This window comes from Desulfosoma sp. (genome assembly GCA_037481875.1).
In the GTDB taxonomy this organism is placed as follows: Bacteria; Desulfobacterota; Syntrophobacteria; order Syntrophobacterales; family DSM-9756; genus Desulfosoma.
Map to the genome: position 1 here is coordinate 1 of JBBFKY010000014.1, position 57,671 is coordinate 57,671.

General features: G+C 53.8%; 50 protein-coding genes (1 of these 50 running past the window's edge). 32 read left to right on the forward strand and 18 right to left on the reverse strand.

The features are described from left to right. On the reverse strand, positions 1-243 hold a 243-nt coding region (locus WHS46_14080), incomplete at its 3' end, for an IS1380 family transposase (GenBank protein ID MEJ5349805.1). Between the two features lie 450 nt (positions 244-693). On the opposite strand from WHS46_14080, the gene WHS46_14085 reads away from it, so the two are divergent. From WHS46_14085 to WHS46_14130, 10 genes are all read left to right on the forward strand, one after another. Continuing rightward, a complete protein-coding gene (locus WHS46_14085; GenBank protein MEJ5349806.1) occupies positions 694-1,263 on the forward strand; it encodes a hypothetical protein in 570 nt (189 codons plus the stop codon). Positions 1,264-1,268: 5 nt separating this feature from the next. Continuing rightward, entirely contained in the window at positions 1,269-1,925 is a 657-nt protein-coding gene (locus WHS46_14090; GenBank protein MEJ5349807.1) for an N-6 DNA methylase, read from the forward strand. Further along, positions 1,909-3,408 (forward strand): Eco57I restriction-modification methylase domain-containing protein, encoded by a 1,500-nt coding sequence (locus tag WHS46_14095; GenBank protein ID MEJ5349808.1) that lies wholly within the window; start codon positions 1,909-1,911, stop codon positions 3,406-3,408. The genes WHS46_14090 and WHS46_14095 overlap by 17 nt, the downstream gene beginning before the upstream one ends. Before the next feature lie 55 nt (positions 3,409-3,463). Continuing rightward, entirely contained in the window at positions 3,464-5,974 is a 2,511-nt protein-coding gene (locus tag WHS46_14100) for a GIY-YIG nuclease family protein (protein ID MEJ5349809.1), read from the forward strand. A 524-nt stretch (positions 5,975-6,498) separates the two neighbouring features. Continuing rightward, complete coding sequence (locus tag WHS46_14105) at positions 6,499-6,693, forward strand: hypothetical protein (protein ID MEJ5349810.1); 195 nt, start codon at positions 6,499-6,501, stop codon at positions 6,691-6,693. Between the two features lie 2 nt (positions 6,694-6,695). Further along, positions 6,696-7,463 carry a DUF3800 domain-containing protein gene (locus tag WHS46_14110; GenBank protein ID MEJ5349811.1) on the forward strand — a complete coding sequence of 256 codons (768 nt, stop codon included), beginning with the start codon at positions 6,696-6,698 and terminating at the stop codon, positions 7,461-7,463. Positions 7,464-7,477: 14 nt separating this feature from the next. After that, positions 7,478-8,698: a restriction endonuclease subunit S gene (locus WHS46_14115; protein MEJ5349812.1), complete on the forward strand. Its 1,221-nt coding sequence runs from the start codon at positions 7,478-7,480 to the stop codon at positions 8,696-8,698. Then, complete coding sequence (locus tag WHS46_14120) at positions 8,698-9,831, forward strand: hypothetical protein (GenBank protein MEJ5349813.1); 1,134 nt, start codon at positions 8,698-8,700, stop codon at positions 9,829-9,831. Before WHS46_14115 ends, WHS46_14120 begins: the two co-directional genes overlap by 1 nt. Beyond that, positions 9,828-12,146: a hypothetical protein gene (locus WHS46_14125; GenBank protein MEJ5349814.1), complete on the forward strand. Its 2,319-nt coding sequence runs from the start codon at positions 9,828-9,830 to the stop codon at positions 12,144-12,146. The genes WHS46_14120 and WHS46_14125 overlap by 4 nt, the downstream gene beginning before the upstream one ends. Before the next feature lie 895 nt (positions 12,147-13,041). After that, a complete protein-coding gene (locus WHS46_14130; GenBank protein ID MEJ5349815.1) occupies positions 13,042-15,009 on the forward strand; it encodes a methyl-accepting chemotaxis protein in 1,968 nt (655 codons plus the stop codon). 220 nt (positions 15,010-15,229) lie between these two features. On the opposite strand, the gene WHS46_14135 is transcribed toward WHS46_14130, so the two are convergent. Beyond that, complete coding sequence (locus WHS46_14135) at positions 15,230-15,484, reverse strand: hypothetical protein (GenBank protein MEJ5349816.1); 255 nt, start codon at positions 15,482-15,484, stop codon at positions 15,230-15,232. A gap of 236 nt (positions 15,485-15,720) precedes the next feature. On the opposite strand from WHS46_14135, the gene WHS46_14140 reads away from it, so the two are divergent. From WHS46_14140 to WHS46_14155, 4 genes are read left to right on the forward strand one after another with little or no spacing between them, the layout of a single operon-like run. After that, the gene (locus WHS46_14140) at positions 15,721-16,815 is read left to right on the forward strand and encodes a rhodanese-like domain-containing protein (GenBank protein ID MEJ5349817.1); all 1,095 of its coding nucleotides are present in this window, start codon (positions 15,721-15,723) and stop codon (positions 16,813-16,815) included. 7 nt (positions 16,816-16,822) lie between these two features. After that, positions 16,823-17,377: a YeeE/YedE thiosulfate transporter family protein gene (locus WHS46_14145; GenBank protein MEJ5349818.1), complete on the forward strand. Its 555-nt coding sequence runs from the start codon at positions 16,823-16,825 to the stop codon at positions 17,375-17,377. Next, a complete protein-coding gene (locus WHS46_14150) occupies positions 17,374-17,916 on the forward strand; it encodes a YeeE/YedE thiosulfate transporter family protein (protein ID MEJ5349819.1) in 543 nt (180 codons plus the stop codon). The genes WHS46_14145 and WHS46_14150 overlap by 4 nt, the downstream gene beginning before the upstream one ends. Continuing rightward, positions 17,909-18,535 (forward strand): hypothetical protein, encoded by a 627-nt coding sequence (locus WHS46_14155; GenBank protein MEJ5349820.1) that lies wholly within the window; start codon positions 17,909-17,911, stop codon positions 18,533-18,535. The genes WHS46_14150 and WHS46_14155 overlap by 8 nt, the downstream gene beginning before the upstream one ends. Before the next feature lie 773 nt (positions 18,536-19,308). Here WHS46_14155 and fdhF read toward each other — a convergent pair. The 9 genes from fdhF to WHS46_14200 all read right to left on the reverse strand — a co-directional run bounded on the left by fdhF (position 19,309) and on the right by WHS46_14200 (position 34,131). After that, a complete protein-coding gene (fdhF, locus tag WHS46_14160) occupies positions 19,309-21,360 on the reverse strand; it encodes a formate dehydrogenase subunit alpha (GenBank protein MEJ5349821.1) in 2,052 nt (683 codons plus the stop codon). A gap of 59 nt (positions 21,361-21,419) precedes the next feature. After that, positions 21,420-22,235: a 4Fe-4S binding protein gene (locus WHS46_14165; protein MEJ5349822.1), complete on the reverse strand. Its 816-nt coding sequence runs from the start codon at positions 22,233-22,235 to the stop codon at positions 21,420-21,422. Between the two features lie 16 nt (positions 22,236-22,251). Beyond that, positions 22,252-22,758: a hydrogenase iron-sulfur subunit gene (locus tag WHS46_14170; GenBank protein MEJ5349823.1), complete on the reverse strand. Its 507-nt coding sequence runs from the start codon at positions 22,756-22,758 to the stop codon at positions 22,252-22,254. A 53-nt stretch (positions 22,759-22,811) separates the two neighbouring features. Then, positions 22,812-27,257 (reverse strand): NAD(P)-binding protein, encoded by a 4,446-nt coding sequence (locus tag WHS46_14175; GenBank protein MEJ5349824.1) that lies wholly within the window; start codon positions 27,255-27,257, stop codon positions 22,812-22,814. A gap of 29 nt (positions 27,258-27,286) precedes the next feature. Further along, positions 27,287-27,976: a response regulator gene (locus WHS46_14180; protein MEJ5349825.1), complete on the reverse strand. Its 690-nt coding sequence runs from the start codon at positions 27,974-27,976 to the stop codon at positions 27,287-27,289. 257 nt (positions 27,977-28,233) lie between these two features. Continuing rightward, entirely contained in the window at positions 28,234-29,679 is a 1,446-nt protein-coding gene (locus WHS46_14185) for a sigma-54 dependent transcriptional regulator (protein MEJ5349826.1), read from the reverse strand. Between the two features lie 21 nt (positions 29,680-29,700). Continuing rightward, positions 29,701-30,924: an ATP-binding protein gene (locus WHS46_14190; GenBank protein MEJ5349827.1), complete on the reverse strand. Its 1,224-nt coding sequence runs from the start codon at positions 30,922-30,924 to the stop codon at positions 29,701-29,703. A 674-nt stretch (positions 30,925-31,598) separates the two neighbouring features. Next, positions 31,599-32,468, reverse strand: coding sequence for a thiamine pyrophosphate-dependent enzyme (locus WHS46_14195; protein ID MEJ5349828.1), 870 nt, complete (start codon positions 32,466-32,468; stop codon positions 31,599-31,601). Further along, complete coding sequence (locus tag WHS46_14200) at positions 32,455-34,131, reverse strand: 2-oxoacid:acceptor oxidoreductase subunit alpha (protein ID MEJ5349829.1); 1,677 nt, start codon at positions 34,129-34,131, stop codon at positions 32,455-32,457. The genes WHS46_14195 and WHS46_14200 overlap by 14 nt, the downstream gene beginning before the upstream one ends. 847 nt (positions 34,132-34,978) lie before the next feature. Between WHS46_14200 and rmuC the strand changes: the two genes are divergently transcribed. Beyond that, entirely contained in the window at positions 34,979-36,394 is a 1,416-nt protein-coding gene (gene rmuC, locus WHS46_14205; GenBank protein MEJ5349830.1) for a DNA recombination protein RmuC, read from the forward strand. A 26-nt stretch (positions 36,395-36,420) separates the two neighbouring features. Here rmuC and WHS46_14210 read toward each other — a convergent pair whose 3' ends face one another. Further along, positions 36,421-36,561 carry a hypothetical protein gene (locus WHS46_14210; protein ID MEJ5349831.1) on the reverse strand — a complete coding sequence of 47 codons (141 nt, stop codon included), beginning with the start codon at positions 36,559-36,561 and terminating at the stop codon, positions 36,421-36,423. A gap of 218 nt (positions 36,562-36,779) precedes the next feature. On the opposite strand from WHS46_14210, the gene WHS46_14215 reads away from it, so the two are divergent. Then, positions 36,780-37,505, forward strand: a complete 726-nt coding sequence (locus tag WHS46_14215; GenBank protein MEJ5349832.1) for a superoxide dismutase — start codon at positions 36,780-36,782, stop codon at positions 37,503-37,505. Positions 37,506-37,855: 350 nt separating this feature from the next. Then, positions 37,856-38,635 carry a hypothetical protein gene (locus tag WHS46_14220; GenBank protein ID MEJ5349833.1) on the forward strand — a complete coding sequence of 260 codons (780 nt, stop codon included), beginning with the start codon at positions 37,856-37,858 and terminating at the stop codon, positions 38,633-38,635. Here the strand turns inward: WHS46_14220 and WHS46_14225 are convergent. Continuing rightward, a complete protein-coding gene (locus tag WHS46_14225) occupies positions 38,632-38,952 on the reverse strand; it encodes a heavy metal-binding domain-containing protein (GenBank protein ID MEJ5349834.1) in 321 nt (106 codons plus the stop codon). The genes WHS46_14220 and WHS46_14225 overlap by 4 nt on opposite strands. Before the next feature lie 140 nt (positions 38,953-39,092). On the opposite strand from WHS46_14225, the gene WHS46_14230 reads away from it, so the two are divergent. The 4 genes from WHS46_14230 to WHS46_14245 all read left to right on the forward strand — a co-directional run bounded on the left by WHS46_14230 (position 39,093) and on the right by WHS46_14245 (position 45,282). Next, the gene (locus WHS46_14230) at positions 39,093-39,992 is read left to right on the forward strand and encodes a Tim44-like domain-containing protein (GenBank protein MEJ5349835.1); all 900 of its coding nucleotides are present in this window, start codon (positions 39,093-39,095) and stop codon (positions 39,990-39,992) included. Between the two features lie 234 nt (positions 39,993-40,226). Continuing rightward, complete coding sequence (gene carB, locus WHS46_14235; GenBank protein MEJ5349836.1) at positions 40,227-43,430, forward strand: carbamoyl-phosphate synthase large subunit; 3,204 nt, start codon at positions 40,227-40,229, stop codon at positions 43,428-43,430. Positions 43,431-43,472: 42 nt separating this feature from the next. Further along, positions 43,473-44,798, forward strand: coding sequence for a DUF362 domain-containing protein (locus WHS46_14240; protein MEJ5349837.1), 1,326 nt, complete (start codon positions 43,473-43,475; stop codon positions 44,796-44,798). A gap of 94 nt (positions 44,799-44,892) precedes the next feature. Beyond that, positions 44,893-45,282 carry a metallopeptidase family protein gene (locus tag WHS46_14245; protein MEJ5349838.1) on the forward strand — a complete coding sequence of 130 codons (390 nt, stop codon included), beginning with the start codon at positions 44,893-44,895 and terminating at the stop codon, positions 45,280-45,282. A 91-nt stretch (positions 45,283-45,373) separates the two neighbouring features. Here WHS46_14245 and WHS46_14250 read toward each other — a convergent pair whose 3' ends face one another. Further along, positions 45,374-45,949: a rhodanese-like domain-containing protein gene (locus WHS46_14250; GenBank protein ID MEJ5349839.1), complete on the reverse strand. Its 576-nt coding sequence runs from the start codon at positions 45,947-45,949 to the stop codon at positions 45,374-45,376. Between the two features lie 142 nt (positions 45,950-46,091). Between WHS46_14250 and WHS46_14255 the strand changes: the two genes are divergently transcribed. Then, positions 46,092-46,691 (forward strand): DUF3365 domain-containing protein, encoded by a 600-nt coding sequence (locus WHS46_14255; GenBank protein ID MEJ5349840.1) that lies wholly within the window; start codon positions 46,092-46,094, stop codon positions 46,689-46,691. 18 nt (positions 46,692-46,709) lie between these two features. Here WHS46_14255 and WHS46_14260 read toward each other — a convergent pair whose 3' ends face one another. The 4 genes from WHS46_14260 to dtd form a co-directional block, all read right to left on the reverse strand. Beyond that, on the reverse strand, positions 46,710-47,804 hold the full coding sequence (locus WHS46_14260; GenBank protein MEJ5349841.1) for an Lrp/AsnC ligand binding domain-containing protein: 1,095 nt from the start codon (positions 47,802-47,804) through the stop codon (positions 46,710-46,712). After that, on the reverse strand, positions 47,788-48,396 hold the full coding sequence (locus WHS46_14265) for a metallophosphoesterase (protein ID MEJ5349842.1): 609 nt from the start codon (positions 48,394-48,396) through the stop codon (positions 47,788-47,790). The genes WHS46_14260 and WHS46_14265 overlap by 17 nt, the downstream gene beginning before the upstream one ends. A gap of 205 nt (positions 48,397-48,601) precedes the next feature. Continuing rightward, positions 48,602-49,123 (reverse strand): hypothetical protein, encoded by a 522-nt coding sequence (locus tag WHS46_14270; protein MEJ5349843.1) that lies wholly within the window; start codon positions 49,121-49,123, stop codon positions 48,602-48,604. 37 nt (positions 49,124-49,160) lie between these two features. Continuing rightward, positions 49,161-49,610, reverse strand: coding sequence for a D-aminoacyl-tRNA deacylase (dtd, locus tag WHS46_14275; GenBank protein ID MEJ5349844.1), 450 nt, complete (start codon positions 49,608-49,610; stop codon positions 49,161-49,163). Between the two features lie 98 nt (positions 49,611-49,708). Between dtd and WHS46_14280 the strand changes: the two genes are divergently transcribed. The 10 genes from WHS46_14280 to WHS46_14325 all read left to right on the forward strand — a co-directional run. Then, positions 49,709-51,085 carry a B12-binding domain-containing radical SAM protein gene (locus tag WHS46_14280; protein ID MEJ5349845.1) on the forward strand — a complete coding sequence of 459 codons (1,377 nt, stop codon included), beginning with the start codon at positions 49,709-49,711 and terminating at the stop codon, positions 51,083-51,085. Between the two features lie 200 nt (positions 51,086-51,285). After that, positions 51,286-51,639, forward strand: coding sequence for an NADH-quinone oxidoreductase subunit A (locus WHS46_14285; protein MEJ5349846.1), 354 nt, complete (start codon positions 51,286-51,288; stop codon positions 51,637-51,639). Next, entirely contained in the window at positions 51,630-52,199 is a 570-nt protein-coding gene (nuoB, locus tag WHS46_14290) for an NADH-quinone oxidoreductase subunit NuoB (GenBank protein ID MEJ5349847.1), read from the forward strand. The genes WHS46_14285 and nuoB overlap by 10 nt, the downstream gene beginning before the upstream one ends. Before the next feature lie 29 nt (positions 52,200-52,228). Then, positions 52,229-52,711 (forward strand): NADH-quinone oxidoreductase subunit C, encoded by a 483-nt coding sequence (locus WHS46_14295; GenBank protein ID MEJ5349848.1) that lies wholly within the window; start codon positions 52,229-52,231, stop codon positions 52,709-52,711. Between the two features lie 20 nt (positions 52,712-52,731). Beyond that, complete coding sequence (locus WHS46_14300; protein ID MEJ5349849.1) at positions 52,732-53,922, forward strand: NADH-quinone oxidoreductase subunit D; 1,191 nt, start codon at positions 52,732-52,734, stop codon at positions 53,920-53,922. A 2-nt stretch (positions 53,923-53,924) separates the two neighbouring features. After that, the gene (gene nuoH / locus WHS46_14305) at positions 53,925-54,998 is read left to right on the forward strand and encodes an NADH-quinone oxidoreductase subunit NuoH (GenBank protein MEJ5349850.1); all 1,074 of its coding nucleotides are present in this window, start codon (positions 53,925-53,927) and stop codon (positions 54,996-54,998) included. Positions 54,999-55,024: 26 nt separating this feature from the next. Then, positions 55,025-55,618 carry an NADH-quinone oxidoreductase subunit I gene (locus WHS46_14310; GenBank protein MEJ5349851.1) on the forward strand — a complete coding sequence of 198 codons (594 nt, stop codon included), beginning with the start codon at positions 55,025-55,027 and terminating at the stop codon, positions 55,616-55,618. Next, on the forward strand, positions 55,606-56,121 hold the full coding sequence (locus WHS46_14315; protein MEJ5349852.1) for an NADH-quinone oxidoreductase subunit J: 516 nt from the start codon (positions 55,606-55,608) through the stop codon (positions 56,119-56,121). The genes WHS46_14310 and WHS46_14315 overlap by 13 nt, the downstream gene beginning before the upstream one ends. A gap of 31 nt (positions 56,122-56,152) precedes the next feature. Further along, positions 56,153-56,455, forward strand: coding sequence for an NADH-quinone oxidoreductase subunit NuoK (gene nuoK / locus WHS46_14320; protein MEJ5349853.1), 303 nt, complete (start codon positions 56,153-56,155; stop codon positions 56,453-56,455). Between the two features lie 7 nt (positions 56,456-56,462). Continuing rightward, positions 56,463-57,671 carry the 5' portion of a monovalent cation/H+ antiporter subunit D family protein gene (locus tag WHS46_14325; protein MEJ5349854.1) on the forward strand. 303 nt of this gene lie beyond the right edge of the window, so 1,209 of the gene's 1,512 nt are visible here — the first part of the coding sequence; the start codon lies at positions 56,463-56,465; its stop codon lies off the right edge, out of view.

The window sequence follows — 57,671 nt, forward strand, 5'->3', positions numbered from 1 at the left end:
ATCCAGGTCCAAAGCCACATCCCCTGTGGAAAGAGCCGTTACGGGAACCTGGGTCCTCTCAAGCAGTTCAACGCTAGCGGCGCCGGCAAAACGTTCGAAAACGCTCGCGAGCTTACCCAAGCGCTGTCGCGAGCTTTCCTGCGAAGGGACCTTTTGGATGTCCAGAGCCTCTTTGAACCCGTCATCGCCCGCAACCCCTTCGGCGGCTTCAAAGTCGCTCTTTCTCAGGGAGAAAAGCCCCACAGAGGTTTTGGCCACCTCCGCATGAGAGTCTCGGTCGTCCCGGAACTTCCTTTTCCAACCGTTGGCAGAGGTCCGAAGTGCCGCTGATCAGATTGCCCACGAGAACCAGGTCGGAGTGCCCAATGGAGAAGGCTTTCGAAGATTGTACATTCTCGATTCTTTTCATGAGGGCGCATGTCGGGTAAAAATGTGACAGCGAAACCTATGGCACAAAAGCCAATGAAATTCAATATGAAACCTGCGGCAGTATACCTTTATGTATAGACGTAATCTCACGGATTAAGGTATATGTCACTCTGCGAGGCAATCACGGATGCGGGCGTATGATCCGACATCTTAAACCCTACCCTGCCTAAAGAGACTCGGACGTGCCGTGGCTTGGCCAGGGGACGGAGCATTGGCAGCTTAAACGTCTAAAAGTATGGTCGAGAAAACCATCAGGAAGACTCCATGGCACGAGATAAAGCAAGGGGGACCAAAGGCAGGATTGAATCCTACGAGCATCAAGACAAGGAGCGGCTAAATAACCCGCCTGCTCGCCTGGTAACGCCTCAGACCGACCCCGATGTCGGGCAGAAAAGGAGGCGCTATCAATACGACCCGCACCTCGATCCGCAGCTGGTCTGGGCAGGCAAGGCCGAGCACACCTCCTTCGAGGTGCCCTCGGTGTCACTGCACGTCCGCGACCGCTTCGACACGCGCACCATCATTGAGCCAGTGCGTAAGCGCAACGGGAAAACTGGCCTGGTGCAACTCCCGGTGTTTGAGGTGGAACGCCAGGAGCCCTTGCCCAGAGCCACCCAGTTCCACCAGCACAAGCACGGCTGGTCGAATCGCCTGATTGCCACTGACAGCCTGCTGGTGATGAACTCACTCCTCGAAAAACAGGATATGCCCGGCAAAGTGCAGATGGTTTATATCGACCCTCCCAACGGCATCAAGTACGGCTCTACTTTCCCATTTGTCAGTAAGCGCAACACAAAGGACAGCAAGGACAAAGACCTTAGCGCAGGGGAATGAAACCCATGCAACAACACGTCAAGTCAAAATCGAGGGTTGTGAATCACGGCGAGGTTTTTACGCCTAGGTGGGTTGTCAACGCCATGCTGGACTTGGTCAAGCAAGAGACCGAGCGGATAGACTCTCGATTCCTCGAACCGGCCTGTGGTACAGGAAACTTCCTCGAAGAAATTCTAGAACGTAAAATCCGCATCGTTCAAAAACGGTACGGCAAATTGCAGACGGACTACGAACGCTACGCCATTCTTGCGGTATCCAGCATCTATGGCATTGATATTCTTGAAGATAACGTTCATGAATGTCGCCAACGTCTTTTTGAGATCGTTAATCGACGATACACGGCAACATTCAAGAAGACTGCCAAAGAGCAATTTCGGAAGACGACGCGTTTTATTCTAAAGCGAAACATCGTGTGGGGCGATGCCCTGACCATGATGCACGTGGGTGAGACACCAAAGCATATCGTGTTTTCTGAGTGGTCTTTGGTAAACGGCGGTCTGATAAAAAGACGAGATTTTACATTTCACCAGCTTGTGCAACGTGGTAGCAACAAAGAACAAGCCTTAGTCTCTGATCTGGGTACTGGAGTCTTTATCCCAACTCCAATAAAAGAGTATCCACCGGTTCACTTTTTGGAGATTGCTGATGTTCAGGCAGAATAACTACAATCCGGACGTCCTTACTTGTTTGGCCAATCTGAGTAGCGACGAGGTTTTTACTCCGCCGCTCCTGGCTAATGAGCTACTGGATCTTTTGCCGTCTGATTTGTGGCACAATCCTGAGGTTACTTTTCTGGACCCGTGCTGTAAGACGGGGGTCTTCCTCCGCGAGATCACGAAGAGACTGGATAAGGGCTTGGAAAGCTTAATTCACGACAGGCAGGAGCGGATCAACCATATTCTGAAAAACCAGATCTTTGGCATTGCTATTACAGAGTTGACTGGGCTGCTGTCGCGTCGTTCCCTCTATTGTTCTAAAACCGCTAACGGCAAGTATTCTGTATGCACGGCATTTACGGATGAGCAGGGGAACATCCGCTTTCGTCGGGTGGAGCATACGTGGGACGACGGTCGTTGTACATGGTGCGGAGCCAGCCAAGCACAGTACGACCGCGGGGCAGATCTGGAGACCCACGCTTACGAGTTTATTCACACTGAGACGCCGGGGGGGATATTTAACATGCAGTTTGATGTCATCATTGGTAATCCTCCGTATCAATTGAGTGATGCTGGCTATGGAAGAAGTGCCATCCCAATCTATCACAGGTTCGTGCAGCAGGCTAAGAAGCTAAGCCCTCGATATCTGATCATGATCATTCCTTCCCGGTGGTTCGCCGGGGGAAAAGGGTTGGATAAATTTCGCCAGGAAATGCTTACAGACGATCGAATCCGTAAGATCGTTGATTATGAAAATGCGACCGAAGTTTTCCCTGGTGTAGATATAGCTGGGGGTATTTGCTATTTTCTTTGGGAACGAGACTCACGTGGCCCATGCCAGATTACAAACGTAAATAACGGCGAAAAAACAATTTCGCTTCGGCGTCTTGATGAGTTCACGACGTTAATTCGCCACAGCAAAGCTGTTCCAATTATACGGAAGGTGTTAGCCACAGAGGAAAAGCGCATGAGCGAACAGGTTACGAGCAGGAAACCTTTTGGCCTTGCTACAAACGTTCGACCCATGGACCACGGGGACTTAGTATTACGCTGGCAGCATGGTGAGGGACCATTTGACAGCAAAGAAGTCACTGCTGGCCACGAAATGATTCCCCTTTGGAAGGTTATAACTTCCTATGTCGGATACGACCATGCAGGGAATCCCGGGAAAGATGGAAAACGTCAAGTGTTTTCGAAGATTGATATTCTTCCTCCAGGCACCATATGCACCGAAACTTATCTCGTAGTTGGGGCTTATCAGGACAAGACTCAAGCTGAGAATCTGGTCCGTTACATGAAGACGCGCTTTTTCAGGTTTCTCGTGGCGCAATTTATGTATTCCCATCACCTTACCAGGGAATCATACTCGTTTGTTCCCATACTGGACATGAATAAACCTTGGAGCGACGAAGAGCTGTACAAGCGTTACGGTCTAACAGAGGAAGAAATCGCCTTCATCGAATCAAAAATTCGCCCGATGCAGGAATGACGATAAAGAGGAAACTACGACCGACCAGGGGACGAACCCAGCGGAGAGGATGACGATGAGTAACCACTTCTTTCCCCACCGCCCAGCGGTTTACCCGAAAATCTACGCCTACGAGGATACTCATCCGCAGTATGACGGGCTGCTGAAGATCGGTTATACCACCAGAACGGCGAAAGATCGTCTGGATGAGATTTACTCGGTCAAAACTCCCGGAAAACCACCCTACCGCATTGTTCTGGAAGAATCGGCCATGCGACGGGACGGTACCGTCTTCACTGACCACGATGTGCATCGCATGCTGCGCACCCACGGCATTCAATGGGTGAAAGGCGAGTGGTTCCGCTGTACGGTAGAGCAAGTCAAAGCGGCCATCCTTGCTCTTCGAGAAGGACATGCCTTCGAAGAACAGCGTTACCTCACTTTCAATATGCGCCCGGAACAAAAAGCTGCAGTGAAAAAAACAGCTGAATATTTCCGGCGCTTCAAGCGCGACAACAACAAGCCACCGCATTTTCTTTGGAACTGCAAGATGCGATTCGGCAAAACATTCGCCGCTTATCAGTTGGCCAAAGAGATGGGCTGGCGCAAAGTGCTGGTGCTTACGTTTAAGCCGGCTGTGCAAAGTGCATGGGAAGACGACCTGAAATGCCATGTGGATTTCCACGATTGGCAGTTCATCAAGCGAGACGGCCTTACCTACGAAAAGGCGGACAAGACCCGGCCCTTTGTCTGCTTCGGCTCGTTTCAGGATTATTTGGGCAGAAACCCCAGCACGGGCGGCATCAAGACCAAGAACGAATGGGTTCACGCCATCCACTGGGATTGTGTCATTTTTGATGAATATCACTACGGAGCGTGGCGAGAAAAGGCAAAGGACCTGTTTGAAGCCGAGGATGAAAAAGAGCGCAAATTTGCCGAAGGCGAGGGTATTACCTATTTTGAAGAAGACCTCCTGCCCATCACCGCCGACCACTTTTTGTATCTGTCCGGCACGCCGTTTCGAGCCATCGCCTCTGGTGAATTTATCGAGGAGCAGATCTTCAACTGGACCTATTCCGACGAGCAACGAGCAAAGCGTGAATGGAACGGGCCAGACAATCCCTATGCGGCTCTCCCGCGAATGGTGCTCTTGACTTATCAGTTGCCGGATGCAATTCGAAATATCGCCTTACAAGGGGAATTCAATGAGTTCGACCTGAACGTGTTCTTCTCCCCTGAGGGACGTGGTGAGAAGGCAAAGTTTAAATACGAAGACGAGGTGCAGAAGTGGCTGGATTTGATCCGAGGAGCCTTTCTGCCCGCCAGCGTTGATGACTTGAAACTTGGCCGCGATCGGAGGCCACCCCTCCCTTTCTCCGATGTGCGGCTACTCAATGTGCTTTCGCATACGCTTTGGTTTCTCCCTAGTGTAGCCTCTTGCTATGCGATGCGAAACCTCTTGGCTCAAAAGCAAAACCGTTTTTACTACGATTACAAGGTGATCGTTGCTGCAGGACCCGATGCAGGGATCGGGGTCGCAGCCCTGCGTCCGGTGCTCGAAGCCATGGAGGACCCTCTAACAACCAAAACTATCACCTTAACATGCGGAAAACTGACGACTGGTGTCACCGTCAGACCGTGGACGGGCATCTTCATGCTACGCAACTGCTCCAGCCCAGAAACCTATTTTCAGGCAGCTTTTCGGGTGCAGTCGCCGTGGACGATCAGAAACTCCGACGGGACGTCACCGAACGACGAGCAAATCCTCAAGCAAGAGTGTTACGTTTTTGACTTTGCGCCTGAACGGGCCTTACGGCAGATCGCCGACTACAGTTGTCGCTTAAACGTCGACGAAACAAACCCGGAAAAGAAGGTCGAGGAATTCATTCGCTTCCTACCCGTGCTGGCCTATGACGGCAGTTCGATGAAGCAGCTAGACGCAGCAGGGATTCTGGACATGGCCATGAGCGGCACCACTGCTACGCTTTTGGCGCGGCGTTGGGAAAGCGCGTTGCTGGTAAACGTTGACAACGATACGCTGCGCCGCCTGCTGAAAAACGAAAAGGCAATCCAAGCCTTGATGAGTATCGAAGGATTTCGTAATCTTAATCGGGATATTGAAACTATTATTAATAAGTCAGACGCTGTAACTCGGATAAAGAAAAACGCCAACGATAAAATACTATCCGCAGAGGAAAAAAAGGCACTGATTAAAGAGGAAAAAGAGTACAAGAGCTTGCGCAAGCAGATTCAGGAAAAACTCATCAAGTTTGCCACACGGATTCCCATCTTTATGTATCTTACCGACTACCGCGAACGCACCCTGCGGGATGTGATTACACAGTTGGAACCGGGGTTATTCAAGAAAGTCACCGGATTAACAGTGACGGATTTCGAGTTGCTCGTAAGTCTTGGCGTTTTCAATAGCGCCCTGATGAACGATGCAGTCTACAAGTTTAAGCGTTATGAGGACCCAAGTTTGAGATACACCGGCATTGACAGGCACGATGAGGATGGTATCGGTCTGTATGATACGGTTTTGCGCCGAAATGAATACGAAACGAAATTCGTGAACGAGCCAGGCTGAGTTACGTAATCCACAGCTGAGAAAAGAAGGGTCTGACAAAGCATACAGGAGACCGCTAAACCGTCTAGGCCACATCCGAAACACCTGACGGGAGACCGAACTTTATTACGTTTAGCACATCATGAAGAAACTCAAACCACGGGACGGCGCACGCTGTGGGATTGTCGTTCCCGAAAGAACGCTATTTCGTAACGGCCCCTAGGCCACGGTGAAGCAGGACCTCGTGGAGCAGTTTAATCCGCATACCGTGGTAAGCCTCCCGCCCGGCACCTTCGCTCCATACTCAGACGTCAAGACCGCGCTTCTCTTTTTCGAGCGGCCCGGGCTGACCAAGGAGATCTGGCATGACGAACTACGGCCTCCAGGCTGGGTGAATTGCGAAGGGGAAAAAAGAAGGCATGTAGTTTACCCAAAACTACCCCATTCAGCACGAGCACCGTGAGGAAGCCCGGAAGCTGTGGCAATCATGGGATGCTTAGCGCAAGGCTCACGAGCCGCGCGAGGTTTGCCTTTCCGCGCGTTCCTTGATCGTTCCCGACGAGGAGCTCAAGGCACGTGGCTATCATCTTGCCGCCCGCAACCCCAACCGCAAAGATGCCGAGACGCTTCCATCGCCGGCAGAGATTGTGGCAGGCTTGCTTGAGCGCGAGCGGGAGATTTTGAGTTTCGTGGAGGAGCTGGATGAGCTTTTAGAGAACGGTAGCGAGCGGGTGGTCTGAGCATGTACGTGGTATTCGTGGACGAATGTGGGTATGAAAAAAACTGGAGCAGTAGCACGGCGATTCAGCGGCAACCTTTCTATGTGTTGGCCGGAGTGGCTGTGCCTTTTGACCGCATAGCAGACATTTATGTGAGTATTCGCGAGATTATTCGAGGCTTAAATCTTCCTAAAACAAACGCTAATATGCTGGGTAAGGGCGAGGAAATCAAAGCCAGCTCAGTGGACAAAGGGGATCGCTTCTGGCAAAGCAACCCTGGATTTCGCGATGGGGTAAGGAAAGGGTATCTGGATCTACAGGAGGTCACGTACTTCGTAGTGTGCATCAATAAGCAGCGCCACAAGGCTCAATACTCTTCACCATATGACCCGACACACCTTGCAGCGCAATTTCTTTTTGAGCGGTTCGAGCATTTTCTTAGCGGAAAGCAAACCTCCGCGTTCGTGCTAATAGATGCGATGAAACGTGAGGAACAAGAACAACGCAGGTGGCTAACCCGAATCTTAATGAGCGGGTCGGGGGGTGTTGCTTTGAGCAAATTCTACGACGACTTCTACGTGTGGTCGCTTCAGTTCACACGCATTGTAGAAGTTAATATTGGGAATAGTAAATATTCTCTTGGACTTCAAATTGCCGATTTTGTCGCCCGCCTCGCGTATTCGTGGCGCAAGAGCGACAAGGATCACAGTTACCCTGGATGGGACCTGATTGAGCCAAGGCTTTACCGGTATCCTAGTTATCAGGGTTGGGGCTACAAGGAGTTCCCATAAGGAGGCATGTGGATATGACGCAGCCACCTTGCAAACTGCCCGATGGCTGGCGCTGGGTGCGGTTGGGCGAGGTGTATCTACCTACAGAAAGGCGAGATCCGACCAAAGATCCTTCAACGGCTTTCATCTACGTCGATATCTCCCCTGTGGACAATGCTGAGGGAAAGATAGTCTCCCCAAGGGAGATTCTCGGGCAAGATGCTCCTAGCCGTGCGCGGAAGATAATACGTAGCGATGACGTTATCTTAGCTACAACTCGCCCTTACCTTAAGAACGTAGCCATTGTCGGCCCCGAACTCGATGGACAAATCTGCTCAACAGGCTTCTTCGTGTTACGAGCTAACCGCCGTATCGTAGAGCCCTGCTTCTTGTTCTACTTATGCCGGTCGGATCTTGTGGTTGCGCAACTCTCAGACAAAAATACGAGAGGTGCAAGTTACCCTGCCGTCACAGATAGAGATGTGTATGAGTCCCTCATCCCCCTTCCGCCCCTCGCTGACCAACGCCGCATCGTGGCGCGGATTGAGGAGCTGCTAAGCCGGGTTCGCGAGGCCCGGCGCCTGCGGGAAGAAGCCCGCCAGGAAACCGAGCTTCTGTGCCAGTCCACCCTTGCAGAGACCTTTCCCCGCCCCGGCGCAGAACTTCCCCACGGTTGGCGCTGGGTGCGGTTGGGGGAGGTGTTCGAAGTTCAGCAAGGCGCTTCTATGTCGGCTCGAAGACGCCTCGGTCACAACCCGAAGCCTTTTTTACGGACCAGGAATTTTTTTTGGGGAGCGATCGACACGGCATTAGTAGACGAGATGGATTTCACGGACCAAGAAATAGAAAAGCTTCGCTTGCAACCGGGTGACCTTCTCGTATGTGAGGGGGGCGACGTCATCTGGGAAGGACAACTTCCAATGGCCTTGTACCAGAACCATGTACATCGTCTTCGTGCCAAAAATGATTCTATTGAACCGCGCTTCACGATGTACTGGATGCAGGCTGCATACCAAGTGTTCCTCGCGTACCAAGGCTCGGAAAGCAGGACGGCGATTCCTAACCTATCGGGATCGCGCCTAAAAGAGTTCCTCATCCCCCTCCCGCCCCTCGAGGAGCAGCGGCGGATTGTGGCGCATCTGGAGGCGGTGCAGGAGAAGATACGCGCGCTCAAAGCCTCCCAGTCAAAGACAGACGAGGACTTGAAACGCCTTGAGCAGGCGATTCTGGACAAGGCGTTTCGGGGGGAGTTGTGATGCAGAACCAAAGCTCTCACCCGATCCAATTCTGGTCTGCCGATTCCCGGCAGCGGAGGATTATTGAAGGTCTACAACTGGTGGGGCCGGGTCCGGCTGCGTTTTTTCGGGACGCTTGCAGCCTGATGGCTAATCCTCATCAGCTCGAGAACACAGTCCTTCTCGTGGGGCACCTCTTAAGAGAGCTCGAAAGCGCGCTTCGTCACATCTTTAGGCCCGTGACCACACGTGGTGCCGGTGGCACACGAGAGTCGGAATGCCAAGAACAACAAAAACAAAAAGAAGAAATACGTGCCATCCTTCGCTGTCTAGATATCTCTGAGCGTAGTCGTGAGGGGATCGCCTGGTTGAAGCTTGCCACGAATCTTCACAGGTTAGCCCATCGTAAAGGGCTCGACGCGCCGCGGTCTCTGGAGGATATAAGCGAGATCTGGGATCAGAGCCAGGCTTTGCTGGATGTCCTGATTCAATCCCTACGCACCCGCTTCCTGGACTGGATTCACGTACTGGATGAGCTCTTGAAAAAACCGTCGCCAAACAACAACGATCTAAAGAGGATCGCTCAAGAGGTACCAAACAACACCGTCACGCGCCAATACTTCTTCGACCGCCTCGAAGACCCCAAATGGCTGAATCGGCTTCGGAAAAAAGGCTTCTTCAAACAGCCACCTCCTCCTGTGTTTAACGAAAAAGAAGGAACCAAGTGGTTTCCACCATGGGCTGAGGGGCGGTACCTGGCTCGCATGGCCCAGCACAAGCCTGAGCTCGTAGCCAAAATCATTCTGGAGATGGACGATACCGACAACGCTGCCGTACAAGCGGATCTTTTGGATGCGATGCTCGCCATGCCACCCGAGATTTCGGTCAAGCTCATTGATAAAGCGAAGCGGTACGCGGAGCGTCCTTTTTTGCAGCTAGTGGACAAACTACCGCAGCTTATTGAGTGTTGGGGAAAGGGTGGTCAGACTGATGAAGCATTAAATCTGGCACGTGTCCTCCTCGACGTCCATTCAGAGCGTACAAGCGTAGAAACCGAGGAAATGAGGAGTTCTGGGTCCCTCTGGAGCCGCAAGCGCGCTTCAGTACCGGAAGTTACGCGAGGATCCTCAAGGATCACTACCCGGAACTGGTGAACGCTGCCGGTCTTCCTGCGTTAGAGCTCCTCTGTGATCTATTGCAAAAGGCCATTGAGCTCTCCCCACGCGGTGACAACAATCTGAAACTTGAAAATGAGTCTTTTAGGAGGCGACCCGACAATGAAGAACATTCGCTGAGTTACGCTGACAATGTGAAGGATGCGCTTGTTGATGCAGTCCTCGATGCTTTGGGACACATCGTGCCTTCCGGAAAGGCGACTTTAGAAGAGGTTGTCAACGCGCTTGAGCGCCGACACTGGAAAGTTTTCCAACGCATTGCGCTTTACATTCTGCGAGAGTTTCCTGACCAAGGGAAAGCGCTTGCAGCCGAGAGGCTGACCAATCGAGAGCTGTTCGAAGACATTGACGTGCACCACGAATACGTGCTGCTGCTGCGGAAATTTTTCACGCGTCTAAAACCTGAGGACCGTGACACAATCCTTGGATGGATTGATGCCGGCCCAGACTTGGAGGAGTCTAAGCAAAAACGAGAGGAGCAGACGGATTTACCCCTATTCGATGACGACATTGCCTACACCCGCGAAACCTGGAAGAGGGATCGGCTGGCATGGATCGGGCCCGAAAATCTCCCTAAAGAATGGCAGGAACGCTATCAAAGGCTTGTTGAAGAGCACGGAGAGCCGAGGCATGTCGAGTTCCTAATAGGTTGGAGAGGCCCATATATCGGAGTTCCCAGCCCCAAATCAGTTGAAGATCTCAAAAAGGAGTCAGTTTCAGAGATCGCGGAATTTCTCAGAACATGGAATCCCCCGGACACTCGGTTGGGGGAGGCGTCCCGAATGAGCCTGGGCCGAGAGCTATTCTACGCGGTCACGGAAGATCCGGGACGTTTCGCGATTGAAGCGAACCTTTTCCGAGGCCTAGACTCCACCTATGTTCGATTTTTTTTGTCAGGCCTCGAGGAAGCCCTGAAACACAACAAGACCTTCGAGTGGGAACCGGTTTTAGATCTATGCACACGGGTGATATCACAGCCATGGGACGCCCCGTGCCGGCGGGCGGAACGAATGGACATCGCCCCCATTTGGGGCCGGACACGAAAGGCCATCGCGTACTTGCTCATGGAAGGCTTTGGCGATTGTCCGGGCAGTATTCCTATTCGCTTGCGCGAGAAGGTGTGGAACACTCTGAAATCATTGACTGATAACCCCGATCCTACACAGAAGCGACAGAGGCGGTGTTGCATTGACTGCAACATGGACCTGGCCAGGCCAGCCATTGACACCACCTGGGGCGCGTTTATGCATGCCGTAATGTGCTATGCTTTCTGGGTGCGGCGGCATAGGAGCAAAGAAGAGAACGTGGTGGATCAGGCTCGTGGGGGTTTGAATGAAATGCCTGAGGTCCGGGAAGTCCTGGATTTCTACCTTGACGCGGTGCACGAGTCGTTCCTGGCCGTGCACAAACTGTACGGCCAGCTGTTCCCCTACCTTGTTCTTTTGGATTCCGAGTGGGCACGGGAAAGAGCCGCGAGAATCTTTCCGATCGGCGAAACTGAAGAGGCGTTGTTTAGCGCCGCATGGAACAGTTACTTAACTAAAACTAGCTGGGTGCCATGTGACGAAGTCCTTGACATTCTCCGAGAACAATACCGCCACGCAGTGCAAAAGATAGGCTACCACGAGGACGACACCCAGCGGCCTCCTGACCCGGATGAGAGGCTAGCGGAGCACCTCATGAAATTCTACCGGAGCGGCAAACTCTCACTAGAGGACCCGCTGTTTACGGGCTTTTGGGAAAAGGCGACCGATAAGCTCAGGGGACATGCGATTGCTTTTATTGGCTCCGCACTGCGTCGAACCAAGGAAGAAATTCCTGAGGATATGCTCCACCGGCTAAAAAAGCTCTGGGAAATTCGCCTTGCCCAAGCCAAACAGTCCCAGTCCAGGGCCCACATCCTCAAGGAGATGGCTGCCTTTGGCCGGTGGTTTATCTCGGGCAAGTTCGACGACCACTGGGCTGTGACACAGCTTTTGGAGTCGCTAAAGCTCGGTGGCCGGACAGATTCCGTAGATGTGGTGCTGGTGCATCTTGCACGGACTGCGGAAAGCTACCCTTTGGAATCAGTGCTATGCCTGAAAATGATTGCTGAATGGGACCGAAACCGTAAGGTTGGAGGGGAGCTTCACGCAAGTCGCGATCGCATCCGAAAAATTCTCGAAGTGGCATTGCGGCATCCCAACGTCACGAAAGAAGTAGAGCAGATCATTCAATATCTTTGTAGCTATGGGTTTCTGGAGCTTCGGGAGCTACTCCCCGTAAACGCCGTGGATATGAACGAAGCAAGTTAGGCTTTTAAGGTGGTCCTTCAGGAGATCGAGGGTGTTCCCCATGGATTGAACGAGGAAGATGGACAGGCTCTTCTTGCGTGTAATTCGAAAAAACCCGAATCGACTGACGAAAAGGCAAGGCGCTGGGGATGGTTTTGGAAACCATAGGTTTTGTAGCCCGATGGTTTTTGATGAGGGCTTCGGTCGATCCTACATCTTTTGGAAAGTCAAGGGCTTTGCCGTATTGGTTTCACGGGCAGGATCAGGCGCCTGATGGTGTGCCACGCGATTCGCTCCGAGCACGGCAAGCATTCGAAAGTCGTGGCTCATCAAGCAGTCGGTGCCCTTTGAAGGGGCGAGCCTCCCCTCTGTGCCGGAATGTTCATCCGAGGTAATGGGCCTCATGCCCGCCTTTTCCCTTCCCGCTGCTTTTCCCTCCGCCGCCCGAGCAAATGGGAATCTCGATTTTTCCATTAAAGCTTTCGACGCTTTTTGCCGAACAAACAAGTGTGCTCAGTTTCCTCGTCGATGAAAACGAGGGCAGCGCCCTCGAGGTCGCTGAAACATGGACCGAGGGGCGTGGGGAGGGTTCCCGGTCGACTTAGCAAGGGCCTCAACCTCGTTGAGGAAAATCGAGGAGGGCTGAAGAGACATCGGCACGCAGTGCAACTCGCCTGGCGGAACGAACTCCCTCTATTTGGACCGCGAAGACGCCACCGTTGCCGACGGGTTGAGCGTCGCCGAAAAGAGACTGGGTCAGGTGCTGCTCGAGCAGGGACGATTCTTGTGCAGGGCTTAGGCAGAGCGGTGATCAAGATGACGACTGGATCCAAACGAGTTTGGAAAAGGTGATGTGGCTTGGACATCTGGAAACTCTTTGGTGTGAACCCTTTATTTTTCTCCTGGAGGTGTTTGCATGAAGGGAAGAGGACAATGGACGATCGGAAAGAGAATCGCTGCGGTGGCGCTGCTTCCTCTCTTGGTGGTGTTAGGCTTTGCGGGGATCCAAATGAAAGACAAATGGCGGGATGCGACCATTGAACGGCAAATGGACGCCAATGTCCGGCTCATGGCCGAAACATCCCGGACCCTCACGGTTCTTCAAAAGGAGCGGGGGTTGTCGGCTTTGATGCTTTCCGGAGGAGACGTCAAGGCACAGCTCCAAACCCAACGCGGAGAATCCGATCAGGCATTCGCCTCCCTATTGAAACTCCTGGATGAAGCCACCATCGCCGAGGGAGCCAAGCGTGCCCTTCGTGCGGCCCGGGAAGATCTTCGAAGGCTGAGAGATGAAGTGGACCGTGGGGTGGCCTCCGGTGAGAGCTTCAAGGCTTATTCCAAGATCGTGGAAACCATGCTCGATGTCGAAAAAGCGTGCTCCAATGCTAAAACAACCAAGGGCATCGGCAAGCGGCTGGTGACCGTTTCCCTTCTGGATTTCGCAAAGGAAAATGCAGGGAAGCTTCGGGGATTTGGATCCTCATTGTTGGCCCGCAACAAGCCTCTTAACGACGGCGAGTTCAAGGCGCTCGTAGAATACCGCGGTGCCTTTCGCGCCAGCCTCGCCAGCCCGGCCATGGTCCTGTCGAAAAAGGCAGAGGATCAGCTCGCCCGCGTTCAGGAACAGCCGCACTGGAACGAAAGCGAGCGCCTGTTTCTGCAGGTCCTTCATGGATCGAGGGACGGAACGTTCGAGGTGGCTCCCAATGCCTTCTTTCAGGTTCTGTCACAGGTGATTCAGGATCTGGACGCGGTCATTGCCTCGGAACTAGCCGATATCCTTCGGAGCGTTGAGAAGATTCGCGCGGAGTCGGTGCGGGCGCTGTGGATCTCAGGAGGAGTCCTTGCGGTGTTGTTTTTGGCTATGCTTGTGGTTTTCTTCATATCCAAAAGGAGCATCATCGGAGCCCTAACGCGTGCTACCACGCTGTTTGAACGTAGCGCCCGGGACCTTCAAGCCTCTGCCACGGAGATCGCCGTATCGGGGGCGAAACTTGCCGACGGTGCCACCCGCCAGGCCGCATCCCTGGAAGAGGTCGCTTCCGCCATGGAAGAGATGACCGCCACGGTCCGCCAAAACACGGAAACCGTGAAGAAGTTGGATGGTTTCGCCAAGCTGACGGCGGAGAGTATGAAAACGAGCCACAAGGCGCTGAAGCAGACCGCTCAAGCCATGTCGGGGGTTTCAACGACCGGTGCCGAAGCGAGCAAGATCGCCAAGACCATCGATGAAATTGCCTTCCAGACCAATCTTTTGGCGTTGAACGCCGCCGTGGAGGCCGCTCGAGCTGGAGAAGCCGGAGCTGGGTTCGCTGTGGTCGCCGAAGAAGTCCGAAATCTGGCCATGCGCGCGTCCGAAGCGTCCAGGAGCACTCAGAAGTTCATCGGGGAAATGATCCAGCAGGTGGAAAACAGCGGGAAACTCATCGGTGAGGCTCTCACATCTTTCTACAAAATGGGTGAAGACGCCAAATCCGTAACGAATCTGGTGAAAGAAATCGCTGACGCCAGCGCCGAACAGCAAAGAGGGATCGAGCAGATCAATGCGGCCATCCAGGACTTGGACCGCGTCGTCCAACAGAATGCGGCTAATGCCGAAGAAACGGCGGCGGCTTCCGAGGAATTGAAAACCCTCTCGGGCCAGATTTTCGACCAGACCTTGGAGTTGAAAGCCCTGGTCGGGGGTTCGAAAGAGGGCGATGCCTCGGGTGGGGTTCCGGTCCCTTCAAAGCCTGAAAAAGGTACCGGGGCTTCGGGATCTCGGGCGAAAGCCGCCGATGGCCGAACGGCTTCCCGGTCGAACGGATCCTCGAGGTCGTCGAAGAAGGGGCCGCCTTTGAAGGAGGCACCAACGGGAGCGGCCTTGGATTTCGATGATTTTTAATGAAGGATCCTGCCTGCCTTGATTCATTGCTTTAAGCATGCGATAGAGTGCGGATCAGTTGGTTTTGTATCTTCTCTACCCGCTCTAAAAAGCCGCCATCCCTTCGGCCCAGGGCGCCACGCAAGGGGTTGCAAAGACGGGAATCGGACGGATGCTCGGGCCGAAAGAGCCCGGTTTCGGCGATGAGGAAGAAGTATTCCAACTTCACCTTTGACGGGAATCATTGCACTTGGTTTAAGAGGTACGACTTCACGCAGGTGCCGCAACCCTGGCTTTGGGCTTGATCCAGCTCGGCGACGAGTGGGGCCGGCTTCACGCTTCCACGGGCTAGAAGCGTTGAAGCTTCGGCTGCGGCCAAAGCTCCGGCCGAGACTTCCTTCCGTATCCATGGTGCTTTGGCAGGTGCCCGCAGCAAACAACCCGGTTCATGAAGTCCAAGGATCTTGGGCTTCTGATCCGTAAGAATTTCCAACATTGTTCCCCCCATAAATCTTTCCGATCATCGTCTTGGCTTCCAAAAGAGGATCATGGCAATCCCCGCCATGGGTTTTTACGATGGTGGCACACTTACAGTGCAAAAATCGATCTGTGCCAAGACCCGCTCTTTGTGATAACTATGTAACAGCTTCCTTGAATGCAGGAGTCTGTTACTTTGCGGTTGGTCGTCGACGCGGGGCCCTTTACAGAACAAGGCAATGAAGGGAGGAGGACATGGCTTTTAGGGAGAGTCCCAGATGGTTGTTGGTTCCCGTTTTCATTATTGCGGGTCTGGTCTGGGCCATGGTTTCAGCACCTTCTGCCAAGAATGCTAAAGAAGCCTATCCTTGTCAGGAGTGCCTGGCGACACCTCAGTGGCTTTTGGAACACTCGAAGGATCCCAATGTGGTCATTGTGGATGTTCGAGAAGATAAAGACCTGGATGGGCGGTTCATTCCTGGGGCTATTCGGCTTCCGTTTCGAAGCTTTCAACGCCATGACACGGTTCGAGGTGTGGGGGCGGTCTTTGTCGGGGCGATGGAAGCGCAGACGATTCTCGGTCGCGCGGGTATAGCCCGTACGGATACAGTTATCCTTTACGATTCCGTCGCTCAGGACGGCGGAGCCACGGCGTCCTATGTCTTTTGGGTGCTGGACTACCTGGGGCACCCGTCCAAGCGTATTCTGGAAAGGGGCATCGACGGCTGGGTGGAAGCCGGAGGAAAGACGGTGACGGAACCTGATCGTCGCGAACCCATTTTCTATCAGGCCCCATCCGAAGAAATTCAAAGGCTGCGCCTGGTGGACGGTCCTTTTGTTCAAAGCCGCCTAGGGGATTTTTACTACCAAATTCTGGATGTTCGTTCTTCGGAAGAATACCTGGGTGCCCGGCAAACTACGGCCCTTGATGGAAGTCCGTTGGCTCCGGGCCATATTCCTGGAGCCTTCAACGTGGATTATCGCACCAACTGGCAGGATCCTACTACCAAGGCTCTTCGCTCTTACCCCGAGTTACAAAAACTATACGCGGGTTTGGATCCCAATCGTGCCGTCATCGTCTATTGCCATTCTGGACGACGCGCCTCTTTCACTTATTTCGTGCTGCGTCTCATGGGATTTCAAGACGTACGACTTTATGAAGCTTCATGGAACGAATGGGGAAACCCTCGATTGTATTACCCCGTGGAAACCACGCCTCACCGGCTGGAAGGGGCTCTTCCCCTGCCGACGGGCATGCCCGCCACGCCGGCAAAATCCCCTCGAGGTGCGAATGACAGCAAGAAAACACAGCCCGCCTCTTCAAGCGGTTACATTTCTTGCGGAGGATGAAAGTGCCATGAAGAAAAAAAACCGTCCAAAAAACACAAAGCCTGAGGAAGTGGCGCGGTATTGGCCGGTGCTGCCGGCGGCTTTGGCCCTGACAGGCATCATTGTTTTCATTTTCGCCAGTTTTGGACCACCGGCGTCTTCCAGCGGGTTCGTGAGCCTTCTCAAAGGCTTTTTGAGTTTCATCGCTCCCGACTACATCGCTCATAAGGAACACTACAGAATTATTCCAGGGCCGGGTTCCTGGCTTTTTGCCTTTGTTCTCGGCATGGCGGCCGGAGGATACCTGGGCGGGGTCACGATGGGAAAACCGGTTCGCCATGTCCCGGCCATTTGGGAACGGCGTTTTGGAAATCGGCCGACGCTTCGTTATGCAGCTTCTTTTTTGGGAGGATTTCTCATCCTTTTTGCGGCTCGCCTGGCCGGCGGGTGCACTCTGGGACTTTTCATTGCCGGATCCACGCAGTTGGCCGTCAGCGGTCTTTATTTCGGAGTGATCATTTTTGCCGTGGCCATGCTCACCAGTCGCCTAGTGTACGGATCACACAAAGGAGGCAGCCGATGACGCAGGTTTTGCTCGGTCTTTTTTCTGGAATTGCTTTCGGCTTTGTGATTCAGCGGATCGGGGCTACGGATCCCGACGAGATGGCCCGAGCGCACCTCATGAGAGATGGTCGAATTCCTCAGTTTATGATGTTGGCTGTAGCCTTTTCAGCCCTTGGCCTGGCGGGGCTTCAGGCGGTGGGTGTGGGCCGTATGGTCATTTTACCGACTAGTGTGGTGGCCACGGGAACCGCCGCTGTACTTTTCGGGATCGGTTGGGGATTGTGCGGCTATTGTCCAGGAACCTGCTGGGCCGCCGCAGGAGAAGGTCGCCTTGACGCCGTTTTTGCGCTTCTTGGAGGTCTCGCGGGAACCGCTGTTTTCGCCCATTTCCATGAATGGATCATCCCGGTGCTTTATATGCCCACCAATAAGGGACCACTGAGCCTGGAAGACTGGGTGGGAAACCGATACGTTGCCGCCTTTGGGCTTGCCTTGGTTTTTGCCGCCGCGGCCTGGGGCATCGGCAAGATCTGGAAGGACGGTATTAGGGATGCTTAAAGCGGGTTGGAAGATTCCATGGTTTTGGAGCCTGGTGGTGGGTCTTTTGTGGAACTGTTCCGGGGGGCAGGGGCCGGAAAAGACGGCTGTCCCACACGTTCCCCGAGGCTATGCCCCTGTGCTGGAATTCGTTCATCATGGACGCCAATTGCGTTTCGGCCCTTTTGTGGGTTACTACTTTCGACCTGAAGTTCCTGATAATATGAGCCGTATTCGTTTGGTGTGTTTCAACGAAGGAAAATTTTACTCGTCGGATGCTCCTGAAAACGCTTTACTTTATGAAGGCGACGGGATCCTGACTGATCTTCCTTTCGTCGAAAAAGCCGTCCCTCAAGGGGCAGAGAGAATTCAGCCGATCTTTTTTCCGGAAGCTCCTTCCGCCTGGCTGGAGACACGCCCGGAACCCCGCGATGCCTATGTCCATTTTCATTCGTGCCACGATGCCTCCGGAGCTGTGCTCACTGGCTTTTGGATTCGGCATGTGGCCGTTCGGGATTTCACCTACGACATGGGTGGGCGCGTAGGTCCCGATAGCCCTCTCTACCATCGAGTGTTTAAGGGGCAAGACACAGGATTTCCTCGAATCATTGAGTTCGACCATGGAAAACCCAAGCTCTAGAAAAGATGGCCTCCCCCTATGATGAAGGACGACGCCTGGCCATGGCTTTGAGCGAAGCAGGAAGGCGGTCGTCGAAGGATCTTATCCGCGGTCGTGTCATCAGCTTATTTGTAGAGTGCCGCAATCTGGGGTGTCGTTACGAGGTGACGGTTGGAGTTTGCTAAGGGATGGTTATGGGGCGGACACAAGGGTGAGGCCCTGCAGGGTGAGGCGCTTCTTGGTTCTTCGGATGAAATAGTTTCCTTGGGCGGACACATGGGTTCGGCCCTACGGGGCTCTCACAGAAGGGATGGGTCATGGGGCGGACACAAGGGTCCGCCCCACGGGTCGAGGCGATTTTTCTTGGTCTTTCGGGTGAAATGCTTTCCTGGGACGGACACATGGCTCCGGCCCTGTAGGGATTTATCGAGAGGGAGAGGGTCTAAACCACGTCTCGAGGAGCATGTCTGACAACCAATTTCTTTCTGGCAGCACGGGCGCCCTGGTGGCACAAACGTCGGGGTAGAAGCCGCGCCTAGCCCTTACAACAGAAGACCTGAAATTGGTCCTTTGCCTCAAGGAAAGAGGATCTTTGGCGATCTTTCTTTGCCAGTAGGAGAACCCCACTTTCAAGTCAAGATTCGGTTTCGGGCGGCTATCAGGCGTGCTTATCAAAAGGGAGGAGTCTATGAAGTCGCCTCGCGAGGCTGTGGAATGAGGGCTTTTGTCCTCACCCACGGAAAATGTGGGTGAGGGCTTTCTTTTGATGATCCTGAAAATTGTCCTGAGGGGGTTTAGGATGCTGCTTTGGCTTTACGGATCGACACCGCTCCAACCTTGAACTCCGGGATTTTGGCTAATGGGTCGTAGTCCTTAGCGCTTGTGAGGATGTTGGCGGGGCTTTCCCCAAAATGGATGGTGGTAAAAAGTGTTCCAGGTGCGACACGGTCTGTGATCCTCACAGGGGCCAGCATTTCTCCTCGACGCGACTTCACCACTACCAACTCTCCAGAAGATACCCCGATCCTAGAGGCATCCTTTGGATGCATTTCCACATACCCTTCCCGTTGTTCTCGATCCAGCTGCGGTGAAATGCGTGTCATTGTTCCCGTATGATAATGAGCGAACATACGTCCCGTAGAAAGCACAAAAGGGTATTCCTCCGAAGGTTTCTCCGCAGGATCCTGGTGTTCCACCGCGTGGAATGTTCCGCGTCCTTTGGTGAAGCGATCCCGATGCAGATACCGGGTTCCGGGATGTTCGGCCGTCGGGCACGGCCAGAACAGCCCATCGATGCCGAGACGGCTGTAGCTCATCCCTCCGTAATGAGCAGGGCTCATTCGAGTGATTTCTTGAAATATCTCTTCGGGAGTTCGATAAGACATCGGATATCCCATGATGGTGGATAAACGACATAAGATTTCCCAATCTGGAAGTGACTGCCCTACGGGATCCACCGCTTTTCGAATCCTTTGGCAACGCCTTTCGGTATTTGTAAACGTTCCATCCTTTTCCGCCGCCGAAGTCGCGGGAAGGACCACATCCGCCACTTGCGCCGTTTCCGACAGGAAGATATCTTGGACGACAAGAAAATCCAGCCGCCGCAGCGCTTGACTCAAGTGATGCCAGTCGGGGTCGCTGAGTTTCGGGTTTTCCCCAATAACATAAAGGGCTTTCAGCTTTCCCGCCATCATTGCAAAGGCCATCTCCGTGATGGTAAGACCCGGCTTCTCCGGTATGGGCCGTCCCCACGCTTTGGCAAAGCGTTCTCTTACCTCAGGATTCGTTACCGCCTGATAACCCGGAAGCAGTGTGGGCAGTCCTCCCATGTCGCAGGCCCCCTGAACATTGTTTTGTCCCCGCAAGGGATTCACGCCACCTCCGCGTACGCCGACGTTTCCACAGAGCATGGCCAGGTTACAGATTGCCTTGACGTTATCCACACCGGTGACATGTTGCGTGATGCCCATGGTGTAGAAAATGGATGCGGGCTTATGAGTGGCGTAAATCTCCGCCAGTTTCTCCAGGTCCTTGGCGGGCACTCCTGTTATGGTTTCCGCACGCTTCGGATTGTAGGCGACAACAACCTCTTTCATCTTGTCAAAGTTTTCCGTACGTTCCTCAATGTATGATTTGTCCTCCCAGCCGTTTTGCAGGATCACATGCATCACTCCGTTGAGGAGTGCCACATCCGTTCCGGGCTTGTGGTGCACGGCGAGATCCGCAAAGCGAGCCAGCTGAATCTTTCGTGGGTCCGCCACCAAAAGTTTGGCCCCTTTCTCCCGGGCCCGCAGCATGCGACGCGCCACAAGGGGATGGCATTCCGTGGTGTTCGATCCGATCACGAAAACACAGGCTGACTCCTCGATTTCCTCGATGGAATTGGTCATGGCCCCACTCCCGAACGCGGCGGTAAGACCTACCACCGTTGAGGAGTGTCACAAACGAGCACAGTGATCGATATTGTTGGTTCCTAAAACCGCGCGAGCGAATTTTTGCGCCAGATAATTTTCCTCATTGGTTATCTTGGCCGAAACCAAAACCCCTATACTCTCAGGGCCGTAGGTGTCCCGAATCTTTTCGAGCTTTTCAGCGGTGATCGCCAAAGCTTGGTCCCAGCTCACTTTGCGGAACCGTCCGCTGATTTTCACAAGAGGCGCCTTGAGGCGCAAAGGATGCGTGACGGCTTCATGGAGGTTCCAGCCCTTGATACAAAGCTTTCCTTGATTTACCGGGTGCGTTTTCAAAGGCATTGTGCCGATGAACCGGCCGTTGAGCACCTTCAACAGCACACCGCATCCCGTTCCGCAATACCAGCACACGGAAGGTACGAGCTTGTAGTCCATGGCTTTTCTCCCCTACGAGACTTTCTTAGGTGAGATCTTTGCCCTTTACGCCTCAAAGGTTATTCCGCCAAGCCAATTCCGCCGGCTGCAAACCGCCTTTTTTCTTCCTCATCCATCGGCCCAAGGGACAAGGGTTCTGTGGCAAGTCCCGGGACATAGTCAAAAAGGTCTTTCACGACAGCGGCCACTTTCCGGTACAGGAGGCGAAGCGGGATATCCACAGGGCAGGCTTCTTCGCACAAACCACAATCGACACACCGTCCCGCCATGTGTACGGCCCGCACCATATGGAACAGAGGGACTTCCACGGGAAGCCACCCTTTTTCCACCAGATTTTCATCGGCCAGGCTACAATCCTTGCAGACGCACACAGGGCAAATATCCCGACAGCCATAGCATTTGATGCATTTGTCAAATTCGTACGCCCAACGTGCGAAGCGTTCCTCGGGCTCCATTTCTTCTACAGCTTCTAAAGACGTTCCTTGATATATTCCCCACCGACTTTTTCCCGGCAGTTGCGGCGGTGCCTGAAGCGAAGAGCATTGCGGGCTTTGATGCAAAGGTGAAGGGCAACACTCCACCGTAATCATTCGCAGCCGTTCCGGTTCCAACTGCCGAAGCACGCCCAGCACGTTCACGGCTCTTTGTGTGCACCCACGCGCCAAAAGCCCGATCCGGACTTCCGGGTTCTGCGCTTGGATCTCCATCGCCATCTTTTCCAGAGGATATCGGGCGGAGCCCTCCACAAGTTCCTCCAGCTCCTCTAACCGCTCCCGATGAAATGCGTACGGAACAGGATGTCCCTCCACCAGGCGATATCCAAGGAAGACCTCAATTTCTCCACTTTCCAACCATGATCGAACGGTCTCCTTCATGGCTTGCTCCTTCGGCTCAGACGGCCTGGGCCAACGTTTCAATCCATCTTGCAGGCTCTTGGGTTTCCATCGGCCCATCCCTTCTCCAGCTCGGTTCTTCTGATTCCATCCTTTGACGGATCGGACTGGGGCCAAGAGCCCGAATGTGCTCCGTAAACTCTGTGATGACCCGAGCAAACTTTTGCCCCTCAGCCGAAGAAATCCACTCCAAACGAAGGCGTTCCTCCAGCCCAATGAAGCCGAGCAAGGCATTCAGAAACAGGAAACGTTTGAGCGTGGCATGATTTCCGTAAAGGTAGTGGCAGTCTCCCAAGTGACAGCCCCCTACCAAAACGCCGTCGGCACCGCTTTGAAACGCTCGAAGAATATAGTGAGGGGACACTCCGGCCGAACACATCACCCGAACGGGTCTGAGGGTCGCCGGGTAGCGAAATCGACTGACTCCCGCCAGGTCTGCGGCGCCATACGCACACCATGTGCACAAAAAGGCGACTATCTTCGGCTCAAAACGAGACTCTTTCATGGATTTTCCCCTCCCCTGCCAACACGTGGCCTTCCTTGGCGCACATCATTTCTTCACGCCGCCAAAGCCTGACGAATCTGGGCGTAAATCTGAGCGTGCGTAAAACCTTGAAGCGTCGCCGCCTCCGCCGGGCATGCCGCGGCACAGGCACCGCACCCCTTGCACAGGGCCGGAACCACTTCAGCAACCCTTTTCTCCGGGTGCACCTCAATAGCCCCAAAGGGGCAGACCCTGGGACAAATACCGCACCCTATGCATTTGTCAGGATCAATCCAGCTGACAACACCAGAAAGAACGATGCTGTCTCGGCTCAAAACCCTTAACGCCCGTGCCGCTGCCGCCTGTGCCTGCGCAACGGATTCTTCCACGGGTTTTGGATAATGAGCCATGCCGCACAGAAAGACTCCGTCCACGGCGAAATCTATGGGGCGAAGTTTTTGATGCGCTTCCAGAAACCATCCATCCCCGTCCATAGGAACCTTGAAAAGCTTGGCCAGTTCCGTGTCCCTATACGATTCGATTCCAGTGGCAAGGCACAGCACATCCACTTCAACCTCAATCGGTCGGCCTAAAATCGTATCCAGGACCTCAAGGCGGACACGGTCACCCACAGGAGCGACCTTCGGCTTTCCTGTCAATTGGTACCGGATAAAGAGCACGCCTTCTTGACGGGCTTTTTGATAGAGTTCCTCTCGGCGCCCGTAAGTCCTCATGTCTCGATAAAAGACGTAGATCTCCATATCCGGATTGAGCCGCTTCAAAGACAAGGCACTGCGCACGGTGTGAGTGCAGCAGACTTTGGAGCAATAAGGGCGGTCCGGTGTGCGCGAACCGACACATTGGATGAAGCCGACAGCTCGCGCATTCCTGAGGCGTGTCGAAGAATCTTTCAACAGAGCGTCCAATCCTAAGGAAGTGACCACTGCCGGATGCTCTCCGTACAGGTACTCCCGAGTAGAGGCTTCTCGAGCTCCGCTGGCGATCACCGCCACTCCGTGCTCCACATGGACATCCCGGCCGTTTTCTTGAATATGGCTTTTGAACTGCCCCACAAATCCTTCCACGTTCACCAAGGAAGCTTTTTTATGAATGACGATATTGGGATGGTTTTCTACGGAACGGATCAGGGATTCCACTAGAGGCGCCATGGGTTCTCCATTCCAGCCTTCATTGACTTTCAAAGCCCAACCGCCAAGTCGATCGGTTTTTTCCACCAGATGGACGGGAAACCCATGGTTCGCCAGCGTCAGAGCCGCCGTCATTCCTGCGATGCCTCCGCCGACAACCAGAGAGGATTTCGACACCGAAATATGCATTTCTTGAAGCGGCGAAAGCAGTCGAGCCTTGGCCACGGCCATGCGCACCATATCCTTGGCTTTGAGCGTAGCCGTGACCGGATCGTCGCTGTGGACCCAGGAATCCAGATTTCGAATATTGGCCATCTCCAGTAAAAACTTATTCAGCCCTGCTTGGATCAAGGTTTCTTGGAATAGACATTCATGAGTGCGTGGGGAACACGCCGCCACCACCACGCGATTGAGATTGCGTTCTCGAATCACTTCGGCCATGCGTTGTTGGCTGTCTTGGGAACATGTGAACAAGTTTTCTTCAGCATACACCACGCCCTCGAGCCCAGCTGCGTAACGGACGACTTCCGGAACGTCCACCACTCCTCCGATGTTGATGCCGCAACGACACACAAAGACACCGATACGAGGCCGCTCAAGCCTTACGTCCCGTTCCTTCGGTGGTTCTACGACACGGGTCATGGTATGGCGCACGGATGCCAAAGGAATCGTTGCTGCGGCCGCGGCGGCACTGGCTTCCATCACGGAAAGGGGAATATCCTTTGGTCCGTTAAACGCTCCGCAGACATAGATTCCCGGACGTGATGACGCCACCGGCATTCCCAGACTTGTTCTTGCAAAGCCGTTCCGGTCCAGGTCGATTCCCAGGCGCTGAGCCGTTTTGACGGCCTCTTCGCCTATTTTCAGCCCTACAGAAAGAACGATCAGATCGAACGTTTCCCGAATCACTTCTCCCTGTTCTGTAACGTAGTAAATCTCGAGATCTCCTCCGCTGCCGGGGACTTGTTCCACACTATGCACACGGCTGCGAATCAAACGCACACCATATTGTTCTTGGGCTCTCTGGGCATACCGATCAAAGTCCTTTCCTGGGGTGCGCATATCCATGAAGAAAATGGCCGTATCCAGGTCTTTTCCGATGTGTTCCTTGGCGATGACCGCTTCCTTGACGGCATACATGCAACAGACGGCCGAACAGTAAGCATGGTCGCAGTGATGAATGTCTCGAGAACCCACACACTGAAGCCACGCGATCTTTTTGGGTTCCTTGTGGTCCGAAGGCCGCACCACATGGCCCATGGTCGGCCCCGACGCCGAAAGCAGCCGCTCGAATTCCATGGCCGTCATGACGTTGGGCAATCGTTTGTAACCGTACGTGTCGTAAATGCTGGGATCAAAAGGTTCAAAACCGGGAGCCACAATCACGGCCCCAACCTGAAGTTCCTGAACATGTTCTTGATCCTCATGGACCACAGCGTCGGCCAAACAGGCATCCACACAGCGGTAACATTCCGAACATACGCCGCAGTCCAAGCATCTTTGAGCTTCCCGGCGTACCTGCTCTTCCGTGAATCCCAACTGCACTTCGTTAAAGTTTCCAAGGCGCTCCTTGGGGCTCAAGCGAGGCATGCGCTCTCGAGGTATCCGATCATAGCCTTCCGTCGGCACATTCTGGACCGCTTCCCAGCGCTTTTCTCGCCCTTGACGTAAATCTTCGCCGCGCAAAAACCGATCCATGGACACGGCGGCTTCCTTGCCGGCCGCAATGGCTTCAATGACCGTCCGTGGTCCCGTAACCGCATCACCTCCGGCAAAAATATCCGGATCGTCCGACTGCAAGGTCAGGGGATCCACCTTGATGGTTCGCCAATCACTCAAAGAGCAGGCACATTCCGGCGTGAGACACGACCAATCCGTCTCCTGCCCGATGGCGGCGATGACCGCGTCCACTTCCAGAATAAAATTGGACCCCTTCACTTCTACAGGCCGACGACGACCGCTCGCATCCGGTTCCCCAAGAGCCATCTTCACGCATTCGATGGCCTTGACCTTCCCGTTTTCCCCAATGATACGAACGGGATTGGTCAGGGTGAGAATCTCGATGCCTTCCTCATGGCATTCTTCAATCTCTTCCTCATTGGCAGGCATTTCCGCCAAACTGCGCCGATACACGATAAAAGGTTTCTTGGATCCCGTGCGCAGCGCCGTGCGGACACAGTCCATGGCCACATTGCCGCCGCCCACCACCGCCACGCGATCCCCAAGAAAGATTCGATTCCCCAGGTTCACTTCCCGCAAGAACTGAACCCCGGAATACACCCCTTCCAGATCTTCGCCTTCAATGCCCAGCTTCTTGCACTCATGGGCTCCGATGCCGATGAAAAACGCCTTGTAACCCTGCTCGCGCAACTGCCCGATGGTGAAGTCCTTCCCGATTTCCACTCCGGTTTTGAACTCCACCCCCATGTCACGAATCACCTGAATCTCCGCCTCGATGATATCCCGAGGCAGCCTATAGGCGGGAATACCTACCGTGAGCATCCCTCCCAGAACCGGAAGCTTCTCAAAGACCGTGACCCGGTAACCTTCCTGCGCCAAGTAATAGGCGCAGGTTAAACCCGCGGGGCCGGACCCGATAATGGCCACCTTTTCTTCCCGCTTTTGCTTGATTTCAGGAACAAACCGAGTTTCCGCCTTGAGATCCAAATCGGCGATGTAGCGCTTGATAAAGTCAATAGCCACCGGCTCATCCACTTTGCCCCGCATACAGGCGGTCTCACAGGGATGATGGCACACACGCCCGCAGATAGCCGGCAAAGGATTATCCTTCTTGATCAGCTCCAAGGCTTCCCGGTACCGCCCCTGGGCCGCCAAGGCCACATAACCTTGAACCGAAATATGGGCGGGACAGGTGGCCTTGCACGGAGAAGTCCCACGCTTTTCAATGGCAAAGGCTCCCGGAACCGCTTGAGGGTAAAGGCGATAGGCCGCCCGCCGCTCGCTTAAACCCATGTCGAATTCGTTTTTCAGGGTCACGGGACACACACGGGCACATTCTCCACAGCCCGTGCATTTTTCCAGGTCGATGAAACGAGGTTTTCGGCGAACCTTGACCCGAAAATTTCCAGGCTCCCCGCTCAGTTCTTCCACTTCACTCAGGGTCAAAACCTCAATGTTTAAATGCCGGCCGACCTCGACCAGTTTGGGAGAGATAATTCACATGGCACAGTCATTGGTAGGAAACGTCTTGTCCAACTGGGCCATCGCACCCCCGATGGACGACGCTTTTTCCAGCAGGTAGACGTAAAAACCCGTGTCAGCGATGTCGAGGGCGGCTTGCATGCCTGCAACGCCGCCGCCGATCACCAACACGGCACCTCGAACTTTTCCGTCTTCACCCTCGTGCCTCATCTTCATTCCTCCCATATCTGGGGGAGAAGCTACCAGATCTCCATTTCCAGTCGCTTGAGGAGGAAGAGCAGTTCTTTCTGGGTCAGTTCACCGATATGCTCGTGAATCCACCGAATGTCGCCCGACAAAATGGCGGCTTTAGCCTCCGCCGAAAGTGTGTAATCCTGCAGAGCCTGAGATCCATGTTCCACAAGGGCTTTCCAGAACGCATCATCATCGGCCGCTCTGTTCAGAACCCGCATGACCTCGCGTCGCTCGATAAGTCTGTCCACATGCTCGGTGACCTTTTCAACGGGAGCACGCAGCAGTGCATCCAGCTTTTCCTTTAAAGCTTCATAAACAGCTTGTTTGAATTCATCCTCCGTGAAAGGCTTCGGTAAATACTCCCGAACCCCGATTTTCATGGCCTCGACCGCAGATTCTACGGAAGCATAACCTGTGATGACGATCACCTCCGTTTGAGGTTTGATCGACTTGACATGGCGGATTACATCCATGCCGTTCATGTCAGGGAGTTTCAGGTCGGCCACCAAAAGGTCAAAGGCTTTATCGTAGCATTTCTCCAAGGCAGTCTGACCCGTCATGGCCCAATCCACGTCGTAGCCTTCCTCCTCCAAAACCATGCGCAATCCCTTCGCCACATAAACCTCATCCTCCATCAGAAGGATATGCGGCGAAACCCTCGTGTCTTCCCGGACCAATTCTTCAACGGCGATCATGATCCTTCCTCCTTTCCCCTTGAATCCTTTCTTTGACTTCATTCCCCGTGTCCTTATCCGACCGACATGGGGGCAAGATTCATGCCCGAGGGAAGAAAGAAGAAAGGTCCCCTCAAATCCTTCTTAAAACGAGAAAATGCGTGCCGCTGCGCTTTTTGTTGCATCCCCGTTGTCCTTTGAAGGGCGCTTCGGTGTATGAGCCGTGATACGCGAAGAGGGGGTCCGCGCGGGAAAGTGCTTGATCTCTGCTGCTGAAATCAGCGTATATCGAAAGATACAGTGGATAGTTCCGAGGATCGATTCGTGTGCGCTTGAAGTCGAATCTTGTGTTTCTTCAGAAGCACCGAAAGATTGGATCGTTTCATGCCGATCTTTTGAGCCGCTTTACTGATGTTTCCTCCGGATTCCTCCAGAACTTTTTTCAAAAAGGCTTTTTCGATGCGTGCATAGGTTTCTTCCAGAAGCCGCTTTTTCATTTTTTTCAGATCATCCATGGTTTGAGGCAAACTTTCAACACCCCAACGTCCCGCCCCATGAATGTGATCCATCAGGTCCCACACATGAACAATCGGTTGATCCGCCATGATGACCAGACGTTCAACCACGTTTTTCAATTGCCGCACATTTCCCGGCCAAGGATGTTCCTTCAAAGCTTCCAGAGCATCTTCGGTAAATCCGTCGATTTTTTTTCCTGTTTTTCGGCAAAAGAGACGCAAGAAGTGATAAGCCAATCGAGGAATATCGTCTTTTCGTTCCCGCAGGGGCGGTAGCACAATGGGAAAAACGTTAAGCCTGTAGAAAAGGTCTTCGCGGAAGGTTCCTTCTTGGGTCATGGCTTTGAGGTCCCGGTTGGTGGCACAAATCACCCTGGTGTCCGTTGTCTTGAAGACGGTCGCCCCAACCGGCTTGTACTCCCGAACCTCCAGAACCCTTAAAAGCTTCCCCTGCGTTTCCAAGCTCAAGTTGGCGATATCGTCCAGAAACAGGGTGCCTCCATGAGCGGCTTCAAAAATACCCTTTTTGTCCTGAATAGCCCCTGTAAACGCCCCTTTCACGTGCCCAAAAAGTTCACTTTCCAGGAGCGTGGAAGACAAGGTGCTACAATCGACGGCAATAAACGGGCGGGTCGCTCTAGGGCTGTGGGCATGGATGGCACGGGCGAAGAGTTCTTTGCCCGTGCCGTGTTCCCCGCAAATGAGCACGGTGGTGTCCGTGGGAGCCACCCGCGCAACCTGATCGAAAACTTTAAGCATGGCAGGATCTTCACCGATAATATTGGCAAAACTGAAGCGATCCGCTATTTCTTTGCGCAGCCTTGCATTCTCTTCCACGAGTTTTCTTTTCTCGATGGCCCTTTCCACGCTCAGCACCAATTGATCTTCAAGAAAAGGTTTGCATAGGTAATCAAAAGCTCCAAGTTTCATGGCTTTGACGGCATTTTCCACCGTGGCATAGCCGGTCATGACGATGAAACATTCTCTTCGATTGTGCTTCTTCGCTTGTTGGAGAATCTCCATTCCTTCCCCATCGGGCAAACGAAGATCGAGGAGCACCACATCAAAGCTTTCCGCCGCAAGGGTTTCCTGGCCGCACCTTGCCGTGGAGCACACACGCACCTCATAGCCTCGTTCGCTCAGAACCATGCGACACCCTTCGCCAAGTCGCATCTCATCTTCGATAATCAGAATACGGCCCTTTTCCATAAACGGCTCCGTGCGCGCCTTCTACGAGCCATCGCTTCTGTGGAACGGAAGTTCGACGATGAAGCGGCTGCCTTGGCCGGGCTGGCTTTCCACCTTTATGATTCCTCCATGGTTGGAGACAATTCCATAAGAGACGGCCAATCCCAAGCCCGTGCCCTTCGGTTTCGTGGAAAAGAAAGGTTCAAAGATTTTCTCTCGAAGCTCCGGTGCCATTCCACACCCGGTATCCTCCACCGCAAGAAACTGAGCTTGCCCGTCTTCACACCATCCCGTGGTGACCGAAATTTTTCCCCCGCTTCCGATGGCTTCGACGGCATTCAGCAAAAGGTTGACGACCACCTGCTGTATTTGATTCACATCAAGCATCAGTTCCGGAAGGTTGGTATTCAATTTTTTTTCCACATGGATTTGATGCAATCGGCATTCATTTTCCAAAAGAGACAAAGCTCTTTCCACCAAGACGTTGAGCTTTGCTCTAACCTTGCTAGGCGCTCTGTCCCTGGCAAACTCGAGAAGATCCTGAATGATGCTTCGACACCGAATGGTCTCACTGATAATGATTTCCAAAGCCTCCTTGACAGGCTTAAGGTCACCGACCCTTTTCATGGCGTTGCTGCTGTAGAGCAGTATACTGGACAACGGATTGTTAATCTCATGGGCAATGCCGGCGGCCATGCGTCCTAACGCAGAGAGTTTTTCCGTCTGGAGAGCCAGACGTTCATATCGGCTTTCTTGCTCTTCAAAAAGTCGTGCTTTATCGATGGCACAGGCGCAAAGCTGCGCCACGGAGACGAGAAAATCCAACTCCTTTTCCGAAAATGTTCGCTTTTCTGAAAAAAGAACTCGAAGCACTCCCACCACATCTTCCCGAAGGATCAATGGTGCATCCAGCATCATAACGATGCCTTCATCGATAGCTTCTTGAGGATACTGAACCCGAGGATCGTTGAGAATATCATCAATAATAATGACCTTCTTTTTTCTACATAGTTCAGTAATCATTTTTCGGCTGGAAACATGCCCTTTAGTCAGGTATTTTTCACTCAGGCCGTACGCCGCATAGAGGTCCATTTGTTCGGTTTGAAGGTTCACGATTCGAAGAATGGCCCCTTTGGCTTTAAAGATGTCTGCAATCCGTTCTACTGCAAAGGCCATGACATCATTGACATTTGTCGCGGCGTGGACCACCGCCGCGAGATCACGAAAGGATTCGAAAAATGTTTCCGACGTAAGCGTTACTCCCATGTTCGAGGCTCCATTTTATGGGCCATAAAAGGCTTCAGCTTTTCGACCCGTTCAAGTTCACAGATCTCGTGGATTGTTGTGCCCGCAAAAACAGAGCTGATAGAGCAGGAGAACACCGGTCGAAGCGCACGTGGAATGGTCGGTGTTATGAGACTCCGGCGCCCAAACATTCAACTGTTCAACACGCTTTTGTGTTAAAGGATTTTAAACATCAGAAAAACCTAAGGTCAACATGCAGGCTTTAAGTTGATCCAACATTTGAAGTGGCATGTGTGCGATCACTCGAAGTGTTATGGGTTTTGCTAAGCGGGCGTCCATTTTTCTGGTTTAGAGTTCCCTGGGGCGGACAGAGGAGTCCGCCCCTACGGGTTACGGCAATTTTTCTTGGTCTTTCGGATGAAAGACTTTCCTGGAGCAGAGACGTGAATCCGCCCTTTAGGGGAGTTTTTCCTATGGGGGATGAATTAAGGGGCAGGCCCATGGGTCCGGCCCTGGCGGGTGAGGCGACTTTTCTTGGTCCTTTGGGTGAGATACTACCCTCGCGCGGACACATGCGTGTGTTCCCACGGGGGTTGATCTCACCGTGGGCGTCACATCGAAATCCGCTAAATCAGCGAATTTTCACTTTTCGAATGGGCATGGAAACGTCGGTTGATCCCGTTTTCAAGGGGCTTTTAAGGTGTCTGAAGAAAGCCCTTTAGAAAACGGGCGACCTCTTCCTTTGAGGGAAATTCCATGTGAACGAGAGCCTTTCCTTCCAGGGCGGCACGAAACCGTTCGCCGAAAAGCTGGCGTCTTGGGCCGCGAAAGATCACCCCGGTAACAAAGCGACCGTCCGCTTCGCAAAGCAGTCTAAGGGCCGCTGCCTTATCTGTCGGGTCATGGTCTGGAGCCACAGGGCGTAGCCTCTCCCTGTACCAACTGACCGGATAACGTCCCCATGTGATGCATGGCTGAATCACTTCCACCACGGAAAGACCCGGACACCGAATGGCTTTCACCAGCAAGTCCTTGAGTTGATCCGGATCCGCCGCAAACCCTCTGGCCACAAAAGCGGCGTCGTGCAACACGGCCACTGCCGGCATGTTCAGCGGCCAAGCTTCCACGCCGTGCACCTGAAGGCTTCGCACCTCGCCCGGAGGTGTGGTGGGTGAAGCTTGCCCCTTGGTCAGCGCATAGATCTCGTTGTTATGCACCACGACCGTGATATTGGGATTGCGTCGCAAGGCATGAAGGAAATGATTGCCACCCTCCCCGTAGCAGTCTCCTTCACCGGTGGTCACTACCGTGATCAGTTCCGGGTTTGCGGCATGGATTCCCAAAGCCACCGGGATGGCTCGACCATGAAGCCCGTTAAAGAAATGGCATTGGACATAATGGGGAAGCTTGGCCGCCTGCCCGATGCCTGAAACGAGGCATACCTGGTGAGGTTCCAGCTGCAAGTCCAAGAAAGCCTTTTTGACGGCGGTCAGAATACCGAAATTGGGGCATCCTGGACACCATTGAATTTCCACGTCGTCCTTAAAGGGATCAAACCTGTTCATGGTAGGCCCTTTCAATATATTGCGCGGTGAGAGGCAATCCGTCGCTTCGAAGAATGTGACCGGAAAAGCTGATACCGAAACCCTGTCTTAACAGGGAAGCCAGTTGAGCCGTGGCGTTGTTTTCCACCGTCCAAAGCCGGACTCCTTGGGGGAAAGACACGGGCGCCAAGGGCCATAGTTCGGTCCAGTGAAGCATCCCCACCGAAATACCTTCCTTTCGAAGCGTGTCTACGGCTTCCACAACCGCGCCTCGCGCGGATCCCCAGGAACAGAAAATTTCTTGAGCGTCTTCCACGCGATAGGCTTCAGAAGGTTCCATGACTCGACGCAAGTGCTCCATTTTTCGGAGTCTTTTCCCGACCATCATGGGAACTGTTTGGGCGAGATCTTCGGTAATATGCCCCCATTCGTCATGTTCGTCGCTGTCCGCCGAGACCAAATGGGGGCCGAACCCTGGAACGAGTCGAGGGGAAATACCGTCCTCTGTGACGGCGTAGCGTTGATAGCTTGTTAGGGTTTTCGGGTTGGCAAGAAAAGATTCCGGCTTACTTCGATCAATTTCAAAGTCCGTTATGGAAAAGCGCGAATCGGCCAGAAATTGATCGCTCATGACGATCACCGGAATCTGAAACCTATCGGCCAGGTTAAAAGCTCTTACCATTTTATGAAAGGCGTCCTTAGGATCCGCCGGGGCCAACACCGCCTTGGCAAATTCTCCATGACCGGCATGAACGGCAAATAACAGATCCCCTTGAGCGGTTCGAGTGGGAAGTCCCGTGGCTGGCCCCGGTCTTTGCGCCAAAACAATCACCACCGGCACTTCCACCATGCCGGAAAGACTGATGCCTTCCACCATTAGAGCGAATCCTCCCCCGGATGTGGCTGTCATGGCCCGCACGCCGGCAAAACTGGCTCCAAGCGCCATGTTGATGGCCGCGATTTCATCTTCGGCCTGTTCGCAAAAAATGCCCAGCTCTAGAGATCGTTTGGCCAGAAAGGTGATCACACCGGTAGCCGGCGTCATGGGATATCCGGCGATGAAACGACATCCCGCCCTCACCGCTCCCATGGGAAGAGCTTCATTGCCCGTCACCAGATAAAAAGAGGCATCTCTTTTGGGAAAGGACCAGGGGCAGACATTTAGGCAGGCGCTCTGAGCCGTAGCATAACCCAACCGGGCCGCCTTTTGGTTGGCTTCCACCACTTCCGAACCCTTGGCGCCGAACTCCCGAGACAGAACCCCTTCCAGCGCCTCCTCTTCCATGCCCAAGACTCCCGCCAAGGCTCCCACAGCGATGGTGTTGGCATAGATGGTCCGCCCCAGTTGTTCCTTGGCCATGGTTTTCCAAGGCATGACCATGGCATTGTCTTCGTAAGCTTCTTCCGCCAGTAAAATACCGCCTTTTTTCAGTCGTCCCGCGTTTTTTTCATAGGCCCCTTTGTTAAGGCACAGGAGAATGTCCGCTTCCATCGTCGGGGCGTTGCACGGGGTTTCTCGAACCCGTAAGGAATACGTGTTTTGTCCGCCTCGAATCCGGGATTCATACTCCTGCCAGGCAAAGACGGCATAACCATGAGCGGAGACCGCCTGGGCCAGCACGTCCCCGATGGTTTGAACCCCTTCCCCGGCGCTACCAGCCACCACAATGGTGCAATCGTTCATGATTCACTCCTGAGGTATCGAAAAGGTCGATTTTCGGCTTGACCAGACTTTCTTTTTTTTCACTCTTCACGTCAAGGCTCATCGTACCAGGATGTGCCGGAAAAGCTTTGGTCTCAACCACTCTTTGAAATCCACTTTGGTACACGGACGGGAAGGCAAGACAAATCCGGTCTATAGGGTTGCCGCCGCAGAGAGTGTCCAAAAGTCGCTGTTTTCCGGGAGCGTGGGCGTCCCGCATGCATGAGGAGCCTGGTGGGAATCGATCGTTCGAGGAAGCCATGGTCTTTTTTCTCTACCGGCCAAGCCTGAAGGTTTCTTTTGACACCCCATCTGTTTGGGCGGACCTGTGTGTCCGCCCCAAAGGGTTCGGCGTGTCTAAACGGCCTGGGGGCGGACACATGGGGCCGCTTCTACGAGAGTGACCGACAATTTATCTTTGGAAACGGGGAAGTTCCGCGTACATAAACGCCCGGTCAGAGGCTCGAGCTTCCAGGAAAACAAACGTCTTGCGGCGTAAGGGCGAGGCGGCGCCTGCCCCTGCCTTCAAAAGCCATCAAGAGACGTAGGTATCTCAAACTCTCGAGAAGGCTTCCAGAAACAGACCCAGTTTCACACATGTAAGGGCGAGGCAATGGCTCACTTTTACCGTGTGGCATCCGATGCATCACATTTCCGCGTTTTTCGATGAGCTCTTAGCCGACTCTTTTGAGGAATCGTCAAAAGATGCTAAAGGTTTCCCTGGAGGTTGAGGGGGCGAGTCGGCATGTAAAACCGGCACGTGATTGTAAGGGCTTTCTTACTTCAATCTAAGCGAACTGAACATTTGAGGGTTCATGGGAGGCGCGGCATGGATGTTTATCACGGTGCCTTTTTCGGGGTCGGATTTCTGCTGGGTGGATTGATCTTCTGGTTTGTAGGGACGGCTCAGACACGAAAGTCTTTCAAGGTGTCCTTGGAAGCGCTGGAACAAAGGGCCCAGCAAGCGGAAAATCGAGTTGCCTTGCTGGAAGGCTCCGCAGTGGAACTTCGCGCTCAGGGCCAAAAGCTTCAAGAGGAGGCAACGGTGCTTCAAAAGGAACTAACGGCTGAACGTACGGCACGGGTTCAAGCAGAAACCCAGCTGGCCGAAACCCAGCGACGTCTGGAGGAAGAAAAAGCTCTTCTTGCCGAAGCCAAAATGCAGCTTACAGACACCTTCAAATCCCTGGCAGGGGATACGCTGCAGCACAGTTCTCGAGCTTTTCTGCAGCTGGCTAAAGAGACTTTGGAAAAGGTTTTGGCTGAGGCACGGGGAGATTTCGGGCAACGTCAAGAGGCCATTCAGGGTTTGGTAAAGCCGCTTGGAGATGTGCTGGTGAAATTTGAAGAACAGCTTCGATCCATTGAAAAAGATCGCCTGGAGGCATATTCGGGTCTTTTAAAACATCTCAAGCTCCTGTCCGAAGGGCATCAGAGCTTGCAAAAGGAGACTGCCAACCTTGTCAACGCCTTACGTAAGCCTCATGTGGTGGGTCGATGGGGGGAAGTGACTCTACGTCGTGCGGTGGAATTGGCCGGTCTTACCAAAGAGTGCGATTTTTCAGAGCAAGTGAGTGCCGGCGGTGAAGAGGGGCGCCTGAGGCCGGATCTCATAGTCCATTTGCCCTCAGGTCGAGACATCATCGTGGATGCCAAAGTCTCTCTGGAAGCTTACCTGGATGCCGTAGCTGCCGACAATCCTGACAAACAGCAGGAGGCCCTCAAGAGGCACGCCGCTCAGATACGGAGTCACATAAACACTTTAGCCGACAAGCGCTATTGGAAACAGTTTGATCAAGCTCCGGAATTTGTCGTCATGTTCATTTCGGGAGAGGCGTTTTTCAGTGCTGCGGTAAGTGTTGATGGAAACCTTATGGAGGAAGCTTTGACCAAAAAGGTGATTCCAGCCACACCGACCACACTCATCGCTTTACTGAGATCCGTCGCTTATGGATGGCGCCAGGAAAAAATGGCTAGAAACGCTCAAGCAATCTGTGAACTTGGCAAGCAGCTCTACGAACGCATCAAGACTTTCGCGGACCGTCTGGACGATGTGGGCCGTAACCTAGAAAGAGCAAACAAAGCCTACAACGCCGCCGTCGGATCCTATGAAAGCCGTGTCCTGCCTACAGCGCGAAGGTTACAGGAATTGGGCGCAGCGGCAGAAGCGCCGCTGCCCGACCTTCGTCATGTTCAAGAGGTTCCTCGATCCCTCATAGCTTCCTGGGAAATCGACGAAACATAAGGCAGTAGACGGGTGCGCCACCATGCCTAACTTTTTTGGACGTATCCGGCGGCAAAAGCTGCCGCGATACCCAAGGAGATTTCTATGAGTGCGAAGGAAAGCCGAAGAAGGTGCCCGATCACAGCGGGAATGACCGGCAACCCAAGCCGGATGGTGGAGGGGTGCACGCATGCTCCATAAGAGGACCTTGGTTTCGAAGTGACTTTCAATGCCCGGTTTCGATAGGGCTCACGGGGTCTCACAAGGGTAAAACCACAATTTGCAACGCCAGAGGGGGTCGTCTTCCAGAAAAGCGTGCGTTATGATCCATGGTAAATTTCGGCTTGAAACGGTGAAAGGACAGCCTTGGTCAGCACCACGAAAGAGACGCCGATGGAGGTGAACCATGATGATTCAGATCCGAGAGGGAATGAGTCGCCGCACGTTTGTTCAGGGTGTCACGCTGGGAGCCGCCCTGCTGGCTATGCCGGGTGCGATCAGGCCCGTTATGGCCCAGGCGGGCGGTAAGGGTTCGGCTTGGGACGTGCCTCCTTTGCCGTATGAGGAATGCGCCCTGGAACCCTATCTTTCCGCCAAAACCCTGTCTTTTCATTTCGGGAAACATCATCAAGGCTATGCCTCGAAGCTCAAGGAATTGGTGCAAGGAACCCCTTTTGCGGCCATGAGCCTGGAAGACATCATAAAAACCACGGCGGGCCAAGCGAATCATCAGGCCATCTTTAACAATGCGGCCCAAGTCTGGAACCATACCTTTTACTGGCGAAGCATGAAGCCTAAGGGTGGGGGAGAACCCGAAGTGGCTTTGATGCAAAGGTTTATTAAGGATTTCGGAAGTTTTCAGGCATTTAAAGAACAGCTTCGCACCGCCGCTTTGGGGGTGTTCGGCAGCGGCTGGGCATGGCTTGTGGAGGATGGCGGCGTTCTGAAGATTGTCCAAACTTCCAACGCGGACACCCCCATCGCTCACGGGCAAAAGCCCTTGCTCACCATCGATGTTTGGGAACATGCCTATTACCTGGATTACCAAAACCGTCGAACGGACTATGTTCAGGCCTTTCTGGAACACTTGGTGGACTGGTCCTTTGTGGAAAAAAACCTCACTTCCGCTTGATGGACTTTAGACCCGAACCTTTGGGATCCCAAAAAAGAGCCGCTGCGGCACGGTCGATTCCGCCAACACAAAGAGAACTCGAAACGAAGAAGCCTACGTGGACAAGGCTTGGGTATTGGAACACCCAAGCCTTGAGTAGGGATAGGTTGAGGTTCATGGTTTAACGGCTATGCCTGACCGCCAGACTCCATGCGTCGGCTTGACATCAATCGATCGGGACTTCATAGTGGTTGCCATCGAGCACGAAAGGGCCTCGAGGCCTTGGTTGAGGAAAGTGACGATCTTTTTGAGGCCAACGTGGACACATCAAGCCGAAGAAATTCGTGGGGGACTTTGAGGAGGGATGATACATGCTGAAGGCGGCCTTTGTGGTGGCACGGGATATTCCCGATTTGTGGTATCAGCTTGTGCGCAAGGCTGTGGAAGAAGGCCGCGAGTACAAGGTCGAAAGGGGAAGTACACCCACGAAGCGTTGGGAACTGGATTTCGTTTCCGCTCAGATCACGCACCCGGGGACACGCCCTCTGGAACCCGATATTCCACCCGGGCTGGGAATTCCCAACCCTGTGGAACCGGGCTATGCGGAGAAGTATCTTCCTTACTACATGACGGATGTGGCCCAGCCCGGAGAACATTACACGTACGGGCAGGATTTGGCGTGGCAGATCGAATGGGTTATCGATTACTACCGTAAAAACGGGCCGGGCACCAAGCACTGTTACATGACCGTGGGACGTCCCGAAAGCCTGTTCTTTTATGACGAATCCGTGGACTACGAAGAAGTGATACGCGTGGCCGACCGAGCTACGGGAAAGGTCCTGAGCACGCGTAGAATTTCCAACGAATTCAACAGAAAGGAACCTGGAACAACCCAATGCCTACGAGGTGTGGACACGGCCATAAAATACGGCAAGCTGCATTTCAGCCTTCATTTTCGCAGCTGGAACCTGTGGAACGGACTTCCGGCCAATCTAGCCTGCCTGCAGTTGGTCAAAGAATACATGGCCCAGCAAATCGGCGTCGAAGACGGTGAGATGTTCGTCACGTGCCTGAAACTGGGCCTGGCGGAAGCCTACTTTGACCTGGCGCGGCTGCGCCTTTACCTCAACACGCCTCGAGAAACGTCTTAACCCAGCCGCACCGCCGTGCCGCTGACACTCACCATGAGCATGCCGTTTTTTTCGCCAAGCACCTCATAATCGATGTCGACCCCGACAACCGCGTCCGCCCCTAAACTCAGAGCGGATGCCTTCAACTCTTCAAAGGCCGTCTCACGCGCCTTGCGCAATTCTTTTTCGTAAGCCGCCGACCGTCCACCTACGATGTCGCGAATACCGGCGAAAAAATCCCGAAAAACGTTGGCCCCCATGATGGCTTCGCCCGTAACGATGCCTAGATAGGCCGTGATCTTGCGCCCTTCCACATTGGGAGTCGTGGTGAGAATCATGGGAAAAACCTCCGTTCGATTGGGGTTGCTCTGCCTGTCTTTCTTGGTTATTTTGCTTCGTAGAAAATCGAGTTGAGGAAGACAAGAGGTTTTCGATTTCTGAACAAAGATTCTTGGGGTGAGAGGGAAAAAGTAGAAACATGAATCGGAAGGGCATACTTATTCTGTGCGTTTTGTTTGTCTTGGGTTTTTTCCTATGGAACCTTTGGGCTGATGTGGCGGAAGCGGCACGGTTCGGGGGAGGAAAATCTTTCGGAAGCCGTCCCAGTTATCAGCGGAGTGCTCCAGCGCCTTCCACGCCTTACGGCACCCCCAAAAGGGATAGCGGATTAACCAGCCGTGAAACCGTGCCTGGATCGCCTCTAGGATCGGCGGGCCGTTCCTGGGGAGGGATGCTGGGAGGCCTCCTTTTGGGAGGGCTTATTGGATCCCTTCTCTTCGGTGGAGCTCATGCCTGGGGTGGGCCTAGTCTTTTGGATCTTCTTGTGATCGGCGGCGGGCTGTTTCTTCTGTTTCGGTTTTTGAAAGCGAGGCGCCTGGCGACGTCATCGGCTACAGGTTTTAACCTATCCGGCTCACCCACATGGCCCGGCGCCGGAACGACTTCAGAAGCCGAGGAAAACGAAGACTTTATGCGCAAGACGGAACCGAGCCCGGCAGGGCGGGCGTTTCCCGAAGATTTTGATACTCAGGGGTTTATAGAAAAAGCCAAAAACCTTTATGTGCAGCTGCAGGAAGCCTGGGATCGGAGGGACCTCAAGACCATTCGGTCTTTGGTTTCGCCCGAAGTTTTTGAAGAAATTCAGCGTCAAGCCCAGGAGGACCCTCAGCCGAGCCACACACACCTTTTGTGGATTCAACCTGAGCTCTTGGAGGTTCGGGATATGGACGGCCATACGGTGGCTTCGGTGCTCTTTGACGTGATGATGAGGGAAACGGACGAGGAAATGGCCAAACAGGTTCGTGAGTTGTGGCACTTTCGGCGCCAGGGGACTCCGGATGCCTGGATTGTGGAAGGATTGCAGCAGGTGGCCGGGTAGTTCTCCGTTTGTCGTTCGATTTCGATTCTCAGTAAGCCTAAAAAGGCCCTCGGCATGGCTCGGTGCCGAGGGCTTTTTGCGTGATGAAAAATTTGTTTTCCTTCCCGTTGTCCTCGCACTAGGCAGGACATGACCCTCTCTGCTATAGTCTCCCGCCGAACTTCGGGCCTTCGGCCTGTTTCTTCAGTATTGCTTACATATCTTTCAACCCAGGATCGGAAAGGAGGTTTTCCCATGCCCAGAAGACAGGACATTCACAAGGTGTTGATTATCGGGTCGGGACCCATTGTCATCGGTCAAGCGTGCGAATTTGACTATTCGGGAACCCAGGCCTGTAAAGCCTTACGGAAGCTTGGTTACGAGATCGTGTTAGTGAATTCCAATCCCGCCACCATCATGACGGACCCAGGTATGGCTGATGTGACCTACCTGGAACCGCTTACGGTGGAATATCTGGAAAAGATTATTGCCAAGGAACGACCCGATGCGGTTCTGCCCAACCTAGGCGGTCAGACGGGTTTGAACCTCACGGCTCAGCTTCATCGACAGGGTATTCTGGATCGTTACGGAGTGCGCATCATCGGTGTGCAGGCTGATGCCATTGAACGTGGAGAAGACCGAATCGCCTTTAAGGAAACCATGAATCGTTTGGGGATTGAAATGCCTCGAAGCCGACCGGCGTTCAGTGTGCAGGAGGCGGAAGAGATCGCATCTGAATTAGGCTATCCGGTGGTCATTCGACCGGCCTACACCTTGGGCGGCACTGGAGGCGGCTTGGTCTACAATGTGGAAGAATTGCGTACCGTGGCCGGCCGTGGACTCGCCGCCAGTATGGTCGGGCAGATTCTTGTGGAAGAATCGGTGTTGGGCTGGGAGGAACTGGAGCTGGAAGTGGTCCGTGACAGCAAGGGTCAGTGCATCACCGTGTGTTTTATTGAAAATGTGGACGCCATGGGCGTGCATACGGGCGATTCCTTTTGCACGGCCCCCATGCTGACCATTGACCCGGCCCTGCAGAGACGCTTGCAGGAGGCAAGCTATGCCATTGTGCAAGCCATCGAAGTGATCGGTGGCACCAATATTCAATTTGCGCACGACCCTAAGACGGGCCGCGTGGTGGTCATCGAAATCAACCCGAGAACATCCAGATCATCGGCACTGGCGTCCAAAGCCACCGGATTTCCTATCGCCCTGATTTCGGCCATGTTGGCCGCCGGGGTCACTTTGGACGAAATTCCCTACTGGAAGGAAGGCACTCTGGAAAAATACGCCCCCTGGGGGGATTACGTCGTGGTCAAGTTTGCTCGATGGGCCTTTGAAAAGTTCCCTGGATCCTTGGACAAACTGGGGACTCAGATGCGGGCCGTGGGCGAAGTGATGAGTATCGGCAAGAATTTCAAGGAAGCTTTTCAGAAAGCGGTGCGATCTCTGGAAATCGGCCGTTATGGTCTGGGATTTGCTCGAGACTTTCATACCAAGACCCTGGAAGAACTCCTGGCCATGCTAGGGGAACCCAGCAGCGAAAGATATTTCCTTATCTACGAAGCTTTGCGCCGAGGGGCGGACATTCAAACCCTTTATGAAAAGACCCATGTCAAACCCTATTTTCTGGAACAGATTCGGGAATTGGTGCTTTTGGAAGAAGAGATCCTTTCCTATCGAGGAAAGGACCTTCCGGCAGAGCTGCTACGCCGCGCCAAACAGGACGGCTTCAGTGATCGTTACCTGGCAAAGCTCTTGAACATTCCCGAAACGACTATTCGAGCACGACGCAAAGAATTGGGGATCGTTCAGGGTTGGCAGATTCTTCCCGTAAGCGGCGTGGAAAACGCCGCATATTACTATTCCACGTACAACGCGCCCGATCAGGTCCAAACCAGTGACCGGCCTAAGGTCATGGTGCTTGGAGGAGGCCCCAACCGCATCGGCCAGGGTATTGAGTTCGACTACTGTTGTGTCCATGCGGCCTTTGCTCTGCGGGATTTGGGTTATGAAACCATCATGGTCAACTGCAATCCCGAAACGGTCTCCACGGATTATGACACCTCGGACAAGTTGTACTTTGAACCTGTCACCGTTGAAGACGTGCTGGCCATTTATGAAAAGGAAAAACCCATCGGGGTTGTGGTTCAGTTTGGTGGACAAACACCGCTCAATATCGCTCGAGAGCTGGCCGAAGCGGGCGTGAACATTTTGGGGACGTCTCCCGAGGCCATCGACTTGGCGGAAGATCGAGACCGTTTTCGAAAGCGTATGGAAACCCTAGGTATTCCCATGCCGGAGTCGGGCATGGCCGCCACCTTGGAAGAAGCCTTGGAAGTCGCCAAACGTATCGGATACCCTCTGATGGTTCGGCCGTCCTATGTGTTGGGAGGGCGAGGTATGGAAGTGGTCTACGATGAGGAGATGCTTCGCGAATACGTGTTGGCGGCCGTGGGGGTAACACCGGATCGCCCCATCCTCATCGATCGTTTTTTGGAAGACGCCATCGAGGCGGAAGCCGACGCCCTTGCCGATGGAAAAGACGCCTTTGTGCCGGCGGTTATGGAACATATTGAAAGGGCCGGCATTCATTCCGGAGATTCCGCGTGCGTCATTCCTCCTATCAGCATTCCCACTCGTCATGTGGAAACCATTCGAGAATACACCCGACGCATCGCCATTGAGCTCAATGTCGTCGGGCTTATGAACATTCAGTACGCCATCGCCAAAGACAAGGTTTACGTGTTGGAAGCCAACCCTCGTGCCTCCCGAACGGTGCCTTTGGTGTCCAAGGTGTGTAACGTTCCCATGGCCCGCCTGGCGACACAGATTATGCTGGGCAAATCCTTGGCGGAATTGGGCCTTTCTTCGACGCGCATCCTGACCCATTTCGGGGTTAAAGAATCCGTCTTTCCTTTCAACATGTTTCCGGAAGTGGATCCAGTGCTGGGCCCCGAAATGCGCTCGACGGGCGAAGTGTTGGGTTTGGCGGAATCCTTTGGGCTGGCCTTTTTTAAAGCGGAGGATGCGGCGATGCAACGCTTGCCTGAAGACGGCTGTGTGCTCTTTACCGTCACCGATAAAGACAAGCCGGCCGCCTTGGAAGTGGCCAAGAGATTTCATCAGATGGGGTTCCGTATTCGCGCCACACGCGGCACTTATCGCTTCTTTAAGGAAAACGGGCTCCCCTGCGAACCAATCGACAAAATGCACGAAGGACGTCCTAACATCGTGGATGCCGTGAAAAACGGTGAAATTCAGCTGGTTGTCAACACACCCAGCGGACGACGCAGTGAACATGACGATTCTTACATTCGCAAGGCCGCCGTGAAATTCAAGGTGCCGTATATCACGACCATTGCGGCGGCCGAAGCGGCGGCACGAGGAATCGAGGCGTGGCGCCGTGGACACGGTGAGGTGAAATCGCTTCAGGAATACCATGCGGCCATTCGATGATCCTTGAGCCGGTCTTAGGCTGAACACGCACGGAGACGGGACATGGAAGGTGTTTTTCGAGTGGGGCTTAAGAGGTACGAGGAGCCCTGTCGTTCGGTGGTCGAGGTGGTGGAAGCAGCCGGAGGTTTTGGTTCCGTAGGGGCGGCGACCCGTGCTTTTGTGAAACCGAACGTGGTTTGTTGGACTTCGGCAACGCCCTTTCCCAAATGGGGTGTGATCACCACGAGTCGGGTTGTGGAAGACGTGGTGCGCTGCCTCAAGGACGCGGGTGTCGGTACCATCGTCCTGGGGGAAGGACTCGTGAATTTAAACCCCAAAGACAAAGGCTTGGCGGAAAGAGCCTTCCGTGCTTTGGGCTATGAGACGCTGGCGCGGCGTTACGGAATCCAGGTGGTGGATGTGTTTCAAAGACCGTTTCGTAAGGTGTCTGTCGGCGACGGTGTGGAACTGGCCTTCAATGTGGACGCTTTGGAAAGCGATCTCATTGTGAACCTTCCCGTGCTCAAAACCCATGCCCAGACCGTGGTAAGTCTGGGGATCAAGAACCTGAAAGGGCTCATCGATTTGGCCTCGCGCAAGCGCTGCCACAGCCCGAATCCCGAGTGGAACCTTCATCGCATGGTCGCCGCTTTGCCCAAAGGCCTTCCTCCCGTTTTTACCGTCATCGACGGTATCTACAGCAACGAACGAGGGCCGGGCTTTGATGGCACGGCCCATCGCATGAATGTTCTCGTGGCTTCTCGGGATTTGCTTTCGGCGGACCTGGTGGGGGCGGCTCTGTTGGGATATGAGGCTCACCAGGTTCCGCACCTGGAGTGGGCGACGAAAGAGGCCGGCCGACCGGGGGATCTTTCCGACGTTATGGTGTGCGGAGAATCCCTGGAATCTTTACGACACCCTCACGCCTACGCCTTTGAATATACTCCGGACGGATCCCTGCCCAAGGTCATGGCCGGTTTCGGGATTCAAGGCATAACCTATCGCAAATACGATGAGACCTTGTGTACCTATTGTTCGTTTCTGAACGGACTGATACTCACGGCGGTGGCTCGAGCCTGGCAAGGGACCCCTTGGGACGATGTGGAGGTGCTCACCGGCAAAGCCATGGATCCCACACCGGGGAAAAAGCATACCATTTTGCTTGGTCGATGCATGACGAAACGGCATCGGAACAACCGGGCCATGGTCCATGCCCTGCCCGTACCGGGATGTCCTCCGGAACCTGCGGCGATCGCCCACGCCTTCCATGAAGCCGGTATTCTTCTGGACCCGGCCGTCCTGGAAAGTTATGCCGTGTACCCAGGAAGGTTTCTCAAAAGATACGCCGAAATGCCGGAATTCGAGGAAGCCTTTTACCAGGTAACGTAAAGTTTGAATGCCTTCCTAAGAATCAGACGCTGTGGAGGGAAAGCATGGGTCCTTACAGCCTGAAAAATCTTGACAGGGTCTCCAAGGTGAGGTGATGGCTTCCAAGAAAATTCGGCTGAGCCGAAGAGAATTTGAAGAAGTCGTCGAAAGGGCTGTGTCGCGCATTCCTTGGGAAATTCGCCGGCACCTGGACAACGTGGTGATTACGGTGGAACACCGGCCAAGTCCTGAGCTCCTTGAAGAGATGGGGCTTCCTTCCGGGGAGACCCTCTTGGGTCTTTATGACGGCGTGCCGCTTCCGGAACGCAGCCTTACCGAGCCTCCTCTGTACCCCGATACCATCTACATCTTTCAAGACCCTTTAGAAAGACTGTGCAGCACTCGGGAGGAACTCATCGAGGAAATCGAGCTCACCGTGGTTCATGAAATCGCCCATGCCTTTGGGATTAGTGACGAACACCTCGAAGAACTGGGTTACGGCTGAAAAAAGAACGACGCCCATAAATCCTGGAGGGCGTCGTGACTAAAGCTCTGGACACACGCTCAGAGGGTGGGGGGAGCCAGTGTGGCCACGGTTACGGTTTGGGCATGAAAACCAGTTGAGGGTCCAAGTTATAGGTCCATGGAGCTCCCGAATTTTTCCAGCCGTTTTTCATGCGTTTACCATGGAAATAACTTTCCGTATCATTGATTTTGTCACCTTCAAAACCGTCCACGATGTTATAAACATTCGTAAAGCCGGCCGCCGCCATGCGTTCGATAGCCTTGGCACTACGATGGCCGGAACGGCACATGACCAGGAGAACGTCGTCAGACTGAAACCGCGCTTTGACTTGGGCTTCGAAGTTGGGATTGGGAACTAAAGGAAAATCCTTCTTCTCTTCGTTCCACTGACCGGCCCAAATTTCGGAAGGAATGTTCACGGCCATGGGCGGATGCCCGACAAAGACGTATTCTTCGGGCGTGCGCACATCGAGGATTTTTACCTTTTGAGGGTCGGCCTTCCACATTTCGTAGGCTTCCAGGGCAGTGACGTACTTGTTGAAACTGGTTCTTTTCTTTTCGTCGGAAGGCACATCGGCTGCGATGGCGCTCACGGTAAAGACCGTAATGACGAACACACAAACCCAAATCCAGACACGTTGTTTCATTTTTCCCACTCCTGTCTTTAAGTCCCCCCACACTTTTACATTATATTTGACACGATCTGTTGGCTAGTCAACAATCAAAGTTATAGAAGACTCAGTGGACATGGCACGATTCAAGACGGACTTATCGGTCGGGAGGTGTCTTATGTCCGGCGGAAGGAAGCTGATAACCTTGGCGGCTGTGGGTTTTATGGTTTTCGTGTGTGTTGGGGCTGGAGCAAGCCCTTCTGAGGAAGAGCGGGCTCGGCAGCTAGGGTCTAATGCTGCAACTGAGCTTCAGAGGGTGTTGAAATCGGAGCTGATGTCGGCCATCCAGGAGGGCGGACCAGGGCAAGCCATTCGCGTGTGTTCCCAAAAGGCTCTGCTCTTGACACAAAGCATTCCGCGTCTCATGGATGTTCCGTCCATGACGGTTAAACGAACCAGTTTGCGGTGTCGCAATGAGATGAATCGCCCCGATCATCTGGAGACCAAGATTCTGAAAGAAATGGAAGCCCGCCTTCAGGCACAAGAAGCTGTCGAACCGGTTCTTCGGCTGGAAAACAAAGTCTATCATTACTTTGAACCGATTCGAACAGCCGGCGTATGCCTGACCTGCCACGGGCAAGAAGAAAAAATGCCCGAAAATATAAAGCAAACCTTGAACACTCTTTACCCTCAGGATCAGGCTCGAGGTTACAGCGCCGGAGAATTTCGCGGCGTGATTCATGTGACGATTCCTCAAGAGGTGGTGGCGGAACCGTGAAGGTCAACCTTCTTGAGTTCAATGCGAGATTTCCTGTGTTTCCTTGATATGGGAGGTACCGGGGATAAGGGTTTTGGTGGCCAGCACGCCTGGAAGTTTTCGAATGTTTTCGTGAACGAACTGAGAAATGGTTTCGGCGTCGGAACTGAGAAGATCCCGGTGCAGCTGAATCTTGACCAAAAGATCCACATCTCCAAAGACGCTGTGCACCTCCTGGACTTCCTTGAGATCCAGGAGTTTTTCCGTGATTTTTTCTTCCTTTTTGGCCTGCACGTTCATGAGGACAAAGGCTGTGATGGTTCGCCGCATTTCAGGGTAGTGCTGTCCATTGACGTCTTTCATTTTTTCTCGAAAAGCCTCCATGTCGTCGGGAAGAATGTCGTTGAGGCCGATGCCGTATTGGCGTCGTTCCCCTTTTTCCCAGAGCCTTACCGAAATATAGGCGTACAGGTCGGCTGTGGTGCGTCCGGGAAAACCGTCAACCAGGCGGGCTTTGGAAAGAAGTGTGGTGAGAGGACGGTAAATGTGGTTGTACCAATCCCTGGCGGCTTCCTGCAGCGTGATATCGGTTCTTTCCCGGCTTCGCAAGTATTCGAGATGACGTTGAATCTGGGCCAACAGACGATCATATTGGCCGGGTTCGGTGAGAGTGATGTCCGCGTGAAGGCCGGTGACATCAAGGAAATGAGCTCGTTGCCTGTAGACGGCGTCCTGTAAGTTGTCGCCGGATGGTATGAATTCCACGATATGCGCCAGAATTTCATCATGCCCTAGAGCCTTGGCGGCGGCGACGCGGTGATTGCCGTCCTCCACAAAGTAGACATCTCGAATCTGCCACAATTTCACAGGAGGCATCACCACACCCTGTCGCATGGCGTTCTTGATCTGTTCAAGTCGTTCCGAAGGCGCTCGGCTTTTCAGGTGAAACCGTTCGTCGAAATCCTGGTAGCGGCCGACGCTGCCCACAATTTTGGGCAGGGGCACCGTGCGCAGACCTCGATCCCGGCATTCATAAGCGCCGTCGTGGCGCTGAAGGTCATGCAGAGTCTCGGGTCCAGGGGTTTTGGAAGGTTCGGGTTTTCGAAGCCCTAATCGTTCAAGCCATCGTTTCATGGTCTGTATCCACAACGGACCAGCCGACGGTGTTCACAATGGTGGTTTCGCCGAGCTGAAGAAGCCTTTGGGAAGGCTCATGAAAGGGACGATGCACATGCCCGTGAATGAACCAACGGGGCTTCTGGGAACGAATAAACCGGACGAAACACTGAAATCCCCTGTGGCAGAGATCCTGCCCATCGCCGAAACCTCGGGGCGGTGCGTGAGCCAAAACCATATCCACACGGCCGCGCCATAAGAGTTTCAGGCGTGTTTTCCACACGATCCAACTCATTTGGGTTTCCGTGTACTGCACAGGCCCGCCATTGTACCACATGGACCCCTCAAAACCCACGATCCGTAAACCCTTGAAAGAAATAAGGCGACCATGCACATTGACGGCTCCTTGAGGAGGCCGACTGACATAGCGAATGTCGTGATTGCCCCGCACATAGTAGACGGGCACACGAAAAACATGTCCCAAGTACGTGAGGTATTCCGGCGGCACATCCCCGCAGGAAAGCACGGCATCCAGGGGTTGAAAGGCCCTTGGATCGGTGACGGGAAAGAGTTCCGGACTCACCGTATCGGAAACAGTCAAAAAACGCATGGGACAAAATCCGCTGGCAAGAAGACCTGCCGAGCTTGAATGGGATGAAGCGCTCGGGTGCCGGGTCCGACAATGCCTTGAGGTCACAGCGCGATCAATCACGCGCAGGAATGGATCGTTGCGTCCGCCCCTCAGCAAAAACCCGTCCCATTTGAAAAAGGACCGGCCCGGCGACCTGCGCTTCCAGGAAAATCATCACCTCCGCTTATTTCTCGACGGCGTTGAAAGCGATCGGGAAAAGCCGATCGCCCAGTCTCAGGGCGAACCGATCTTCGTCCAGAGGCTCAATCCATTGAGCCACCTGATAATAGGCGGGTCTTGAGAAGCGAGCCGGAAAGCGTCCTTGCCGAATGCGGCAATAGAGCACGTTCTCCGCTCCGACCCACAAACTGCGGGGATCCAGGATTTCGGTTTCCGCAAGATGCTTGAAGGTCAACTGCAGGTGGATTTCATTGGAGCCGTTGGTGACGCGATCGACGCGGGTGACGACAAAAGGCGTATCCGCCACGACGATGGGATACACTCGGCCTTGCCATTCAAGGACATAACGGCCGTCGTCGCAGAGACGCAGGCACTGATAAAAGGTTTCAAGAATTTCCCGGCGAAAAATGGGTCGATCTCCGTAAAACCAATCCCCTTCTCGATCCACAAGAATCAGTATATCTTCTCCGTTAGACGTCGTGGTCTCCGTTCGAATTTGGCTGGATTGAAGTGTGTCGTCGCTCATGATAGCTCCTTCGATGGCGTGCATGGGCTCTTGAGGATCAAAAGTTTTTGCGGCTGTCCAAAAGCAGTGTGACCGGACCGTCGTTGGTCAAATGAACGGCCATGGTTTCTTGAAAGATTCCGGTGGCAACAGGAACGCCCAAAGCCTCAACTTCCTGAATGAAGGTTTCGTAAAGACGTCGAGCGGGCTCCAAGGGGGCTGCGTCCACAAAGGAGGGGCGGCGCCCTTTGCGGCAATCACCCCAGAGGGTGAACTGGGAGACGGCCAGGACGGCCCCGCCCGTTTCCAACACCGAACGGTTCAGTTTACCTTGCTCGTCCGCAAAGATTCGCATATGGACGATCTTTTCCGCAAGGTATCGGGCATCGTGGTCGGTGTCTTCGCGACCGACGCCGAGAAGCACGAGAAGACCTTTGCCGATGGCCCCCACGATCTTTCCTTGCACTTCTACGGACGCTCGAGAAACCCTCTGCACGACGGCTCGCATGAAACCTTCCCTCAGCTTTTTTGACCTTTTCAACCGACGCAGGATATAAAAGGAACCCGGCCCATGGCAAACGGTTTTGAGAAACAGGAATGAAGCCCATGCCCCATTCCCCTACGGTCCTTCTGGTAAACCCCTGGATCACGGATTTTGCCGCCTACGATTTGTGGGCGAAACCCTTGGGACTTTTGCTTCTTGGCGCCTTGCTGCGCGATGAAGGCTGGCGTGTCGTTTTCATCGATTGTCTGGAGCGGCACGACCCGGATACGGAAGGGCGTACCGACGTCCTTTCGGGAAGAGACGATGCCTTCGGGACGGGAAAATATTTTAAGACGCCCATACCCGTTCCTGAAATTTTGGCCGATTTGGGCCGTCCCTTTTTCCGCTACGGAATTCATCCGGACAGCTTTCGAAAAAAGCTGACCGAAATTCCCAGGCCTAACCTGGTATGTGTGACCAGCCATATGACATACTGGTATCCTGGGGTTCAGGAAACCATTGGTGTGATTCGGGAGGTTCTGCCGGAGGTGCCGGTGTGGTTAGGAGGCGTCTATGCACGGTTGTGTTCCAAGCATGCTCGGGAAAAAAGCGGGGCTGACCGTGTCTTCAGCAGTGGGTCTTTGAAAGACGTAGCTTTGGCGTTGGAAGCATTTCTGGGGTATCCGCTGAAAAATGTCGAGGCCTGGGCAAATGTGACACGATCGTGCGTTCCGGCCCTGGATCTGCTGGTGCAGCCTACCTACGGTCCTCTTCTCTTAAGCCTTGGCTGCCCCTATCGGTGTCCGTACTGTGCTTCGTCGGTGCTGCAAAAGGAGAGACTCACCTTTTCGATCGATAAGCTGTGGGCCCAAGTGCTGTCTTTTCAAGAAAAAACCGGTGTTCGTGATTACGCCTTTTACGATGATGCTCTTCTGTTGACCGGCAAATCGGTTCTGGAAAGTCTTTTGAAAAAAGTGATGCAGGCCGGTCTTTCGCTAAGGTTTCATACGCCCAACGCCCTTCATGTGCGGGGTCTGACCGATCCGGCATGGTGTCGACTTCTTTTTGAAGCAGGTTTTGTCACTCTACGGTTGGGTTTGGAAACTACGCGAGGAGAGCGACAGAGACAATGGGGCGGCAAAACCGATCTCAAAATGTTTTATCAGGCCATGGAAAATCTTTTTCGAGCGGGCTTTTCTTCCAAAAATATCGGGGTCTACCTCTTGGCGGGCGTTCCGGAACAAACCCCGGAAGAAGTGGCGGAAGCCATCGAAGTGGTCCGCGACGCCGAAGCCCAACCTTTTGTGGCGGAATTTTCGCCGATTCCTGGAACCGCGCTGTGGAATAGAGCCGTAAAGATCAGCGCCTTTCCTTTGCTAGACGAACCTTTGACTCATAACAATTCTTTATTTGCGTGCCGGCGTTCCGATTTTACCCTGGAAGACCTCTCGGCTTTAAAGAAGCTCGCGCGGGACGCACGACGTAGGCTCGCATCCTAGACCCCTTCCTTCGTGAAATATTTCTTGACCGCCTTTGGCAACGGCGGTATACACTCCTTCCCATATCGGGATCCTGCCGAACCATGCCGTATTTGAGGAAGGGGGGATCCCTAAAAATATGGAACGGTGTGTGACAAGGATCACAATTCCCAAGAAGGGGTTGTGGAAACCATGGGTATTGTCGGTATGGGATCGCGCGCATGAATCCTTATGTTCCCGTTCTCATTATGTTCTTTGTGGCGGCGGCCACGGCGGCCGGCATGATCGCGGCTACCACCTACATCGGCCCAAAGAAAAAGTTTGCCGAAAAAATGGAGGTGTTCGAATGTGGCGAAAGCCCCATTGTGAACCCCAAGCAGAGATTCTCGGTGAAGTTTTATCTCGTGGCTTTATTTTTTGTGATCTTCGACATTGAAACTGTCTTTTTGTACCCTTGGGCGGTTTTGTTCAACGACCTTGGGTGGTTTGGTTTTGTGGAAATGATGTTGTTTGTGTTCATTTTGGCCGTGGGCCTTGTTTACATATGGAGAAGGGGAGCTTTGGAATGGGATTGAAGCTTTCGCGCTGGCAAGTCACGCGCGATCTTGTGGCGAGACAGAAGGAAAGCACGGGGCCTGAGCGCCTTTTGGATGGCAGCGTGATTTTGACCCGGCTGGAAGCGGCGGTCAACTGGGCCCGCAAGTATTCCTTTTTCCTTTATCCTTTTGTGACGGCCTGTTGCGGCATGGAATTCATGTCGGTGGCCGGGCCTCGTTACGACCTGGACCGATTTGGGGCCGCTCTGCCTCGTTTTTCTCCACGTCAGGCTGACCTTCTCATGGTGGTCGGCACCATCAGCCACAAGCAGGCCCCCATTCTTGTCAAAGTCTACAACCAGATGGCGGAACCCAAATGGGTTTTCGCCTTTGGTGTGTGTGCGGTTTCAGGCGGGTTTTACGACAACTACTCCGTGGTTCAGGGCATTGACACTCTAATTCCTGTGGACATTTATGTTCCGGGATGCCCGCCGCGCCCGGAGATGGTTTTAGATGGTTTGTTGCAGCTGCAGCAGAAGGTCAAGGAGGAGCGGTGGTCGGATTGGCCGCGGGGTGAAGCGCCGGTGAGCCGCTGTTAGGGCCGGTAGCGAACAAGGATATGGGGCTCATGGACGAAAGCGTCACGCTCAAAAAGCTGGCTCAGAAGTTTCCGGACGCCGTGGTCGGCACGCACCGATTTCGAGGCGACGACACGGTCATCGTCACCAAGGATAAGATTCGCGACATTTGTTTCTTTCTCCGGGACGACCCGGATCTGCTCTATAACTTCATGATGGACCTGACGGTGGTGGATTATCTGGGGCGGGAACCTCGCTTTGAAGTGGTCTATCACCTTTATTCCCTGGCTCACAATCAAAGGGTTCGCCTCAAAGCTCTAGTGCCCGAATCCGACCTCACCATTGATTCGGTGGTGCCGGTATGGATCGCCGCCGACTGGTTTGAGCGGGAGGCGTACGATATGTACGGGGTGGTCTTCCAGGGCCATCCCAATTTGCGTCGTATTCTCCTTTACGAGGGCTTTGAAGGGCATCCCTTGCGCAAGGACTATCCGCTGAAGAAAAGGCAGCCCCTGATCGGCCCTGTCAACTAACACTCCAATGGATAGGCGCCATGTCTGAAATTTCAAGAGACCTTCATACCGAACTCATGGTCATCAACATGGGTCCATCGCACCCGGTGACCCATGGCACGGTGAAGTTCCTAGCCACCCTGGAAGGAGAAACCATCGTGGACCTCGATGTGGAGATCGGCTACCTCCACCGAGGTTTTGAAAAGATGTGCGAAAACAGCACATGGCAACAGGTGATCCCCTATACGGATCGTCTCAACTACGTCTCTCCCCTGATCAACAACACGGGCTATGCCCTGGCTGTGGAAAAGCTTTTGGGAATCGATGTGCCCGAGCGGTGCAAGTATTTGAGGGTCATCGCCTGCGAACTGTCGCGCCTTGCGGACCATTTGACCAACGTGGCGGCTGCCGGCTTGGAATTGGGTGCCTTTACGGCCTTTCTCTATTTTGTGGAAGCTCGCGAACTGGTCTGGGATCTCATAGAAGCTCTGTGCGGCGCTCGAGTGACCGTCAATTATGTGCGCATCGGCGGCCTCAAAAACGATCTGCCGGAGCGCTTTGACGAAAAAGTCAAGCATGTCTTCAAAGAAGTGCGGCGTCTGTGGAAGGATGTGGACAAGCTCCTGACCAAGAACCGCATATTCATCGACCGTGTGCGGGGTGTAGGCGCCATCAGCGGGGAAGAGGCCATCGCTTACGGATTTACGGGGCCGTGCCTCAGAGCCTGCGGTGTGCCGTACGATGTGCGCAAAGCCCAGCCCTATCTGGTGTATGACCGCATGGATTTTGAGGTCCCTATTGGGGAAACGGGCGATAATTACGACAAGTACTTGGTGCGCATGGAAGAAATGCAGCAGAGCATGCGCATCGTGGAACAGGCCTTGGCGCAGATGCCTGACGGTCCCATCAATGTGCGACTGCCTCACGTGCGCATGGAACCAAAGGAAAAAATTTACACCCGCATCGACTCTCTCATTTACCACTTCAAGACGGTCATCGAAGGCATCAAGCCGCCTCCAGGTGAAGTGTACCAGGCTGTGGAAGGCGGAAACGGTGAGTTGGGGTTTTATCTGGTGAGCGACGGCAGCGGCAAACCGGTCAAGTGCCGAGTGAGACCGCCCTGCTTTGCTTTGACCGCCGCCATGCCGAGGCTGGTCAAAGGCCGGTTGCTTGCGGATATCGTCCCCACATTTGACATGATCAACATGATCGGCGGAGAATGCGATAGATAGCCATGGCTGCAGATCTTATCGAATCCGTTGCCAAGATCCTCTTCATCTTCGCGGTCAACGTGGGCGTTTTCGCGCCCATTTTGGGGTGGGTGGAGAGAAAGCAGAGCGCCGTGATGCAGGATCGTATCGGCGCCAACCGAGCTGACATTTTGGGTTTTACGGCCATCGGATTGTTCCATTCCCTCGCCGATGCCATCAAGCTGCTCACCAAGGAAGATTTCGTTCCCGCCAACGCCAACAAGTTCTTTCACACTCTGGCGCCTTTTATTTCTCTGGTTCCCGCCATCGCCGCGTTCGCCATTGTGCCTTTCGGCGGTCGTTACGAACTGTTCGGCCACGAGGTACATTTGGTCATTGCGGACCTGGATGTCGGCATTCTTTACGTGTTCGCTTTAGCCGGTTTGGCTACCTACGGGACGGTGCTGGCGGGATGGTCTTCTCGAAGCAACTGGTCTCTTTTGGGTGGTCTTCGGGCCTCGGCCCAGATGCTTTCCTATGAAGTGGCCATGGGGCTGAGCATCATCGGTCTCATTATGGTCTATGGAACCCTTAAACTTACGGAAATCGGCGCTATTCAAGAGGACTTCTTCCGCTGGGGAATCTTTCTGCAACCCCTAGGGTTCATCATTTTCATGACTTGCGCTATTGCGGAAAACAAGCGCATTCCCTTTGACATTCCGGAAGCGGAATCGGAGCTGGTGGCTGGGTATTTCACGGAATACAGCGGCATGAAGTTCGTCATGTTTTGGATGGCTGAGTTTTTGGAGATGGTAACCATCAGTGCCGTGGTGACCACACTCTTTTTCGGCGCTTGGCACATCCCCTTTGTGACGGACGCCATGCTGCTGAGTTGGTTTCAGTTTGCGGGGCCCAACGGCGCCGCCGCCTTGGCCATGTTGGTCAACATTGCGGTCTTTTTTACGAAGGTGTCTTTCTTCATCTGGCTGCAAATGACCATCCGGTGGACGCTTCCGCGCTTCCGATATGACCAGGTCATGAGAATGTGCTGGAAGATGTTGCTGCCGCTTTCCCTCATCAACCTCTCAATTACCGGGCTGGTGGTTTTGCTGCTATGAGGACAACGACAGGTTTGGAGCACACCGTGACTTCCGTGCAGGTGGGCATTCCCGCGGCGGTCTTGAAGCCCAAAAAGGTGCGGCGTCGCCTGGACATGACCTTGTGGGAAAAGCTCTATGTGGCCGAAATCGTGCGCGGGCTGGTGGTGACCAGCAAGCATTTCTTCATCAACATGATCGGCTTCATCTTTCCTCCGGCCGGAAAGAAGCGCAAAATCTTTACGGTCTATTACCCGGAAGAGAAACTCACACTGCCTCCAGCCTATCGTGGCCGGCCCGTGTTGGTGGCCGATGCCCAGGGCAAGGAGAAGTGCGTGGCCTGCGGATTGTGCGAGAAGATGTGCCCGGCCCATGCCATCTCGATCGTGGCGGCCGAAAAGGCTCCGGGAGAGAGGTATCCGGAGCGGTACACTTTGGATTTAGGTCGTTGCGTGTATTGTGGGTATTGTGAAGAGGTATGCCCTAAGGAAGCCATTGTGATGAGCGATGAATACCAGGGGCTCGCGCAGAGGGAACGCAGCCGGCTGGTCTTCCAAAAGGAGCAGTTGTTGAGGCCGGAGTCGAAGGTCAAGGCGCGTCTTTCTTATGTGAGAAGGATATACTCCAAATGGAACTACTGATCTTCTATGCCTTTTGCGTGGGGGCGGTGGTTTCGGCCCTGCTGATGGTGACCACCAAGCGGCCGGTGCGTGCGGCCATGAGCCTAGTGGCGACCATGTCCTTTTTGGCGGGCCTTTATGCTCTGCTAAACGCCCACCTGATCGCGGTGCTGCAGCTGATCGTTTATGCCGGCGCCATCATGGTGTTGTTCTTGTTTGTGATCATGCTTTTGAACATAGAAGAAAAAGAGGGAAAGCTCGCCAAGAATGTCTTTTTCATTCAGTTGGCGGGAACCGTTGTGGTGGGCGTTCTCCTGGTCGCCATGGTCGTGGTCATGAATCGACTGGGACCTTCGGTGACGGCGGTGGAAGTGGATCCCAGCTTCGGGACCACCAAAGCGGTGGGCTGGATGCTTTTCACCAAGTACCTGCTGCCCTTTGAAATAGCGTCCGTGTTGTTGCTTGCGGCCATCGTGGGAGCGGTGATTCTAGCCAAGAGGAGGATAGGTAATTCGGGGGCCTAGGGTGGGGCCGCTGAATTATCGGGTGGAGCCTATGGTTTCGTTAAACGCATACCTGGTGCTGGGCGCTGTGTTGTTTTCCATCGGTGCGGTGGGCGTTCTGGCGCATCGCAATGCGCTGATCATCTACATGTGCATTGAACTGATGCTCAACGCCGTGAACCTCACTATTGTGGCTTATTCACGGTTTCTTAACAGTCTGGACGGTCACGTCTATGTCTTCATGATCATGACCGTGGCTGCGGCTGAGGCTGCTGTGGGGTTGGCAATCCTCATCGCCCTTTTCCGCAACAAGCCGACCGTCGATGTGGACGAAATCAATCTAAGCAAAGGTTAGGAAGGACGTGGAAACTATTTACTCGATCAAACCCTTGCTGGCCGTGCTGGTGTCTCTTCTGGCGGTGCCTCTGATCGTCAAAACCGGGGAGAAGAATCCAAATCTTAGGGAATTCTGGTCGGTTTTGGCCGGGGTTCTGAAGTTTTCCATCGTCGTGTCCATGGTGCCGACGATCTTGTCCGGGCACACCATCGAGTGCATCTTAGTGGAAGGCTTTTACAAGGGAATCGATCTAAAGTTCCGAGTGGATGCCTTCGGCCTGCTTTTCGCGACCGTCTCTTCCTTTCTATGGATTTTGACGACCTTCTATTCCGTTGGGTACATGAGAGCGGGGAAGGAACATTCCCAAACCCGGTATTTCAGCTGTTTCGCCATCAGTTTGTCGGCAACCATGGGTGTTGCCTTTTCCGCCAATCTTGTCACCTTGTTCTTGTTTTATGAAATCTTGAGCCTGGCGACGGTGCCTCTGGTCGGGCACAAGGAAACCGGCGAGGCTGTGGAAGGCGCTACCAAGTATTTCCTTTACCTGTTGGGTCTGTCGAAAACACTTCTTCTGGCAGGAGTCATCATCGTCTACATGACGGCAGGAACGACGGACTTTCAGCCGGGAGGGCTTCTGCGACCCCAGACCGGATCGACCTTGCTTTTCGCCTCCTTCTTCCTGTTTCTTTTCGGGTTCGCCAAGGGCGCTGTGATGCCCTTCCATAACTGGCTTCCTTCGGCCATGGTGGCGCCCACTCCGGTCAGTGCTTTGCTCCATGCGGTGGCCGTCGTGAAAGTCGGTGTGTTCTCGATCCTCAGGGTGGTGTTTCACATCTACGGTGTGGACCTAATGACCCGCATGAATTTGGGCATCACGGCCGCTTACGTGGTTTCCTTTACCATCATCATGGCTTCCGTCATCGCCTTGACGAAAGACAATTTGAAGGCACGGCTGGCCTATTCCACGGTGAGTCAGCTTTCCTACGTCATCTTGGGTGCTGTGCTTCTGACCCCGAGCAGCATGGTAGGGGGTATCATGCACATCGCCAACCACGCGTTTTCAAAGATCACCTTGTTCTTCTGCGCAGGCTCCCTGTACGTCTCGGCGCACAAGACGGAAATCAGTCAGTTGTCCGGTATCGGCAAAAAAATGCCGTGGACCATGGCGGCCTTTTTCATCGGATCTTTAAGTATGATCGGTGTGCCGCCGGCGGCCGGATTTACCAGCAAATGG

Bases quoted from the DNA above. Each gene is read 5' to 3' on its own strand.
- WHS46_14250 (MEJ5349839.1), bottom strand. From the start codon at position 45,949: ATGAAACAACGTGTCTGGATTTGGGTTTGTGTGTTCGTCATTACGGTC.
- nuoK (MEJ5349853.1), top strand. From the start codon at position 56,153: ATGGTTTCGTTAAACGCATACCTGGTGCTGGGCGCTGTGTTGTTTTCC.
- WHS46_14085 (MEJ5349806.1), top strand. From the start codon at position 694: ATGGCACGAGATAAAGCAAGGGGGACCAAAGGCAGGATTGAATCCTAC.
- WHS46_14185 (MEJ5349826.1), bottom strand. From the start codon at position 29,679: ATGGAAAAGGGCCGTATTCTGATTATCGAAGATGAGATGCGACTTGGC.
- WHS46_14245 (MEJ5349838.1), top strand. From the start codon at position 44,893: ATGGCTTCCAAGAAAATTCGGCTGAGCCGAAGAGAATTTGAAGAAGTC.
- WHS46_14170 (MEJ5349823.1), bottom strand. From the start codon at position 22,758: ATGAAAGAGTCTCGTTTTGAGCCGAAGATAGTCGCCTTTTTGTGCACA.
- WHS46_14090 (MEJ5349807.1), top strand. From the start codon at position 1,269: ATGCAACAACACGTCAAGTCAAAATCGAGGGTTGTGAATCACGGCGAG.
- WHS46_14285 (MEJ5349846.1), top strand. From the start codon at position 51,286: ATGAATCCTTATGTTCCCGTTCTCATTATGTTCTTTGTGGCGGCGGCC.
- WHS46_14195 (MEJ5349828.1), bottom strand. From the start codon at position 32,468: ATGAACAGGTTTGATCCCTTTAAGGACGACGTGGAAATTCAATGGTGT.
- WHS46_14280 (MEJ5349845.1), top strand. From the start codon at position 49,709: ATGCCCCATTCCCCTACGGTCCTTCTGGTAAACCCCTGGATCACGGAT.
- nuoH (MEJ5349850.1), top strand. From the start codon at position 53,925: ATGGCTGCAGATCTTATCGAATCCGTTGCCAAGATCCTCTTCATCTTC.
- WHS46_14095 (MEJ5349808.1), top strand. From the start codon at position 1,909: ATGTTCAGGCAGAATAACTACAATCCGGACGTCCTTACTTGTTTGGCC.
- WHS46_14220 (MEJ5349833.1), top strand. From the start codon at position 37,856: ATGCTGAAGGCGGCCTTTGTGGTGGCACGGGATATTCCCGATTTGTGG.
- WHS46_14260 (MEJ5349841.1), bottom strand. From the start codon at position 47,804: ATGAAACGATGGCTTGAACGATTAGGGCTTCGAAAACCCGAACCTTCC.
- WHS46_14190 (MEJ5349827.1), bottom strand. From the start codon at position 30,924: ATGGGAGTAACGCTTACGTCGGAAACATTTTTCGAATCCTTTCGTGAT.
- WHS46_14270 (MEJ5349843.1), bottom strand. From the start codon at position 49,123: ATGAGCGACGACACACTTCAATCCAGCCAAATTCGAACGGAGACCACG.
- WHS46_14240 (MEJ5349837.1), top strand. From the start codon at position 43,473: ATGGAAGGTGTTTTTCGAGTGGGGCTTAAGAGGTACGAGGAGCCCTGT.
- WHS46_14225 (MEJ5349834.1), bottom strand. From the start codon at position 38,952: ATGATTCTCACCACGACTCCCAATGTGGAAGGGCGCAAGATCACGGCC.
- WHS46_14295 (MEJ5349848.1), top strand. From the start codon at position 52,229: ATGGACGAAAGCGTCACGCTCAAAAAGCTGGCTCAGAAGTTTCCGGAC.
- WHS46_14135 (MEJ5349816.1), bottom strand. From the start codon at position 15,484: ATGTTGGAAATTCTTACGGATCAGAAGCCCAAGATCCTTGGACTTCAT.
- WHS46_14150 (MEJ5349819.1), top strand. From the start codon at position 17,374: ATGACGCAGGTTTTGCTCGGTCTTTTTTCTGGAATTGCTTTCGGCTTT.
- WHS46_14180 (MEJ5349825.1), bottom strand. From the start codon at position 27,976: ATGATCGCCGTTGAAGAATTGGTCCGGGAAGACACGAGGGTTTCGCCG.
- WHS46_14315 (MEJ5349852.1), top strand. From the start codon at position 55,606: ATGGAACTACTGATCTTCTATGCCTTTTGCGTGGGGGCGGTGGTTTCG.
- nuoB (MEJ5349847.1), top strand. From the start codon at position 51,630: ATGGGATTGAAGCTTTCGCGCTGGCAAGTCACGCGCGATCTTGTGGCG.
- WHS46_14115 (MEJ5349812.1), top strand. From the start codon at position 7,478: ATGACGCAGCCACCTTGCAAACTGCCCGATGGCTGGCGCTGGGTGCGG.
- WHS46_14100 (MEJ5349809.1), top strand. From the start codon at position 3,464: ATGAGTAACCACTTCTTTCCCCACCGCCCAGCGGTTTACCCGAAAATC.
- WHS46_14155 (MEJ5349820.1), top strand. From the start codon at position 17,909: ATGCTTAAAGCGGGTTGGAAGATTCCATGGTTTTGGAGCCTGGTGGTG.
- WHS46_14200 (MEJ5349829.1), bottom strand. From the start codon at position 34,131: ATGAACGATTGCACCATTGTGGTGGCTGGTAGCGCCGGGGAAGGGGTT.
- WHS46_14120 (MEJ5349813.1), top strand. From the start codon at position 8,698: ATGCAGAACCAAAGCTCTCACCCGATCCAATTCTGGTCTGCCGATTCC.
- rmuC (MEJ5349830.1), top strand. From the start codon at position 34,979: ATGGATGTTTATCACGGTGCCTTTTTCGGGGTCGGATTTCTGCTGGGT.
- WHS46_14255 (MEJ5349840.1), top strand. From the start codon at position 46,092: ATGTCCGGCGGAAGGAAGCTGATAACCTTGGCGGCTGTGGGTTTTATG.
- WHS46_14300 (MEJ5349849.1), top strand. From the start codon at position 52,732: ATGTCTGAAATTTCAAGAGACCTTCATACCGAACTCATGGTCATCAAC.
- carB (MEJ5349836.1), top strand. From the start codon at position 40,227: ATGCCCAGAAGACAGGACATTCACAAGGTGTTGATTATCGGGTCGGGA.
- WHS46_14110 (MEJ5349811.1), top strand. From the start codon at position 6,696: ATGTACGTGGTATTCGTGGACGAATGTGGGTATGAAAAAAACTGGAGC.
- WHS46_14140 (MEJ5349817.1), top strand. From the start codon at position 15,721: ATGGCTTTTAGGGAGAGTCCCAGATGGTTGTTGGTTCCCGTTTTCATT.
- WHS46_14145 (MEJ5349818.1), top strand. From the start codon at position 16,823: ATGAAGAAAAAAAACCGTCCAAAAAACACAAAGCCTGAGGAAGTGGCG.
- WHS46_14165 (MEJ5349822.1), bottom strand. From the start codon at position 22,235: ATGAAGGAGACCGTTCGATCATGGTTGGAAAGTGGAGAAATTGAGGTC.
- WHS46_14130 (MEJ5349815.1), top strand. From the start codon at position 13,042: ATGAAGGGAAGAGGACAATGGACGATCGGAAAGAGAATCGCTGCGGTG.
- dtd (MEJ5349844.1), bottom strand. From the start codon at position 49,610: ATGCGAGCCGTCGTGCAGAGGGTTTCTCGAGCGTCCGTAGAAGTGCAA.
- WHS46_14265 (MEJ5349842.1), bottom strand. From the start codon at position 48,396: ATGCGTTTTTTGACTGTTTCCGATACGGTGAGTCCGGAACTCTTTCCC.
- WHS46_14230 (MEJ5349835.1), top strand. From the start codon at position 39,093: ATGAATCGGAAGGGCATACTTATTCTGTGCGTTTTGTTTGTCTTGGGT.
- WHS46_14215 (MEJ5349832.1), top strand. From the start codon at position 36,780: ATGATGATTCAGATCCGAGAGGGAATGAGTCGCCGCACGTTTGTTCAG.